54 protein-coding genes, 1 tRNA gene and 4 other RNA genes (2 of these 59 cut by a window edge) are annotated in these 56,528 nt (G+C 54.5%); 30 read left to right on the forward strand and 29 right to left on the reverse strand.

Translation table 11 applies throughout. The features are described from left to right. Positions 1-664, reverse strand: partial view of a dipeptide ABC transporter permease DppB gene (dppB, locus tag EAH77_RS21535; protein WP_140474942.1) — the 5' portion only. Its footprint begins 356 nt before the window's first position; 664 of the gene's 1,020 nt are visible here — the first part of the coding sequence; it begins with the start codon at positions 662-664; its stop codon lies off the left edge, out of view. A gap of 207 nt (positions 665-871) precedes the next feature. Then, entirely contained in the window at positions 872-2,479 is a 1,608-nt protein-coding gene (gene dppA / locus EAH77_RS21540; RefSeq protein ID WP_140474944.1) for a dipeptide ABC transporter periplasmic-binding protein DppA, read from the reverse strand. A gap of 712 nt (positions 2,480-3,191) precedes the next feature. On the opposite strand from dppA, the gene EAH77_RS21545 reads away from it, so the two are divergent. Further along, complete coding sequence (locus EAH77_RS21545) at positions 3,192-3,428, forward strand: ParD-like family protein (RefSeq protein WP_140474946.1); 237 nt, start codon at positions 3,192-3,194, stop codon at positions 3,426-3,428. Continuing rightward, the gene (locus EAH77_RS21550) at positions 3,397-3,726 is read left to right on the forward strand and encodes a type II toxin-antitoxin system RelE/ParE family toxin (protein WP_140474947.1); all 330 of its coding nucleotides are present in this window, start codon (positions 3,397-3,399) and stop codon (positions 3,724-3,726) included. The genes EAH77_RS21545 and EAH77_RS21550 overlap by 32 nt, the downstream gene beginning before the upstream one ends. A gap of 99 nt (positions 3,727-3,825) precedes the next feature. Here EAH77_RS21550 and EAH77_RS21555 read toward each other — a convergent pair. From EAH77_RS21555 to eptB, 6 genes are all read right to left on the reverse strand, one after another. Then, positions 3,826-3,953, reverse strand: a non-coding RNA gene (locus EAH77_RS21555) — RtT sRNA. Between the two features lie 35 nt (positions 3,954-3,988). Further along, positions 3,989-4,116: non-coding RNA, RtT sRNA (locus EAH77_RS21560), on the reverse strand. Between the two features lie 35 nt (positions 4,117-4,151). Further along, positions 4,152-4,279: non-coding RNA, RtT sRNA (locus EAH77_RS21565), on the reverse strand. Positions 4,280-4,314: 35 nt separating this feature from the next. Further along, a non-coding RNA gene (locus tag EAH77_RS21570) (RtT sRNA) lies at positions 4,315-4,442 on the reverse strand. Positions 4,443-4,477: 35 nt separating this feature from the next. Then, positions 4,478-4,554: transfer RNA gene (locus EAH77_RS21575), tRNA-Pro, on the reverse strand. Between the two features lie 101 nt (positions 4,555-4,655). Continuing rightward, positions 4,656-6,341: a kdo(2)-lipid A phosphoethanolamine 7''-transferase gene (gene eptB, locus EAH77_RS21580; RefSeq protein WP_140474949.1), complete on the reverse strand. Its 1,686-nt coding sequence runs from the start codon at positions 6,339-6,341 to the stop codon at positions 4,656-4,658. 77 nt (positions 6,342-6,418) lie between these two features. On the opposite strand from eptB, the gene EAH77_RS25185 reads away from it, so the two are divergent. Then, positions 6,419-6,565 carry a hypothetical protein gene (locus tag EAH77_RS25185; RefSeq protein ID WP_161985839.1) on the forward strand — a complete coding sequence of 49 codons (147 nt, stop codon included), beginning with the start codon at positions 6,419-6,421 and terminating at the stop codon, positions 6,563-6,565. Between the two features lie 19 nt (positions 6,566-6,584). On the opposite strand, the gene EAH77_RS21585 is transcribed toward EAH77_RS25185, so the two are convergent. After that, positions 6,585-7,007 (reverse strand): organic hydroperoxide resistance protein, encoded by a 423-nt coding sequence (locus EAH77_RS21585; RefSeq protein WP_056775755.1) that lies wholly within the window; start codon positions 7,005-7,007, stop codon positions 6,585-6,587. Positions 7,008-7,175: 168 nt separating this feature from the next. After that, the gene (locus EAH77_RS21590; RefSeq protein ID WP_140474951.1) at positions 7,176-7,640 is read right to left on the reverse strand and encodes a MarR family winged helix-turn-helix transcriptional regulator; all 465 of its coding nucleotides are present in this window, start codon (positions 7,638-7,640) and stop codon (positions 7,176-7,178) included. A 242-nt stretch (positions 7,641-7,882) separates the two neighbouring features. Between EAH77_RS21590 and atzF the strand changes: the two genes are divergently transcribed. The 11 genes from atzF (at position 7,883) to EAH77_RS21645 (ending at position 21,477) form a co-directional block, all read left to right on the forward strand. After that, positions 7,883-9,730: an allophanate hydrolase gene (gene atzF, locus EAH77_RS21595; protein ID WP_140474953.1), complete on the forward strand. Its 1,848-nt coding sequence runs from the start codon at positions 7,883-7,885 to the stop codon at positions 9,728-9,730. A gap of 12 nt (positions 9,731-9,742) precedes the next feature. After that, complete coding sequence (uca, locus tag EAH77_RS21600) at positions 9,743-13,366, forward strand: urea carboxylase (RefSeq protein ID WP_140474955.1); 3,624 nt, start codon at positions 9,743-9,745, stop codon at positions 13,364-13,366. A 34-nt stretch (positions 13,367-13,400) separates the two neighbouring features. Then, the gene (locus EAH77_RS21605) at positions 13,401-14,126 is read left to right on the forward strand and encodes a GntR family transcriptional regulator (RefSeq protein WP_140474957.1); all 726 of its coding nucleotides are present in this window, start codon (positions 13,401-13,403) and stop codon (positions 14,124-14,126) included. Between the two features lie 73 nt (positions 14,127-14,199). After that, positions 14,200-15,468, forward strand: coding sequence for an urea ABC transporter substrate-binding protein (urtA, locus tag EAH77_RS21610; protein WP_140474959.1), 1,269 nt, complete (start codon positions 14,200-14,202; stop codon positions 15,466-15,468). Positions 15,469-16,174: 706 nt separating this feature from the next. Next, a complete protein-coding gene (urtB, locus tag EAH77_RS21615) occupies positions 16,175-17,743 on the forward strand; it encodes an urea ABC transporter permease subunit UrtB (protein ID WP_140475043.1) in 1,569 nt (522 codons plus the stop codon). Further along, positions 17,743-18,816: an urea ABC transporter permease subunit UrtC gene (gene urtC / locus EAH77_RS21620; protein ID WP_140474961.1), complete on the forward strand. Its 1,074-nt coding sequence runs from the start codon at positions 17,743-17,745 to the stop codon at positions 18,814-18,816. Before urtB ends, urtC begins: the two co-directional genes overlap by 1 nt. Next, on the forward strand, positions 18,816-19,622 hold the full coding sequence (gene urtD / locus EAH77_RS21625; RefSeq protein WP_194150528.1) for an urea ABC transporter ATP-binding protein UrtD: 807 nt from the start codon (positions 18,816-18,818) through the stop codon (positions 19,620-19,622). The genes urtC and urtD overlap by 1 nt, the downstream gene beginning before the upstream one ends. Positions 19,623-19,640: 18 nt before the next feature. Beyond that, positions 19,641-20,339: an urea ABC transporter ATP-binding subunit UrtE gene (gene urtE, locus EAH77_RS21630; protein WP_140474963.1), complete on the forward strand. Its 699-nt coding sequence runs from the start codon at positions 19,641-19,643 to the stop codon at positions 20,337-20,339. Between the two features lie 136 nt (positions 20,340-20,475). Next, on the forward strand, positions 20,476-20,700 hold the full coding sequence (locus EAH77_RS21635; protein WP_161985840.1) for a hypothetical protein: 225 nt from the start codon (positions 20,476-20,478) through the stop codon (positions 20,698-20,700). Continuing rightward, positions 20,678-21,094 (forward strand): DUF2442 domain-containing protein, encoded by a 417-nt coding sequence (locus tag EAH77_RS21640; RefSeq protein WP_140474967.1) that lies wholly within the window; start codon positions 20,678-20,680, stop codon positions 21,092-21,094. Before EAH77_RS21635 ends, EAH77_RS21640 begins: the two co-directional genes overlap by 23 nt. Then, positions 21,094-21,477, forward strand: coding sequence for a hypothetical protein (locus EAH77_RS21645; protein ID WP_140474969.1), 384 nt, complete (start codon positions 21,094-21,096; stop codon positions 21,475-21,477). Before EAH77_RS21640 ends, EAH77_RS21645 begins: the two co-directional genes overlap by 1 nt. 66 nt (positions 21,478-21,543) lie before the next feature. Here EAH77_RS21645 and EAH77_RS21650 read toward each other — a convergent pair whose 3' ends face one another. Next, positions 21,544-21,792 carry a GlsB/YeaQ/YmgE family stress response membrane protein gene (locus EAH77_RS21650; RefSeq protein ID WP_140474971.1) on the reverse strand — a complete coding sequence of 83 codons (249 nt, stop codon included), beginning with the start codon at positions 21,790-21,792 and terminating at the stop codon, positions 21,544-21,546. A gap of 407 nt (positions 21,793-22,199) precedes the next feature. Here EAH77_RS21650 and bhsA point away from each other — a divergent pair, with 407 nt between their 5' ends. Together bhsA and EAH77_RS21660 are read left to right on the forward strand one after the other, a co-directional pair. Continuing rightward, positions 22,200-22,457, forward strand: coding sequence for a multiple stress resistance protein BhsA (gene bhsA / locus EAH77_RS21655; protein WP_140474973.1), 258 nt, complete (start codon positions 22,200-22,202; stop codon positions 22,455-22,457). Between the two features lie 214 nt (positions 22,458-22,671). Continuing rightward, positions 22,672-23,118, forward strand: a complete 447-nt coding sequence (locus EAH77_RS21660; RefSeq protein ID WP_140474975.1) for a GNAT family N-acetyltransferase — start codon at positions 22,672-22,674, stop codon at positions 23,116-23,118. A gap of 43 nt (positions 23,119-23,161) precedes the next feature. On the opposite strand, the gene yfcF is transcribed toward EAH77_RS21660, so the two are convergent. After that, a complete protein-coding gene (gene yfcF, locus EAH77_RS21665) occupies positions 23,162-23,794 on the reverse strand; it encodes a glutathione transferase (protein WP_140474977.1) in 633 nt (210 codons plus the stop codon). A 167-nt stretch (positions 23,795-23,961) separates the two neighbouring features. Between yfcF and EAH77_RS21670 the strand changes: the two genes are divergently transcribed. Both EAH77_RS21670 and EAH77_RS21675 read left to right on the forward strand, forming a co-directional pair. Then, entirely contained in the window at positions 23,962-24,504 is a 543-nt protein-coding gene (locus EAH77_RS21670) for a hypothetical protein (protein ID WP_140474979.1), read from the forward strand. Between the two features lie 4 nt (positions 24,505-24,508). Continuing rightward, positions 24,509-24,988, forward strand: coding sequence for a GNAT family N-acetyltransferase (locus EAH77_RS21675; RefSeq protein ID WP_140474981.1), 480 nt, complete (start codon positions 24,509-24,511; stop codon positions 24,986-24,988). A gap of 9 nt (positions 24,989-24,997) precedes the next feature. On the opposite strand, the gene EAH77_RS21680 is transcribed toward EAH77_RS21675, so the two are convergent. Next, complete coding sequence (locus EAH77_RS21680) at positions 24,998-25,450, reverse strand: GNAT family N-acetyltransferase (RefSeq protein WP_140474983.1); 453 nt, start codon at positions 25,448-25,450, stop codon at positions 24,998-25,000. 44 nt (positions 25,451-25,494) lie between these two features. Further along, the gene (locus tag EAH77_RS21685) at positions 25,495-26,061 is read right to left on the reverse strand and encodes a helix-turn-helix domain-containing protein (protein WP_140474985.1); all 567 of its coding nucleotides are present in this window, start codon (positions 26,059-26,061) and stop codon (positions 25,495-25,497) included. Positions 26,062-26,196: 135 nt separating this feature from the next. Between EAH77_RS21685 and EAH77_RS21690 the strand changes: the two genes are divergently transcribed. The 6 genes from EAH77_RS21690 (at position 26,197) to EAH77_RS21715 (ending at position 32,945) form a co-directional block, all read left to right on the forward strand. Next, positions 26,197-27,375, forward strand: coding sequence for a benzoate/H(+) symporter BenE family transporter (locus tag EAH77_RS21690; protein ID WP_140474987.1), 1,179 nt, complete (start codon positions 26,197-26,199; stop codon positions 27,373-27,375). 151 nt (positions 27,376-27,526) lie between these two features. Next, positions 27,527-28,558 (forward strand): L-idonate 5-dehydrogenase, encoded by a 1,032-nt coding sequence (idnD, locus tag EAH77_RS21695; protein WP_140474989.1) that lies wholly within the window; start codon positions 27,527-27,529, stop codon positions 28,556-28,558. 82 nt (positions 28,559-28,640) lie between these two features. After that, positions 28,641-29,237 carry a DJ-1/PfpI family protein gene (locus EAH77_RS21700; protein ID WP_140474991.1) on the forward strand — a complete coding sequence of 199 codons (597 nt, stop codon included), beginning with the start codon at positions 28,641-28,643 and terminating at the stop codon, positions 29,235-29,237. Positions 29,238-29,355: 118 nt separating this feature from the next. Beyond that, entirely contained in the window at positions 29,356-29,910 is a 555-nt protein-coding gene (locus tag EAH77_RS21705) for a cysteine hydrolase family protein (protein WP_140474993.1), read from the forward strand. A gap of 38 nt (positions 29,911-29,948) precedes the next feature. Then, positions 29,949-30,863 carry a GlxA family transcriptional regulator gene (locus EAH77_RS21710; protein WP_140475047.1) on the forward strand — a complete coding sequence of 305 codons (915 nt, stop codon included), beginning with the start codon at positions 29,949-29,951 and terminating at the stop codon, positions 30,861-30,863. A 108-nt stretch (positions 30,864-30,971) separates the two neighbouring features. Continuing rightward, positions 30,972-32,945: an RNA-binding domain-containing protein gene (locus tag EAH77_RS21715; RefSeq protein ID WP_140474995.1), complete on the forward strand. Its 1,974-nt coding sequence runs from the start codon at positions 30,972-30,974 to the stop codon at positions 32,943-32,945. Positions 32,946-32,964: 19 nt separating this feature from the next. Here EAH77_RS21715 and EAH77_RS21720 read toward each other — a convergent pair whose 3' ends face one another. Together EAH77_RS21720 and EAH77_RS21725 are read right to left on the reverse strand one after the other, a co-directional pair. Further along, positions 32,965-33,960 carry an acyltransferase gene (locus EAH77_RS21720; protein ID WP_140474997.1) on the reverse strand — a complete coding sequence of 332 codons (996 nt, stop codon included), beginning with the start codon at positions 33,958-33,960 and terminating at the stop codon, positions 32,965-32,967. Continuing rightward, positions 33,957-34,166, reverse strand: a complete 210-nt coding sequence (locus tag EAH77_RS21725; protein ID WP_140474999.1) for a hypothetical protein — start codon at positions 34,164-34,166, stop codon at positions 33,957-33,959. The genes EAH77_RS21720 and EAH77_RS21725 overlap by 4 nt, the downstream gene beginning before the upstream one ends. A gap of 32 nt (positions 34,167-34,198) precedes the next feature. Between EAH77_RS21725 and EAH77_RS21730 the strand changes: the two genes are divergently transcribed. Then, positions 34,199-35,437, forward strand: coding sequence for an MFS transporter (locus EAH77_RS21730; protein WP_140475001.1), 1,239 nt, complete (start codon positions 34,199-34,201; stop codon positions 35,435-35,437). 159 nt (positions 35,438-35,596) lie between these two features. Here EAH77_RS21730 and exaC read toward each other — a convergent pair whose 3' ends face one another. From exaC to fdnG, 6 genes are all read right to left on the reverse strand, one after another. Continuing rightward, the gene (gene exaC / locus EAH77_RS21735) at positions 35,597-37,135 is read right to left on the reverse strand and encodes an acetaldehyde dehydrogenase ExaC (protein ID WP_140475003.1); all 1,539 of its coding nucleotides are present in this window, start codon (positions 37,133-37,135) and stop codon (positions 35,597-35,599) included. Positions 37,136-37,298: 163 nt separating this feature from the next. Then, positions 37,299-37,904, reverse strand: coding sequence for a glutathione S-transferase (locus EAH77_RS21740; RefSeq protein ID WP_140475005.1), 606 nt, complete (start codon positions 37,902-37,904; stop codon positions 37,299-37,301). 85 nt (positions 37,905-37,989) lie between these two features. After that, positions 37,990-38,919 carry a formate dehydrogenase accessory protein FdhE gene (gene fdhE / locus EAH77_RS21745; protein ID WP_140475007.1) on the reverse strand — a complete coding sequence of 310 codons (930 nt, stop codon included), beginning with the start codon at positions 38,917-38,919 and terminating at the stop codon, positions 37,990-37,992. Next, positions 38,916-39,572, reverse strand: coding sequence for a formate dehydrogenase cytochrome b556 subunit (gene fdoI, locus EAH77_RS21750; protein ID WP_140475009.1), 657 nt, complete (start codon positions 39,570-39,572; stop codon positions 38,916-38,918). The genes fdhE and fdoI overlap by 4 nt, the downstream gene beginning before the upstream one ends. Beyond that, positions 39,569-40,462: a formate dehydrogenase subunit beta gene (fdxH, locus tag EAH77_RS21755; protein WP_140475011.1), complete on the reverse strand. Its 894-nt coding sequence runs from the start codon at positions 40,460-40,462 to the stop codon at positions 39,569-39,571. The genes fdoI and fdxH overlap by 4 nt, the downstream gene beginning before the upstream one ends. A gap of 12 nt (positions 40,463-40,474) precedes the next feature. Beyond that, positions 40,475-43,522, reverse strand: coding sequence for a formate dehydrogenase-N subunit alpha (fdnG, locus tag EAH77_RS21760; protein ID WP_140475013.1), 3,048 nt, complete (start codon positions 43,520-43,522; stop codon positions 40,475-40,477). Between the two features lie 140 nt (positions 43,523-43,662). On the opposite strand from fdnG, the gene fdhD reads away from it, so the two are divergent. The 4 genes from fdhD to yiiM all read left to right on the forward strand — a co-directional run bounded on the left by fdhD (position 43,663) and on the right by yiiM (position 48,319). Further along, positions 43,663-44,508: a formate dehydrogenase accessory sulfurtransferase FdhD gene (fdhD, locus tag EAH77_RS21765; protein ID WP_140475015.1), complete on the forward strand. Its 846-nt coding sequence runs from the start codon at positions 43,663-43,665 to the stop codon at positions 44,506-44,508. 218 nt (positions 44,509-44,726) lie between these two features. Continuing rightward, a complete protein-coding gene (gene sodA, locus EAH77_RS21770) occupies positions 44,727-45,347 on the forward strand; it encodes a superoxide dismutase [Mn] (RefSeq protein WP_140475017.1) in 621 nt (206 codons plus the stop codon). Positions 45,348-45,575: 228 nt separating this feature from the next. Further along, positions 45,576-47,522 carry a methyl-accepting chemotaxis protein gene (locus tag EAH77_RS21775; RefSeq protein ID WP_140475019.1) on the forward strand — a complete coding sequence of 649 codons (1,947 nt, stop codon included), beginning with the start codon at positions 45,576-45,578 and terminating at the stop codon, positions 47,520-47,522. Between the two features lie 116 nt (positions 47,523-47,638). After that, positions 47,639-48,319, forward strand: a complete 681-nt coding sequence (gene yiiM / locus EAH77_RS21780; protein WP_140475021.1) for a 6-hydroxyaminopurine reductase — start codon at positions 47,639-47,641, stop codon at positions 48,317-48,319. 35 nt (positions 48,320-48,354) lie between these two features. Here yiiM and EAH77_RS21785 read toward each other — a convergent pair whose 3' ends face one another. Further along, on the reverse strand, positions 48,355-48,717 hold the full coding sequence (locus tag EAH77_RS21785) for a YibL family ribosome-associated protein (RefSeq protein WP_140475023.1): 363 nt from the start codon (positions 48,715-48,717) through the stop codon (positions 48,355-48,357). Between the two features lie 65 nt (positions 48,718-48,782). Next, a complete protein-coding gene (locus EAH77_RS21790; protein ID WP_140475049.1) occupies positions 48,783-50,300 on the reverse strand; it encodes a PLP-dependent aminotransferase family protein in 1,518 nt (505 codons plus the stop codon). 152 nt (positions 50,301-50,452) lie between these two features. Between EAH77_RS21790 and EAH77_RS21795 the strand changes: the two genes are divergently transcribed. After that, a complete protein-coding gene (locus EAH77_RS21795) occupies positions 50,453-51,061 on the forward strand; it encodes a LysE family translocator (RefSeq protein WP_140475025.1) in 609 nt (202 codons plus the stop codon). Positions 51,062-51,066: 5 nt separating this feature from the next. Here the strand turns inward: EAH77_RS21795 and EAH77_RS21800 are convergent, their stop codons facing one another. The 5 genes from EAH77_RS21800 to EAH77_RS21820 form a co-directional block, all read right to left on the reverse strand. Next, positions 51,067-51,615, reverse strand: coding sequence for an MltR family transcriptional regulator (locus tag EAH77_RS21800; RefSeq protein ID WP_277752577.1), 549 nt, complete (start codon positions 51,613-51,615; stop codon positions 51,067-51,069). A gap of 206 nt (positions 51,616-51,821) precedes the next feature. Then, positions 51,822-52,970: a mannitol-1-phosphate 5-dehydrogenase gene (locus tag EAH77_RS21805; RefSeq protein WP_140475029.1), complete on the reverse strand. Its 1,149-nt coding sequence runs from the start codon at positions 52,968-52,970 to the stop codon at positions 51,822-51,824. 117 nt (positions 52,971-53,087) lie between these two features. After that, positions 53,088-55,001: a PTS mannitol transporter subunit IICBA gene (locus EAH77_RS21810; protein ID WP_140475031.1), complete on the reverse strand. Its 1,914-nt coding sequence runs from the start codon at positions 54,999-55,001 to the stop codon at positions 53,088-53,090. 644 nt (positions 55,002-55,645) lie between these two features. Further along, positions 55,646-55,825, reverse strand: a complete 180-nt coding sequence (locus EAH77_RS21815) for a hypothetical protein (protein WP_140475033.1) — start codon at positions 55,823-55,825, stop codon at positions 55,646-55,648. A gap of 250 nt (positions 55,826-56,075) precedes the next feature. Next, positions 56,076-56,528: the 3' portion of a DsbA family protein gene (locus tag EAH77_RS21820; RefSeq protein WP_140475035.1), read on the reverse strand. The gene runs 342 nt beyond the window's last position; 453 of the gene's 795 nt are visible here — the last part of the coding sequence; its start codon lies off the right edge, out of view — the gene reads right to left on this strand; the stop codon is at positions 56,076-56,078.

The following is a 56,528-nucleotide window of genomic DNA, read 5'->3' on the forward strand; positions in this document are numbered from 1 at the left end:
GCACGATAACTGCCAGAGGAATGGTACCGAGTACCAGGGCCGGTAAAATCATGTGCATCACAGCGTCTTTGAAGTCACCCGGCTCGCCCCAAATCAGCGAGTCGATCAGCATAAAGCCGGTCAGCGGCATGCTGTCATCGAGGAATACGGTATCGCTTATTCGCCCCGATACGGGCGTGAGATTAAGCTGCACCGAGACCAGCATCACCAACATGATGCCCCACCAGAATATCGGCATCGAATAACCTGTCAGCGAGATGCCCACCGCCGTGTGGTCAAAGATGGATCCGCGTTTAACCGCTGCCAGCACCCCCACAGGAATACCGACGATCACCGCGAAAAGCATGGCGCAGATACCCAATTCCAGCGTCGCTTTAAAGCGTGGCACAAACTCCTGCCAGACTGGAATGCGGCTTTTTAACGACACGCCTAAATCACCGTGCAGCACGCCGTTCACATAGTGGAAGTATTGCTGATAGAGAGGCTTGTCGAGCCCCATCTCTGCCATCAACTGAGCGTGGCGCTCGGCAGAAATACCGCGTTCTCCGGCCATGATGGTCACCGGGTCACCTGGGATCATGTGCACGAAGGCAAAAGTCAGCAAAGTTATGCCGATAAACGTTGGGATAACTAACCCCAAACGTCGGAGTATGAACTGAAACATATCCCGTACTCTCTGTATAAAATGCCCGGAGAACCGTAGCTCGCCGGGCTTATTGTTAACTCACATTGCTTTCTAAACGTATGACTCTAAGGCTGTAGTGAATGGCCCGCGAACAAGGCGGAGGAGCACAGCAATCAAGACATACCTTCAGGTAGGCGAAGATTGCGAGCACCACACAACGCGGTTCCCGGGTCATTCAGTAAGCTGTCACTCAATCGAGACGTTTTCGAAGTGATGCTTACCGAGTGGATCAACCACATAGCCTTTAACTTCTTTACGCACTGGCTCGAACACGGTGGAGTGAGCGATGATCAGCGCAGGTGCCTGGTCATGCATCACAACCTGTGCCTGTTGGTACAGCGCAACACGTTTGCCGTGATCGGATTCTGCACGGGCTGGCTGAATCAGATCTTCAAACGGCTTGTAGCACCAGCGTGAATAGTTAGAGCCATCCTTCGCTGCCGCACAGCTGAACAGGGTGGCGAAGAAGTTGTCCGGGTCCCCATTGTCCCCAGTCCAGCCCATCATCACAGACTGATGCTCACCGTTTTTGGCGCGTTTCAGGTACTCGCCCCACTCGTAAGTCACGATATTGGCTTTAACACCGATTTTCGCCCAGTCGGACTGGATCATCTCAGCCATACGACGTGCGTTCGGGTTGTACGGACGCTGAACCGGCATGGCCCACAGATCGATGGTGAAACCATCAGCATGGCCCGCTTCTTTCAGTAATGCTTTGGCTTTTTCCACGTCATACGGGTAATCCACCACGTCTTTGTTGTAGCCCCACATGGTTGGTGGGATCAGGTTTTTAGCCGACTGGCCAGCACCCTGATAAACCGCATCGATGATGGCTTGTTTGTTCACAGCCATGGTCAGTGCCTGACGCACTTTCACTTCATCCAGCGGTTTTTTCTCAACGTTGAAGGAGAGATAACCGACGTTCAGACCTGGCTGTTGCATCAGGTTGATGGTCTTATCTTTCTTCATTGCCGCGATGTCAGCCGGGTTCGGGTACGGCATCACCTGGCATTCGTTTTTCTGCAATTTCGCATAACGGATAGACGCGTCAGGCGTGATGGAGAAGACTAAACGGTCGATCTTCGGTTTGGTGCCCCAGTAGCCTGGGAACGCTTTATACAGAATGCGTGAGTCTTTCTGGTATTGCAGCAGCTGGAATGGACCAGTACCGATAGGGTCCAGATCGACTTTTTCCGGCGTGCCCGCTTTCAGCATGTTGGCCGCATACTCACCCGAGAGGATTGAAGCAAAATCCATACCAAGGTCGGCAAGGAATGGCGCTTCCGGGCGGTTCAGAACGAACTGAACAGTGTTGTCATCGACTTTGACGATCTTGCTAATCAAGTCACCCATACCCATGCCTTCGAAGTATTCGTAGCTGCCGCCAGAAACACCATGATAAGCATTGGTTTTGTCTAACTGACGTTCAAAAGAGAACACCACGTCATCAGCATTGAAATCGCGGGTCGGTTTGAAGTCTTTGCTGTCCTGCCATTTCACGCCTTTGCGCAGATGGAAGGTATAGGTTTTGCCGTCAGCGGAGATGTCCCACTTCTCAGCCAGACCCGGCTGAAGTTCAGTGGTACCGATTTTGAACTCGACCAGACGGTTATAAATTGGCACGGAGCTGGCGTCGTAAGTGGTACCCGAGGTGAATAACTGCGGGTTAAAGCCTTCAGGTGAGCCTTCAGAACAATAAACTAACGTTTTTGCCTGCACGCTGGCCGCCACGGTCAGCGCAATCAGGCCAATACCGAATTTCAGTATCCCTGTTTTTCCCAAGGAAATTGTCATCGCTTTTGCTCCATTTATAGTCATGGTGATGTGGATGTGTGTGTTGTGTTTGCAGCTCACGCCACCCTTTATTTTTTATTGACGGGTGGTTGTGTTGTCCAATTCGCTGCGGGAAGTTTTTTCCAGAAAAGGGAGGAACGCCTCGGGAGCGCTTTTCTCAGGCAAATTCCGTAAATTTAACGTTACAGATAACTACCGGAAAAATCTTCTGGTCTGACTTCTGGCTATCAATTTGGCAACTCTGATGGATGACGTCAATATAACCAATAGGCATTTACAAAGACTGTGAGTAACAGCAAACAAACATAAAAAAACCTTTCTTTAACATTTACAGGATGAATATTCAGTCTACGACGATTAAGTCAACACATTCGGCTTTGCTGCAGAACGTTTCCAGCTGTTTACCCCGTTTTAAATCCACAAAAATTAATTGCCAAATGATGATTATATGAACGGTTATTTGTAAGATTGGGGTAGAAAGCAGCGGAAAATGCTGGATAGCGTCATGATCGCCTCACGTTAATGTAAAGCCGGAGAGCCTGAAAACAGTGCGCCGGGGCGCCAAAATAGGGCTTTTGCTCCGGTGTGGTGCAGGGTGAGTGATAGCCTCCACACACTGAGCGGACAACCCCAAAAAGCGACAAATTGCTGCATAAAGAGACACTATGGCGCAAAATCGTCAACGCGTACGAAAACTGACCGAGGTAAAAATATGGCGACCAGCATCCGGCTCGATGACGACTTTGTCGCCGACGTGAAAATTCATGCAGAAGCGACCAACCGTAGCATTCCAAAACAGATCGAGCATTGGGCAAAAATCGGCAGGATTGCCGAAGATAATCCTGACCTGACCTACCGATTTATTCTGGAAACGTTATTGGCTAAAAGCGAAATTGATAACAACAAGGTAACGCGTTATGTCAGAAGGACAGAGCGGTCAAAGGATTGATACGTACGAGTCACATCGTTTTACCAAAGCGTTTAACCGTCTGGCGCAACAACAGCAGATGGCGGTAGAAGATGAGATCGAACGCATACAGGAAAACCCGGATATCGGCGAACTGAAAAAAGGAGATTTGAGTTATTTGCGCGTACACAAATTTCAGCTCAACAACCAGCTTGCCCTGCTCGGCTACAGCTGGCTGGAAGATAAAATCGAGCTTTATTTGCTCAGTCTGGAGTCGCAAGAGAACTTTTATCAGGATCAGAAGAATCATCGGAAAACCGATCTGAAATTGATGAAGTGAGCTTGAATGGCGGATAACAAAAAAACCGCAGCCAGAAGTGTACGGGGGGGGGGGGTTAGACGAAAAAAAACCTGCTTTAAAAAGCAGGTTTTTCGAATGTGGTCGGCGAGAGAGGATTACGTGCATCTTCGATGCCGCCCTGCGGGCCGTTGCTAAAGCAACGTTGTCTCGCTTCGCTCGGCTCAAACCTCCTTCGGAGGTTCTCATCCTCATAAACTTTGGATGAAAAAAAACCTGCTTTAAAAAGCAGGCTTTTCGAATGTGGTCGGCGAGAGAGGATTACGTGCATCTTCGATGCCGCCCTGCGGGCCGTTGCTAAAGCAACGTTGTCTCGCTTCGCTCGGCTCAAACCTCCTTCGGAGGTCCTCATCCTCATAAACTTTGGATGAAAAAAAACCTGCTTTAAAAAGCAGGCTTTTCGAATGTGGTCGGCGAGAGAGGATTACGTGCATCTTCGATGCCGCCCTGCGGGCCGTTGCTAAAGCAACGTTGTCTCGCTTCGCTCGGCTCAAACCTCCTTCGGAGGTCCTCATCCTCATAAACTTTGGATGAAAAAAAACCTGCTTTAAAAAGCAGGTTTTTCGAATGTGGTCGGCGAGAGAGGATTACGTGCATCTTCGATGCCGCCCTGCGGGCCGTTGCTAAAGCAACGTTGTCTCGCTTCGCTCGGCTCAAACCTCCTTCGGAGGTCCTCATCCTCATAAACTTTGGATGAAAAAAAACCTGCTTTAAAAAGCAGGTTTTTCGAATGTGGTCGGCGAGAGAGGATTCGAACCTCCGACCCACTGGTCCCAAACCAGTTGCGCTACCAAGCTGCGCTACTCGCCGAATCGGAGCGCATGTTACTGCCGCTGGTTCAGAGCGTCAACGCCTTTTTTTAACATCGGCGCTGACTGCCTAGAATTTCAGCGCAGGCGCTGTTTTCCTGCTCAGAGTGCCTTGTCAGACAGCGGTTTAGCACACCAATTGTTCGCCGGGTTAATCCCGCCGTCCGGTGAGGTATACCCCAGGCAACCAAGAATCGAGTCAAACAACTCTTCATGGCGTTTTTCGCCGCCCACCCGCTGCTGGGCTTTCAAGCGCTCGAACGCCTGCTGGTGATCGGGCTGCGCGAGGAAACGGTCCGATGCCCACACCAGCATAGGTACACGGAATTGCTCAGGCGGCGCCATCTCGCGCACCGTACCGTGCAAGTGCGAGTTCTCATCAATGGATTCACCGTGATCAGCGGCATAAAACACCAGCGCTTTTTTATCGCGCAGCTGATCCAGCACGTTAGCAATAAAGGTATCGGTATACAGCACAGTGTTATCGAAAGCGTTAATCAACTGAGCTTTGGTACAGGCACTATCCACCCCCATGCACTCCGGGGTGTAGCGGGCAAAGCTGCGCGGGTAACGCTGGGAATACAGGTAGTGTGACCCCTTGGTGTGCAACACCACCAGATGCTTACCCTGAGGATGCGTTTTCAGAGATTCCTGCAACTCGTTGACCAGCAGCATGTCATCGACCGGCTTACCGTCATTGCGTTTTTCTGAGGCGATAATTTCACGGAACGAGTAGTTATCCGTATTGGCATTATTGTAAAACCACACTTCACTTTGCATCGCGAACAGTTCAGAACTGAATCCCAGGGATTTCAACACCGCAAAAATATTCTGCTCTTTCAGTGTGCGCTGCTGATTATTCTCAGCGCCGCCCTCACGCACAAACATGCACCGTAACGACAGCTTGGTGGAGGTATCACAAGATTTGCCGCGAAACGCGACCAGATTCTGCTCTTTCGACAAGCGCGGCGTGGTGTCGCGCTCATAGCCCAGAATGCCCATGTGATCCCAGCGGGTGGTTTCACCGATGATAAACACGATGTAGGTATCGTCGACGCCGGCCGGTGGCACATAAGTAAACTTTTTCGCCGGATCAAATAATTTGTCCGCGTCCTGACTTTCGTCCACTTTGGTATAAGCGAACAAGCCCAACGCCGCCAGCCAGTTCGAAGGCAAATAAGAGTGCGCCACCACGCCGCCGTAGCTGGGTAAATCAATATTGGTCAGTTTTTCGTTGTTGCTCTGCTGCTTGTCCAGCATGCGTAGCGGCAGCCATACCAGCGCCACCGTCACCAGTAAAGTGCCTAATGGCAACAACCGCTGGCCCGGCGTTTTTATCTGCTCAATCAAAGTTAACCGGAGATCACTCTTCCAGATAAGCAGCAGCGGAATAGCACTGACCGCCACCAACCACACGAAGAAATACCAGCCCACCGCCTCTTTGCTGAGATCAATATCCGTCGTCATTACCGACGCGATAATGCCGTAGCCAATCACTACGTTGAACGTCATCATAAAGTAGCTGGCGCCCACGGAAATCAGCAATAGCAGGCTGGCCGTGATGCGGAAAAACAGGCTCCCGCCCAGTGAAAGCAAACGCAGCAGGAAGAAAGTGAAAAGCACAATGACCACCACTTCAGTCACAGCCTGAGACAACTCAATAAAATTGACACTCAGTGTGAGGGGGGCAAAGCGGCGGAGAAAAACGGAGACATTCAGAAAAATGCCGATGTAAATCGCTAACAAGAAAGAGAGATTTTGCTGCGATAGAGTCTTCACTCTATTCATGTAATGTGATTTTCCAGAAGGTTTTAGAAAGATTCAGAATCATTGTGACATGTTTAATCGCGGCAGGTTCCCAGATCATGCCGACATTACGTTTATATACATATTTCCAGAAAGTTCTGTGTGGAGAAGGTCTTGCAGGAGAAGAGAGCCAAGAGGTGATCGGTCAAGTGATGAAAAAGGAGGCCGAAGCCTCCTGGGTACTTTCCCTACAACGCCCCTGGTGAAGGCGCGACTACTCAAAAATCACTTAATATTCAATGTTACGTCGATGTTGCCACGGGTTGCGTTGGAGTACGGGCAAACCTGATGTGCTTTGGCCACCAGCGCTTCTGCGTCGCTGCGTTCAAAGCCCGGTAAGGTGATATCAAGCTGAACTTCGATACCGTAACCGCCAGGGATTGCGCCGATACCTACCGCACCTTCAATTTTTGCATCCGCAGGGATCTTGATTTTTTCCTGCGCGGCAACCGCTTTCAGTGCGCCGAGGAAACAGGCTGAGTAACCCGCAGCAAATAACTGCTCAGGGTTGGTACCGCCGCCCATGCCGCCCATTTCTTTAGGCACGCCCAGTTTGATATCAAGAACGCCGTCGTCAGAAACCGCGCGGCCGTCACGGCCACCGGTAGCAGAGGCGTGAGCACGATACACAACTTTTTCGATAGACATAGTTCGTTCCTTATAAGGTAAGGGTACTTTTAGATTGAAATAAATTTTATACGATTTAATCGCACGCTATATATTTAATACTAGCAGACAAATTCGAAAGCACACTACGGAGTTGTCTGTTTGCTGCAATAGGGTTCATCAATCTCATCCTGAAGCCGATTATACCGATCAGGATTTATCTTTCAGGTTCTCACGCAAGGATTCCAGTTGCTGCTTCAGCGTGACCACTGCAGTGATATCGCACTCGGTAGCGCAAAGAATGGCTTCGGGAATACTCTGGGCTTTTTCGCGCAGCGCTTTTCCGGCATCAGTCAGAGTAATGATCACCTGGCGCTCATCGGCTTTGGCGCGCTGACGCATCAGCCGACCCGCCACTTCAAGACGCTTTAACAGCGGCGTCAGCGTGGCAGAATCCAGAAACAGCTTCTCACCAATATCAGAAACCGTCACATCATCGCGTTGCCACAAAACCAGCATCACCAGATATTGCGGATAGGTTAAATCGAGCTGGCCCAGCAGCTTGCGGTAAACTTTGTGCAATGCCAGATTCGCCGAATAGAGCGCGAAACACATCTGTTGGTCCAGATGCAAAAGGGCATTCGCTGAGGTTGCAGGTTCTGTTTTCGAGTTCATGGATTTCAATATAAATAGTGCGCGATATTATCGCAAGCATTTTTACTGCAATGATTTAAATTTGGCCCTTCACCCCGCAAAAAATCCGCGCCATTTTCGCTCAGTTGCACAGTAACGCTGGTGCAACATTTGTGCAAAACAGTCACAGCTCAATTAAAAACCCTTGTTATTCAATAAGAAGAAATATGGCACAGCCTTTGCTTTGATGAATTCAATCTTGTGTACCAGATGGAATTCAACCGATGAACGACAGCTTAAGCTCTGCGACCTCCCCGTTTCACGCTTTCACCCTGCGCGACTGGCAACAGCATTACCGCACTGCGCCGGACAGCTTGCGCACCACGCTTTCGATGGTGTTGGGCAGCCTGAGCAGCACCGATAATGCCTGGATTTACCGTGCAACGGCCAAGCAGCTTGAAGACCAGATCACGCATCTGGAAAGCCTGCGTCAGAAGGCAGAAGGCTCGATCAGCGCCCTGCCGCTGTTCGGCGTACCCTTCGCAGTCAAAGACAATATTGATATCGCAGGCTGGCCGACCAGCGCCGCCTGCCCGGAATTCACTTACACCGCCGAAGCCGACGCCACCGTCGTCGCCAACCTGAAGGCCAAGGGCGCGATTGTCATCGGCAAGACCAATCTCGATCAGTTTGCCACCGGTCTGGTCGGCACCCGCTCACCGTTCGGCGCAGTGCGTAATACTTTCAACCCGGATTACGTCAGCGGTGGCTCCAGCTCCGGTTCCGCTTCGGTGCTGGCGCGCGGGTTGGTGGCCTTTTCCCTCGGCACCGACACCGCGGGTTCTGGTCGCGTACCCGCAGGATTCAACAACATCGTTGGCCTGAAGCCGACCAAAGGCTGGCTGTCAAATAAAGGTGTAGTACCCGCCTGTCGCCTGAATGACTCGGTTTCAATTTTCGCCCTGACCGTCACCGATGCGCAAACCGTCGCTCATGCCGCTGGCGGATATGACGCCGCCGATGCCTATTCGCGCCAAAACCCGCGCACGGCCCCTGCCGCGATGTCCGTTCATCCGCGCTTTGCCGTGCCAGACAGTCTGGAGTTTTTTGGCGACGCGCTGGCTGAATTTGAATTCGATCAGGCGCTCGAGCGTCTGACCGGCAGCGGTGTCACGCTGGTACCCATTGATTTCACCCCTTTCCGTGAACTGGCCGGGCAGCTCTATTACGGCGCCTGGGTCGCTGAGCGAACCGTTGCCGTGAGCGAAATTTTCGAACAAAAACCGGAGGCGATGGACCCGGTCGTGCGCGGCATTGTGGCCAACGGCCTGAATTATTCGGCTTGTGATGCGTGGCGTGCCGAATATTTGCGCGCAGAGCTGGCACGCAAAATCAGCCAGGCACTGGAAGGGTTTGATGCACTGGTGGTGCCGACCTCGCCGACCATCCGCACGCTCAATGAAATGGTGCAGGAACCGGTGCTTTATAACTCGCAGTTCGGCATTTACACCAATTTCACCAATCTGGCGGATTTGTCTGCGCTGGCGCTGCCGGCCAGTCTGCGCGCGGACGGCCTGCCCGCCGGTATCACACTGATCGCACCGGCCTGGCATGACGATGCGTTAGCCAGCTTTGGCCGCCAGTGGCAGCGCAGTCTGGGGTTGCCGCTCGGTGCCACCGGTCGTGAACTCAGCGCCAGCACCTGGATGACTGACGCACCGGTCAGCACGGGCCACGTCCGTGTGGCCGTGGTCGGCGCACACCTGACCGGCATGCCGCTCAACGTCCAGTTGATTCAGCGTAAAGCCGTGCGTGTCGAGCAAACCACCACGGCCGCAGCCTACAAACTCTACGCCCTCGCCAACACCACGCCACCCAAACCGGGGCTGGTGCGGGCGGAAGGTGGCAGCGCCATCATCGTCGAACTGTGGGACATCCCGCTGGCGCGCTTTGGTGAATTCGTTGCAGAAATTCCGGCACCGCTTGGCATCGGTTCTCTCGAACTGGCCGATGGGCGCACCGTGAAAGGTTTCATCTGCGAACCCTGGGCGATCCCTGACGCCACCGACATCACCCATTTTGGCGGCTGGAGAAGCTATATCTCCCACCTTGCCGCTCTGAAAAACGCCTGAGGAGCCAGAAATATGTTCACGACCGTTCTGATTGCCAACCGTGGTGAAATCGCCTGCCGCGCCATTCGCACGCTGAAACGCCTTGGCGTCACCAGCGTCGCCGTGTACTCCGACGCCGACCGTAACGCGCCGCACGTCACCGAGGCCGATTTCGCCATTGCGCTGGGAGGCGACAAGGCCAGCGACAGCTATCTGATGATCGACAAGATCCTGGCGGCGGCAAAAGAAACCGGCGCACAGGCGATTTATCCGGGCTATGGATTCCTTTCAGAAAGCGCCGAATTTGCCGATGCCTGCGAAGCGGCAGATATCGCCTTTATCGGCCCGAGCGCCGGGCAGATCCGCGAATTTGGCCTCAAGCACCGCGCCCGTGAATTAGCCGCTGCCGCCAATGTGCCGATGACGCCAGGCACCGGTTTGCTCGACAGCATCGACGATGCCGTCAAATCCGCCGCTGACATCGGCTATCCGATCATGCTCAAAAGTACCGCGGGCGGCGGCGGCATTGGCCTGACCCGCTGTGAAGATGAAGCCGCCCTGCGCGCCGCGTGGGACAGCGTGAAGCGCCTTGGCGAGCACTTTTTCCGCGATGCTGGCGTGTTTTTGGAACGCTTTGTCGATCGCGCCCGCCATGTCGAAGTGCAGATTTTTGGCGACGGTAAAGGCCGCGTGGTGGCGCTTGGCGAACGCGACTGTTCTCTGCAACGCCGCAATCAAAAGGTCGTGGAAGAGACCCCGGCGCCGAACCTGCCGCAGGCCACCCGCGAAGCCTTACACCGTGCCGCCGTGCAGTTAGGTGAGTCGGTCAACTACCGCAGTGCCGGCACCGTCGAGTTTATTTATGACGCCGCACGCGACGAATTCTATTTCCTCGAAGTAAACACCCGTTTACAGGTTGAGCATCCGGTCACCGAAATGGTTACCGGTCTGGACTTGATCGAATGCATGCTGCGCGTCGCCGCCGATGAGCCACTCGACTGGCCGCATCTGCAGCAGGCACCGCAGGGCGTCTCGATGGAAGTACGCATTTACGCCGAAGACCCGCTGAAAAACTTCCAGCCAAGTCCCGGCGTGCTGACCGAAGTGTTCTTCCCGCAAGATGTGCGCGTCGATGGCTGGGTGTCTACCGGCAGTGAAGTCTCGGCGTTTTATGACCCGATGATCGCCAAGCTGATCGTCCACGGCACCGACCGTCAGGACGCGCTGGCGAAAATGTCCGCCGCGCTGGCCGCCACCCGCCTGCACGGCATCGCCACCAACATTGATTATCTGCGCCAGGTGGTTGCCACGCCGCTGTTTCGCGACGGCGAAATGTGGACGCGGATGCTCGACAGCTTTGCTTATGCGCCGCATGCCATCGAAGTGATCGCACCCGGCACCTACAGCAGCGTGCAGGATTATCCGGGGCGTCTCGGTTACTGGGATATCGGCGTGCCACCGTCCGGTCCGATGGATGATTTTGCCTTCCGCCTCGCCAACCGCATTGTCGGTAACCATCTCGACGCCGCCGGGCTGGAATTCACCCTGCAGGGTCCGACGCTGCGTTTTCATTGCGATGCCACCATCGCCCTGACCGGCGCACGCTGCCCGGCCGATCTCGATGGCGAAAGCATGGCTTACTGGCAGCCGGTGGAGGTCAAAGCCGGTCAGACGCTGACCCTTGGCCGCGCCACGCAGGGCTGCCGCACTTACCTCGCCGTGCGTAACGGTGTCGACGTGCCGGTGTATCTCGGCAGCCGTTCGACCTTCGCCCTCGGGCAGTTCGGCGGCCATGCCGGTCGCACGCTGCGCATCGCCGATATGCTGACCGTTTCCCAGCCCGAACTCGCGGCCTGCACCACGCCCGCGCCGGTCGGTTTACCGCAGCCCGCAGCGGAAAATATCGTCCCGACGTATGGCGATCTCTGGAACATTGGCGTGCTGTATGGCCCGCACGGTGCACCGGATTTTTTCACCAAAGAATCTATCGACGCCTTTTTCGAAGCCGAATGGCAGGTGCATTACAACTCCAATCGCCTCGGCGTGCGTTTGGTCGGCCCGAAACCGCAGTGGGCGCGGCAGGACGGCGGCGAAGCCGGTCTGCATCCGTCCAACGTGCATGACTGCGAATATGCCATCGGTGCGATTAACTTTACCGGCGACTTCCCGGTGGTCCTGACCCGCGACGGGCCAAGCCTCGGCGGTTTCGTCTGCCCGGTGACCATCGCCAAAGCTGAACTGTGGAAAGTCGGCCAGGTAAAACCGGGCGATAAAATCCGCTTCCACCCGATAAGTTTTGAACAGGCACAGGCGCTGGAACTGGCGCAGCAAGGCACCATCGATTCACTGATACCGATTGACGCGATGGTGCTGCCGGTACCGTCCCTGCTGCCGGACACCACCGCGTCCGCCACCCTTCTCGCGGCATTACCGGCGACGGCGGAGCGGCCTTCGGTGGAATACCGGCAGGCGGGCGACGGTTACGTGCTGATGGAGTACGGCGACAACGTGCTGGATCTGGCGGTGCGGATGCGCATTTACCTGCTGATGAACGCCATCCGCGACGCCGCAGAGCCGGGCATTGAAGAGCTGTCGCCGGGCGTGCGTTCGCTGCAAATCCGCTATGACAGCCGCGTGTTGCACCAAAGCGCGCTGCTTGAGCATTTACTGGCACTCGAGCAGTCACTGGCAGATGTCAGCAACCTGAAAATCCCGTCCCGCATCGTGCATATGCCGATGGCGTTTGAGGACTCCGCCACGCTCGGCGCGGTCGAACGCTATCAGCAAACCGTGCGCAGCGAAGCGCCGTGGCTGCCGAATAACGTCGATTTTATCCAGCGCACCAACGGGCTTTCGAGCCGCGAAGAGGTCAAAAATATCCTCTTCGACGCCAGCTATTTAATCCTCGGTTTGGGCGATGTGTATCTCGGCGCGCCGTGCGCGGTGCCGGTCGATCCACGCCATCGCCTGCTGAGTTCCAAATACAACCCGGCGCGCTCGTACACCGCAGAAGGGACGGTCGGCATTGGCGGCATGTACATGTGCATCTACGGCATGGACTCGCCGGGTGGCTATCAGTTGGTCGGGCGCACGCTGCCTATCTGGAATACCTTCCTGAAAAATCCGCAGTTTAAAGACGGTGAACCCTGGCTGCTGCACTTCTTCGATCAGGTGCGTTTTTATGAAGTGACTGAAGCCGAACTGGACGCCCAGCGCGACGCCTTCCGCGAAGGGCGGGCGCAGGTACGCATCGAAGAGACCGAGTTCGATTTTGCGCACTATACCCAATTCCTTGCCGACAACGCCGCCGATATCGCCGACTTCCGCACCCGCCAGTCTGCCGCTTTCACCACCGAAGTGGCGCACTGGGCCGCACAGGAGAGTGCCGCCGTCGATGCCGCCGCCAACGCGGTGGAATTCGTGGAAGACGACGCGGATCAGGAGGGGTACCTGGTCAGCGCCGACCTCAATGGCAACATTTGGAAAATCCTGGTGGAGCCGGGTCAGCAGGTGGTCGAAGGTCAGCCGCTGATTGTCGTCGAAGCCATGAAAATGGAGCTGTCGGTGAACGCGCCGCGCGCCGGAACCGTATTGAAAATCAGTTGCCAGCAGGGCCGGCCGGTCGGGCCGGGCGATGCACTCCTGTGGCTGGATTGAGCAGTTTAAAACGACAGGGCGAAACGGGATTGCTATGCAACTGACAGGTCCTAAATCTGCACGCAGTAAAAACACCCGCCCGGAAGGGCTGGCGGAACGCATTTACCAGCAGTTGAAAGACGATATTTTCAGCTTCCGCCTGCTGCCGGGCGACCGTTTCAGCGAGAACGATATCGCCGACCGCATGGACGTCAGCCGCACACCGGTGCGTCAGGCACTGTTCTGGCTTGAGCGCGAAGGCTATGTCGAAGTGTTCTTTCGCAGCGGCTGGCAGGTGCGCCCGTTCGATTTCGACTTCTTCGAGCAGTTGTATGACCTGCGTATTGTGCTGGAGCTGGAAGCGGTGAAACGTCTGTGCGCCTGCCCGCCGGGATCTCAACCACTGCAACTGGCTGAGCTGAAAGATTTCTGGATCGATCAGCCACGGCTGGAAGACGGCCAGACGGTATCGCGCTTTGACGAAGAGTTTCACATGACGCTGGTGGCTGCCGCCGGTAACGCGGAGATGGCGCGCATCCACCGCGAGCTGACCGAGAAAATCCGCATCATCCGCCGGCTGGATTTCACCAAAGACGAGCGGGTGAACGCCACATACAAAGAACACGCGAGCATTTTGCTCGCCATCATCGGGCAACGCACTGAGGAGGCACAACGCCAACTACACGACCATATTGCCGTCAGTAAAGCCGAGGTGCGCAAAATTACCCTGCATATGCTGCATCAGGCCCGGGCGGAGAATGACGGAAGCCTTCCGTCATGACTTTTTTAAATGTGTTTTCGACTTTCACCATAACAGCGTTCTCTTAATCATTTTTACTTTCGAGGGTACATCTATGCAACGTCGACGTTTTATTAAAGCCTTTGCTCTGTCCGCCACCGTAGTCAGCATGGGGTTAGCCTGGAGCGCACAGGCTGCCGACACCATTAAAGTCGGCATCATGCACTCGCTTTCCGGCACCATGGCGATTTCTGAAACGCCGCTGAAAGACATCGCGCTGATGACCATTGACGACATCAACGCCAAAGGCGGCGTGCTCGGCAAAAAACTCGAACCGGTAGTGGTCGATCCGGCCTCTAACTGGCCGCTGTTCGCCGAAAAAGCCCGCCAGCTGCTGACGCAGGATAAGGTCGCCGTGGTGTTCGGCTGCTGGACATCGGTGTCGCGTAAATCGGTGCTGCCGGTGTTTGAAGAGCTGAACGGTCTGCTGTTCTACCCGGTGCAATACGAAGGCGAAGAGATGTCGCCAAACGTGTTCTACACCGGCGCCGCGCCTAACCAGCAGGCGATCCCGGCGGTGGAATATCTGATGAGTGAAGACGGCGGCGCGGCCAAACGCTTCTTCCTGCTCGGCACCGACTACGTCTATCCGCGCACCACCAACAAAATCCTGCGCGCCTTCCTGCACTCCAAAGGCGTGAAAGACAGCGATATCGAAGAGGTTTATACGCCGTTCGGTTACAGCGATTATCAGACCATCGTCTCCAACATTAAGAAATTCTCCGCAGGCGGCAAAACGGCGGTGATCTCCACCATCAACGGCGATTCCAACGTGCCGTTCTACAAAGAGCTGGCGAATCAGGGCGTGAAAGCCACCGACGTACCGGTGGTGGCGTTCTCGGTCGGCGAAGAAGAACTGCGCGGCATCGACACCAAACCGCTGGTCGGCGACCTCGCGGCGTGGAACTACTTTGAGTCCGTCGATAACCCAACCAATAAGAAATTCGTCGCCGAATGGAAGGCTTACGCCAAAGCCCACAAACTGCCGAACGCCGACAGTGCCGTGACCAACGATCCGATGGAAGCCACTTACGTCGGTATCCATATGTGGGCGCAGGCCGTTGAGAAAGCCGGGACCACCGACGTCGATAAAGTCCGCGCCGCCATGGCCGGGCAAACCTTCGCCGCACCGTCTGGCTTCACGCTGACCATGGATGCGACCAACCATCACCTGCATAAACCAGTGATGATCGGCGAAATCGAAGCCAACGGGCAGTTCAACGTGGTCTGGCAGACCGACAAACCGATCCGCGCCCAACCGTGGAGTCCTTACATCGTTGGGAACGATAAGAAGCCGGATACACCGGTGAAGACGGCTAATTAGGGCTGGCAGCCCACACCCGCTAAGACCTTGGGCTCGCCGCCCAAACTGGCTAAGACCGCGGGCTTGCAGCCCACACCCGCCAAGACCTTGGGCTCGCCGCCCACACTGGCCCAAAGGAGGCATAAACGTGCCTCCTTTGGAATCCTGCGTTTTTTCTCTGAGACACCGACAGCTTCGCGCCATACAGGCACCGTGTTCCAGGAGCATCCGTTCTCGCCGCAAAATACCGCCGCTACGCGGTACCTTCGCGGCGGGTTCGAGCCATAGGTCTCGAACCTCTTGCTCAGCGGAATTTTTGACTGCGGCCTAATGGCTATGTAAGTCAAAAAAATAGCAGAGCAAGTCTGTTTTGACCTTAAAAATGCCTCAAAGGCGCAGTCAAAACGGCGGCGAATGAACGGTGAGAAACCGCACGGGTCTTTTTCCGGGCGGGTCCGAACCTGAAATGAGAGCACCGCGCAGCGGCGCCGTTTGCGCCGTGAACGGAAGTCTCTGAAACACGTTCCCTGCCAGCAGCGATAGCTGTCGGTGTCACAAACAAAAAGGCGCGGGATGTCCAGAAGGGGCGCGCCTTGGCGCTCCTTCTGGGCGGGTGTGGGCTGCAAGCCCGCGGTTTAAGCCGGTTTGGGCGGCGAGCCCAAGGTCTTGGCGGGTGTGGGCTGCAAGCCCGCGGTCTTAGGAATACAACTTTTACGGCGAAGACATGATGAAAACTCTACTCCGATTACTGCTTTTCATAGCCTATGGCCTGCCACTACTGGCGCATGCCGGTTCAGCCAACGAGTTTGCTGCCGCCAGCCGCAGCCAGCAGGCCACGTTGTTACAACAATGGGCGGCGGATCCGCAGTCGGAAAGACTGCCGCTGCTTGAGGCGCTGAAGCAGGAAAACGTGGTGACCGACGACGCTAAACACGCCTTCATCCAAAATGGTGACCAGTTCACGCCGCTGGAAGGTGATGCAAAACCGCAGGGCGACACCAAAAAAGTCTGGCTGAACAACCGCCTGCGGATCCTGATCGCCAATGCGCTCTCCGCCCACCGGCTGGTCAGCACCGACAGCGCCGTGCGTTTACAGGCCGCGAAATCTTTACAGCGTGAAGCACAGGCCGATCAGTTGCCGTTGCTGATACATCGTTTTGAGGTGGAAAAAGACCGCGCGGTGCATGACGCGCTGGCTATCGCACTGGCGAATTTACAGCTGGCAGATACCAATCCGCAGGTGCGCCTGAACGCCGTCGAACTGCTCGGCAGCTCCGGCGACCCGGACACCCAGGGTCGCCTGCAAAGTCTGACCGACCCGAAAACTGAAGCCGACGCTACGGTGCGCGCCGCCGCCGTTGTCAGCCTGAAAGCGGTACAGCACCGCTTACTGATAGGCGATCTGCTGGGTCAGGCGTTTACCGGTTTGTCGCTCGGCTCGATTCTGCTGCTGGCCGCACTGGGGCTGGCGATCACGTATGGCCTGCTCGGCGTGATCAACATGGCGCACGGCGAGATGCTGATGCTCGGCTCCTACTCGACTTACATGGTGCAGTCGCTGTTTCAGCACTACGCGCCGGGGCTGCTGGCGCTCTATCCGCTGGTGGCGCTGCCAGTGGCCTTCTTTATTACCGCAGGTATCGGTATGGCGCTGGAGCGCACGGTGATCCGCCATTTATATGGCCGCCCGCTGGAAACGCTGCTGGCGACCTGGGGCATCAGTCTGATTCTGATTCAGGGCGTGCGCGTGCTGTTTGGCGCGCAGAACCTGGAAGTGGCCAACCCGGGCTGGCTCTCCGGCGGCATTCAGCTGCTGCCCAATCTGGTACTGCCGTACAACCGCATCGCGGTGATCGTTTTCGTGCTGCTGGTGCTCGCCCTGACCTGGCTGCTGCTCAATAAAACCCGCCTCGGCATGAACGTGCGGGCCGTCACTCAAAACCGCGCCATGGCCGCCTGCTGTGGCGTGCCGACCGGCCGCGTCGATATGTTGGCGTTCGGGCTGGGTTCCGGCATCGCGGGCTTAGGCGGCGTGGCGCTGTCGCAGCTCGGCAATGTCGGCCCTGAACTTGGGCAGGGTTACATCATCGACTCCTTCCTGGTGGTGGTGCTCGGCGGTGTCGGTCAGCTGGCAGGCACGGTGGTCGCGGCCTTTGGGCTCGGCATTGTGAACAAAATTCTTGAGCCGGAAATCGGCGCGGTACTGGGCAAAATCCTGATCCTCGCGCTGATCATCCTGTTTATCCAGAAACGTCCGCAGGGACTGTTCGCCTTCAAAGGCCGGGTGATTGACTGATGAGCCAACCTCTAACCATTACCGGCGTACAAAAAGCGCCGAAGATTGCGATAACCGTGGGCATTATTGTGCTGATTGCGCTGATGATCATGCCCTTTTTGGCGCTGCTGCCGGCGGAGAATCCGCTGTCGATCTCCACCTACACGCTGACGCTGGTCGGTAAGATCCTGTGCTATGCGATCGTGGCGATCGCCCTCGATCTGGTGTGGGGCTATGCCGGTTTGCTGTCGCTCGGTCACGGCCTGTTTTTCGCCCTCGGCGGTTACGCGATGGGCATGTATTTAATGCGTCAGGCGGCGGGCAGCGGCCTGCCGGACTTCATGTCGTTTCTGTCATGGACCGAACTGCCGTGGTTCTGGGCCGGTACTCAGCATTTCGCCTGGGCGCTGTGTCTGATCGTGCTGGTACCCGGCGCGCTGGCATTTGTGTTCGGCTACTTCGCTTTCCGCTCGAAAATCAAAGGCGTTTATTTTTCCATCATGACCCAGGCGCTGACCTACGCCGGAATGCTGCTGTTTTTCCGCAATGAAACCGGCTTCGGCGGTAACAACGGTTTTACCGGCTTCACCACCCTGCTCGGCTTTCCTGTCACCGCCACCGGCACCCGCATCGGGTTATTTTTGATGACCGTGTTGGTGCTGGTCTTCAGCCTGGCACTGGGCTTCGCGCTGGCGCGCAGCAAATATGGCCGCGTGCTGACCGCCGTGCGCGACGCCGAAAACCGGCTGATTTTCTGCGGCTATGACCCGAAAGGTTTCAAGCTGTTCGTGTGGACGCTCTCCGCCATGCTGTGCGGCCTGGCGGGCGCGCTGTACGTGCCGCAGGTCGGCATCATTAACCCCAGCGAAATGTCGCCGACCAACTCCATCGAAGCCGCCATCTGGGTGGCGCTCGGCGGACGCGGCACGCTGATCGGCCCGATTCTTGGCGCAGGTATCGTCAACGGCACGAAAAGCTGGTTCACCGTCGCCATCCCCGAATACTGGCAGTTTGTTCTCGGCGGCATGTTCATTGTGGTGACGCTGTTCCTGCCGCAAGGCGTGATTGGCCTGCTGCGCAAGAGGAAATCCTGATGAATCCGATGACCATGACCGACGATCTTTTTACCCAGCCGCATCTGGCGGACAGGCACCGCGAACAGACCGACCCGATTTTGCAGTTGGAAAACATCAACGTCAGTTTTGATGGTTTTAAGGCGCTGACCAATTTGTCGCTGAATATTGGCGTCGGCGAGTTGCGCTGCGTGATCGGCCCGAACGGCGCGGGGAAAACCACGCTGATGGACGTGATCACCGGCAAAACCAAACCGCAGAGTGGCAGCGTGTTTTACGACCAGCGCACCGATCTCACGAAGCTCGATCCGGTGCGTATCGCGCAGTCCGGTATTGGCCGAAAATTCCAGAAACCGACGGTGTTTGAAGCGCTGACGGTGTTCGAAAATCTGGAGATCGCGCAGAAAACCAATAAATCGGTCTGGGCCTGTCTGCGCGCCAAAATGAACAGCGAACAGCGCGACCGCATCGATGAAATGCTCGGCACGCTGCGGCTGGCGGCGGAACGTCATCGCCCGGCGGGTTTGCTGTCACACGGCCAGAAGCAGTTTCTGGAAATTGGTATGTTGCTGGTGCAGGAGCCGCATTTGCTGCTGCTCGACGAACCCGCAGCAGGCATGACCGACGCCGAAACCGAATACACCGCCGAGCTGTTCAAACAGCTGGCGGGCAAGCATTCGCTGATGGTGGTCGAGCACGACATGGGTTTTGTGGAGAGCATTGCCGACCACGTTACCGTGCTGCATCAGGGGCAAGTTTTGGCGGAAGGTTCGCTAAAGCAGGTGCAGGCCAACGAACAGGTTATCGACGTTTATTTAGGGCGCTGAAGCTGAGGAAAGAAACGCATGTTGCAAGTCAATGAACTGAATCAGTTTTACGGCGGCAGCCACATTCTGCGTGGCCTGTCATTCGAGGCAAAAATCGGCGAAGTCACCTGCCTGCTCGGGCGCAACGGCGTCGGTAAAACCACGCTGCTAAAATGCCTGATGGGGCTGATCCCGGCGAAATCCGGCACCATCAGCTGGCAGGATCAGGTGATCAACACCCGCAAACCGCATCAGCGCGTGCAGGCTGGCATCGCCTATGTCCCGCAGGGTCGCGAGATTTTTCCGCGTCTGACGGTAGAAGAAAATCTGCTGATGGGGCTGTCGCGCTTTTCCGGCAGCAACGCCAAACAGGTGCCGGACGAAATCTACCACCTGTTCCCGATCCTGCTGGAAATGAAGCATCGGCGCGGCGGTGATTTGTCCGGTGGTCAGCAGCAACAGCTGGCCATTGGCCGCGCACTGGCCTGCAAACCCAGCCTGCTGATCCTCGACGAACCCACCGAAGGCATTCAGCCCTCGGTCATCAAAGAGATCGGCGCGGTCATCAAACAGTTGGCCGCCAAAGGCGACATGGCGATCCTGCTGGTCGAGCAATTCTACGACTTCGCCGCCGATCTGGCCGACAGCTATCTGGTGATGTCGCGCGGCAGCATCATAAAACGCGGTCGTGGCGAGGAAATGGAGGCCGAGGGCGTGCGGGGGTTGGTGGCGATTTAACTTTCCCTCACAGCCCCACGATTCGGGTTGTGCAAAAAAATAGCTATTTGAGTCCCACGAGCGCATCATAAACCTAACTGCTAGGTTTATGGATAAACTCATGCCCACAATTCTTCGTTTTTCAGGATGGATAATCATGGTTTACAGCCATGATCATCCGCCGCGCCATGTTCATCTGAGGCGCGGCGACCAAAGAATCAAGTTAGCTTTTACCCGTGACTCATTAAACTACGACACAATGGAAATTTATCGAGTGAGCACATTCGCAGAGATCAAAAGTTTGTTTCGCTTTTTAGAAGCAAATGTCATCACGCTCAATACTGAGTGGGAGAAAATACATGGCAACACTGACGCAATTTGAAGCGGCGCTGCAGCGCGGAAAACAAACGGCTACAGACCCTTCCCGCCCGGTTTCAGTGGAATACCGGCCACAGCAGCATGCCTTTATGATTATGCATGGCAATGGTGTTGGATATCTCATCAATATTGATTTGATTAAAGAACTTGAGCATGCCACTGCGGAGCAGCTTAATACCGCTGAAGTTGATGGATTCAGCAAGGCACTGCGTGTTTCCGCCTGTGATGTGGATATTTATCTACCGGGATTACTGGCAAAGATCCTTTTCGATGCCAGCGATTTACAGAAAATTGTCGCCTCCATTAATGGTGCAATGCGCAGCGCATTAAAAGCCAGTGCCAGCCGTGAGAACGGTAAAAAAGGCGGGCGACCTCGTAAAAGCGCAGAGTCCAGCTAATGCCAAAAATCAAAAGTCAGGAAGCCCTGGTGCGTGGCCGTAAGCGCTGGGTAATGTTTGCCGCGCTGGCACTGGTGATTGCCGGAAGTTATCTGTGGTGGAAAAAAGGCACGCTGGTATCTGAAGAGTGGAGCCCGAACAAAGAGTATGTGGCGCGGGAATTTAAAACCTACGACTTTATTCCGCGCATGACCATGCCGGGAGACGGCGGCCATTATTCAGGGTATATCCGGGTTTATAACAAAAAGGGCGCACGGCTCTACGAAGAGTACGCGGATCTGCTGGATTTCATCGAAGGGCCTTACTGGGTCAAAGAAGGGGTCTACTGGATGGGAACCGATAATCAGGACATTGTGCGTTTGCCCTCCTCGCCGGTGGACTGAGTTTTTTAGACACAAAAAAGCCGCGACCGGCGCGGCTTTTCAACGTTCAGACGAAGCAGAATATTATCAGCTGCGAATTTTACGGTAGATAAACAGCACCACCAGCGCACCGATCACGGCGACGATAAAGCTGCCGAAGTTGAAACCATCTACGCGACCAAAACCGAAGAACGTACTGATATAACCCCCAACCACGGCACCGACGACGCCCAGAACAACGGTCAGGATAAACCCGCCGCCATCTTTACCCGGCATGATCCATTTGGCCAAAATACCTGCAATCAGACCAAAAATAATCCAGGATAAAATTCCCATTTCACACTCCTCCAAATAAATGTCGTTACCGTGAATGTTGTTGAGCCAATATGGCGCTAACCATCACGGAACGAATGTCGTTCTGTTTTCGGCGCTGCGAATAATCAACCGTAAACTGCTTTTCTTACCCTACACAGTGAAGTCTAGCAGAGATCAGGAAACCCGCTCAAAATCAGGGGGAAGGGCAATTTTCCGTCAATTTATGCTGTGTTTTTCAGCCGGTGTAAACGGCCAGGACGTTTCGTCAATCGGCCGCAGCGGGCTGTAAAATTGCGTAAAAAGTAGACCAATTTTTTTGAATGACTTCCTCAAATCAATCCGTTTTTCATGCGCACCGAACAGGCCTATTATTCACACATCGAAAGGCAACCACCTTTCTATCTCATAACCTGAATGGAATAATCATCATGAAAAACGTCAAAATTTTTGCTGTAGCTGCTACCCTTTCCCTGATCTCTTTCGGTAGTTTTGCCGCTGAGCAGGTTACACAACCCGCTGACGGTGCGCAGAAAATCGGCGTGATCTCCGTTGCTGGCCCAACCACGTTGGGGGGTCTGGAAAGCAAACTGGCCGCTCAGGCAGCTGACGCCGGTGCCTCTTCTTACCGCATCCTCTCCGTGACCGGTAACAACCGTATGCACGCTGACGCTGAAATCTATAAATAAGCGTATTCAGTAAAACCCGACGGTACTGATCGTCAAAAAGCCTGTGGAACGCGCCATCTTAATGGCAGCACTCCACAGGCTTTTGTCGTTATGAATAGACGCCATTGGTGAACCGCGCATCGCCCCCTTCTATTAAGACTTTTTTTATCCCATCGATTGCATATGTTACAACGCGTTACTATTCTGAGGCTTACTTTCATCAAAAGGAGTCGTCATGAAAACACGGATAACCGCCGCGCCAACGGATCGCGATGTTGAAGAGATTAAAAACAGGATGCGTAAATTCAACAGCAACTTTGTTCCGCAGCAAAAACTCCGTGCGTTAGGGATTTTTGTAGAGGATGAGAATGGCGAGAAACAGGCCGGCATTGTGGCTGAAACCGTCGGTAATTGGATGTACATCCAGATACTTTGGGTTGATGAGTCTTTGCGCGGTAAAGACGTCGGCACGCAGTTGATCAACGAAGCGGAAGAAGAAGCTAAAGCGCGTGGCTGCCGTTATGCATTGGTCGATACATTAAGTTTTCAGGCCCGGCCCTTCTATGAACGTATGGGCTATAGTCTGCAATTAGCGCTGGAAGATTACATTGCAGATATCCGCGCACCGGCTGATGCGCCGTCCGCCCATACACGATTTTACCTCACTAAACGACTTGCATGAGGTGTTAGCGCAGTAAGCATCCCAGCTTGCTGCGCTCGTCATTCTATTTAGCCGACAATGCCAGCCACTCTTTGACCGCCGGGCGCTGCCATTGGGCTTCGGCATAAGCGGCCAGTTTTTCAGGTATCGCATCACCGTTTAGCCGCAGACGATTCAGCATCAGCGCCAAATCCGTATCCGCAATACACCATTCGCCGAACAAATTTTCACGGTCTTCGAGTAAACGCTCGGCGGCGCTAATCAGTTTTTCCGCCGCAGCCTGACCTTTGGGTGTCAGCGCCGGACATTTTTTGCCGCCAAAAACCACTTCGGTTGAACGCTCTTCGCGGATCGGCATTAAATCGCTGCGAAGCCACGCCTGGACTTCGCGCGCCTTGGCGCGTTTTTCCGCATCATCAGGGTAAATCGCCGGAAACGTCGGGGCCGGGAACAACTCCTCAACGTATTCATCGATGGCGGAAGATTCAGACAGGACAAAGCTGCCGTTGGTCAGCGTCGGAACGCGGCGGGTCACGGAAATGGCCGAATAATGATCTTTCAGGTTTTCGGCATCGGCCAGATCGACGGTTTCCAGCTCAAAGGGAATGCCTTTTTCGGTCAGCGCCACGAAGGCAGACATGACGTAGGGGCTGAAATAATTGGCATCGGAATAAAGCGTCAGCAAAGGTTGGCTCATCGGAACTCCTGAAATGGCGGAAAAGTTTAAGAATGAAAAACATAACGCAGAACGCGGGATGTGTCTTGGATAAACCACACCGATGCATTAAACGTTTCGCTTAGCACAGCCATCTCCCTATACTGCTGAAATCCCCTGATGTCGGGTTTTTACTCCAGGAATAGACCATGAAAAAACGGAACCTTGCCTTTGCGTTGCTCCTGCCGTTGCTGGTATGTGCAGCGCAGGCTTCATCCCCCAAGGAGATCAAAGCGCGATTCAATCAGTTTAAGGTTGGCGACAAAACGATCTGCTTAGATGAATTCACCTATCCCAACAACCTGAAAATGAAATCTTTTGAGAACGGGTTTGTGGTCAGTAAGAAAAACAATGTTCTGACTTATCAGATAGTCAGCATGTTTTTACTGGGCAACGACGTGACGGCCAATGTGAAAGCCATCGTCGAGAGCCGGGCGGGGAAAAACGGATTGAGCACGACGTTTAAACAGGCCTTTATCGACGTGTCAGGTATGGATAAACCCGAACAGGCCGATGCAAAAGCTAAACTTATCCGCGAGTTTGAAAAGATGACCAGCGCCAAACAAGAGGATCTGCCTTACAGCTCGATTGTCCTCAACGATAAGGGCTACGTCATCACCACCGTGGAAACCAACGGTACCAGCGTCAGCGAATGTTTTGTGACGCCGTATAAAAAGCCGACCAAGGATTGATCATATGACTGTATTGTCCCCCATGAGCGACACCTTTTTCCTGCAATTTCTTGAGAAAATGGCCGACGATTATGCCAAAGAGAATGTCCAATCAGGCCGCTGGCCGCCGGAAAATGCCCTGGACAGGTCACGGGGTGAAATAGCCCGATTACTTCCTCAGGGCACGGCTACGCCGGACAACTATCTGTTTGAAATTAAAACGGATAGCCAAGGGGAAACTGCCGGTTATATCTGGTTTGCGGTCAGCGATCGTCAGGGCGAGCGCAGCGCGTTTATTTATGAAGTGTCAGTGTTTGAGACATTTCGCCGTCAGGGCCATGCCCGTGCCGCCTTTTTGCAGTTGGAAGAGAAAGTCCGCGAGCTGGGTTTGAAATCCATCGGGTTGAATGTGTTTTATCACAACAGTGGAGCGCAGGCGTTGTATGCCGGCCTGGGCTATGCGCCGACCAATCTGACCATGGTAAAAGCGCTAAAAGCGAGATAACAGCGCCGATCAGCGCTGATATTTGATGAAATCCGTCTGCACACCGATCCGGTCATACAGTTTGCGGGCGGTATGATTAGAGGTTTTCGTGGTCCAGTAGACGTTGGCTTTGTCGTTTTGGTCCGCGTAGGCGTACACCGCTTCCACCAGTTTCTGCCCGATGCCCAATTTGCGCGCGCTGTCGTCAACGTACAGATCCTGCAAATAGACCACCTGCTGCATATGCCAGCCATGATCGTGATTGATGCAGTTCACCAGCCCAACCAACTTTCCCTGATACTCCGCCACATAGCCAAACATGCTGACATAGTCAGGCTGCGACAGGCGCTGGAAAGTGTAGTCGAACTGTGCCGGATCGAGCTCTGACTGGTAAAAATCCAGATAACCGCGCCACAGAATTTCCCAACCTTCACGGTCAGCGGGCATTAATGGACGCACGCTAACCTCTTGTGATGAACTCATAGGATGCTTTCCCCACATAAACAGATGCCACAGGTAACAGGCCATCAGGGCCAGGTGTGGGGATAATGTATCAGGTCATGAAAACGGACGGTATCTGCGCTTTCATTGCGGTAGGCATGCGGGCAATCCGCCGCAAAACGCAGCGCCTCACCGGCGTGAAGCGTGCGGATGACGCCATCCACCTCCAGCGTTAACTGCCCCTCAAGCACGATCACATGTTCAATGACGCCCTTCTCATGGGGTGACGATTCACTGATACCGCCCGGATCCATCGCTATCAGAAACATGTCCATACGCAGGGCAACATCGAAAGGAAACAGCGGCACCACGCGCATACCGGAAGTCTCGCTGTCAAACGTCGCCAGCAGGCCATGGCGGTGCAGCGTGGAGGAGAGTTTGGGTGGCGTTTCGATAAATTCTGAAAACGAGACATTCAGCCCGCTGGCGATTTTCCACAGCATCGCCACCGTCGGGCTGGATTCCCCGCGCTCAATCTGGCCGAGCATCGCCTTACTCACGCCGGTTTTCTCCGCCGTCTGGCTGAGGCTCCAGCCACGTTCGGCACGCACCGTTTTGAGTTGTTTGCCTATCCGTTGGGCGAGTTCTTGCATCTGGCTCCCTTCATTCGGGCTGCTGAATGGGTGTTGTGCGTTATAACGCACGGTGATATGTTGAGCGCATCCCCTGTGCGCTATAACGCACAACAGAATACCGCCGTCGTCGCCTGACCAGAAGGATTTTCACTCATGACTTCCCGATTAAAGGATTTCACCTTTTCCGCCGTGATCGCCGGTTTTGTGGCGGTGATGGTGGGCTATACCAGTTCGGCAGCGATTATCTTCCAGGCCGCTGAAGCGGCAGGGGCCAGCGTAGCGCAAATCGGCGGATGGCTGACGATGCTGGGCCTCGGGATGGGCGTGACCTCTATCGGGCTGTCGCTCTGGTATCGCACGCCGGTGGTGACGGCCTGGTCCACGCCGGGCGCGGCACTGCTGGTCACCAGCCTGCCAGGAACCTCGATTAACGACGCCATCGGGGTGTTTATTTTTGCCACCGGGCTGATTCTGCTGTGCGGCGTGACTGGCCTGTTCGCCCGGCTGATGCAATATATTCCGCAGGCACTGTCGGCAGCGATGCTCGGCGGCATTTTGCTGCGCTTCGGGCTGGACGCTTTCACCTCGCTGCAAAGCAATTTCCCACTGGCGGGCGCGATGTGTCTGGCGTATCTGCTGGCCCGCCGCCTGCTGCCCCGCTACGCGATTGTCCTGACGCTGGCCGCCGGGCTGATTGTTGCCGCGTGGCAGGGTGATATCGCCTTGCAGGGTCAGACGCTGACATTTGCCACGCCGGAATTTGTTATGCCGCACTTCTCACTCGCCGCATTGCTGGGTATCGGCATTCCCTTTTTCGTGGTCACCATGGCGTCACAGAACGCACCGGGCATCGCGACGCTCAAGGCGCATGGTTATAACCCGCCGGTATCATCACTGATTTCATGGACTGCGCTGGTGGCGTTGATCTTGGCCCCGTTCGGCGGATTTACCGTCTGTATCGCCGCCATTACCGCCGCGATTTGCATGGGTGAGGATGTGCATCCTGACCCGAAAAAGCGCTATATGGCCGCCGTGGCAGCGGGAGGATTCTATCTGCTGGCGGGTCTGTTTGGTGGCTCAATTGGCATGTTGTTTACCGCATTGCCGACGCCACTGATTCACACCATCGCCGGGCTGGCTCTGCTCGGGACGATTTCCGGCAGCTTGCACCGCGCCCTGGCAGAAGAGAGCCAGCGTGATGCCGCCATCGTCACTTTTCTGATCACCGCCTCCGGGCTGTCATTGCTCGGGGTCGGTTCGGCCTTCTGGGGACTGGTTGGCGGGCTGATCACCCACTTTATTCTCCGTTACTCGCGGCAAAAGGCGACGTAAAAGTTGAGGCCGTTCAAGTTCTGGGTAACAGCTTTTCGTAACACGGCTTAAAGTGACGTCGGTCACATTTCTGACCCGCCAAACCCTCTTTACTGGTCCCTATCCTGCCGTAAATGCTGTCGTCACGGCGTCCAATAAAGAGTGAAAAATAATGAATATTGACACCCAATCCTGCGTCGTCACCGGTAAAAAAGATGTCTCTGTGGTCGATCAGAAAATTGATTATCAGGGCCAGGGAACGCTGGTCAGAATCACCCGTGGCGGCATCTGCGGTTCTGATCTGCACTACTACGAGCATGGTCAGGTGGGCGATTTTAAGGTGCGCGAAGCCATGGTGCTCGGCCATGAAGTGGTCGGCGTGGTGGAAAAATCGGACACTGACCGCCTGAAACCTGGACAAAAAGTCGCGCTCAATCCGAGTAAACCGTGTAAAGCCTGTAAGTACTGCCTGTCCGGCGATGAAAATCAGTGCATCACCATGAAATTCTTCGGCAGCGCCATGTATTTCCCGCACATCAACGGCGCGTTCACTCAGTACAAAATCGTCGACAGCAGCCAGTGCATTGCCTTTGATAATCAGGTCAGCGACCGGCTGATGGTGTTCGCCGAGCCGCTGGCGGTGGCCATTCATGCGGTCAACCAAGCCGGTGATATCCGTGGGAAAACGGTGTTTGTCTCCGGCGTCGGCCCGATCGGCTGCCTGATTGTATTAGCCGCAAAAGCTAAAGGCGCGGCAGAAATCATCGTCACCGATCCCAGTGAACGCTGCCGCACGCTGGCGCTGGCCGTCGGTGCGACCAAAGCACTGGACGCATCAAACGGCGATTTCACCGCGTATCAGGCCGAAAAAGGCTATTTTAATGTCTCTTTCGATGCCTCCGGTCATCCCTCTTCCATCCGCCGCTGTCTGGAAGTGACCCGCGCCCGTGGCACACTGGTACAGGTCGGCATGGGCGGCGCAGTCAACGATTTCCCACTGATGATGCTGATTGCCAAAGAGATTAACTGGGTCGGCAGCTTCCGCTTCACCGAAGAGTTCAACACCGCAGTGGAATGGCTGGCGAATCAAACCGTCGATCCGATGCCGCTGCTCTCCGCCGAATTCCCGCAGGGAGATTTGGTTGAAGCACTGGAATTCGCGCTGGATAAATCCAAAGCGTCGAAAGTGCAACTGGTGTTCTGACTCTGCTGAGTCAATCACAATATTAAAACGATGTTTCATTTTAAAATATCCCTCTGATTTTATGTCATGGGGATATTTTTTTATGCAAAAAGACAGCGCCAAAAAGCAGGTCGCACTGCTGCTGGCAGACGGCTTTGAAGAGGGCGAGGCGGTGATCGTGCTCGATATTCTGGAGCGGCTGGAGATTCAGGTCACCACGCTGGCCTGCCAGAAAAACCAGACGCTGCGCAGTTATCACGGCATTCAGATGCAGGCCAATGAGCTGCTGAGCGCACAAGGCGAACGTTTGTTTGATGCCGTGGTGATGCCCGGTGGACCGGAAGGTTCTGTGGCGCTGGCGGCGAACCAAGAGGTGGTGAAATTTGTCCGCCGCCACGATGATGCCGGTAAATGGATCTGCCCGCTCTGTTCTGCGGCTGCGCGCGTTCTGGGCGGCAATAATCTGCTCAAAGGTCGCCGTTACGTCTGTTCCGGCGATTTATACCAAGACGTCAAAGACGGCGTGTACGTGAATCAATCCTTTGTCGAGGACGGTAACCTACTGAGCGGAAAAGGATTAGGACTGGCGTTTGATTTCGCTTTCCAACTGGCCTACCGCCTGACCGGCAACGCCGAAGCCTGCGATTTTCAGGCCGACCATATCGATTATCATCATTGGCGCGCTGATCAAAAAATCTGATCTCCCAGGCGGACGGCGCAGGTCGTCCGCCCCGGCCATCATCATGTCCGTTTTTGGCATTCTCCCCGCATAATTTCAGGTGCACACTGGCCATACACTCACCAGATGGAGTCCGAAAATGACCAAAAGCGCCCTGTTAAACATCGACGTTCAACGTTCTTTCGAGCATCGCCCCTTTTGGCAGGAGGATGATCTTCCGGCATTTCAGCACGCACTTGGCCGCCTGATTGACGGCTGCCAGACCCGTGGCGTGCCGGTGATTGATGTATTCCACGTCAATCCCGAAGGGCCATTCTCCATTGGGTCCGGTCTGGTGACGCCAATGACTTTCCTCAGCCATACGCCAGCGAAAACCGTCCACAAACATGTTCACAATGCGTTGCTGGAATCTGGGCTGGATGCCTGGCTACGCCAACAGGACATCACGCATCTGATCATCGCCGGGCTGCGCACCGAGCAGTGCTGCGAAACCACCACCCGCGTGGCGTCGGATATTGGCTATAAGGTGACGTTCGTGACCGAAGCGACCATGACCTTCCCGATGGCCCACGCCGATGGCGGAGTATTCTCCACGGCTGCCATTAAACGCCACACCGAACTGGTGCTGGCCGATCGTTTCGCCACCATTACTGACGTTGATGGCGCGCTGGCGGAACTCGACCAGGCTGTGTGAAGATGACGTTTTGGTCGCCGATGCACAAAGAGGCTTCTATGGCGCAAGACATCTATTTTGTGACGCTGCCGGGCGTGATGGCGCTCGACCTGGCCGGTCCGGCAGAAGCGTTACGTCTGGCCGGGCAGTTTAGGCTGCACTACATCAGCCCGCAGGCAGAAGCCGAGATGTCCACCGGTCTGGTGGTCGGGCGGCTGCAACCGCTGCCGGATCATCTCGCTGCGGGCAGTATTATCATGGTGCCCGGCGTTGAGCACTCCGCAGAAAACTTCGCCAGTCCGATCGCCCTTCTCACGCGCGACTGGCTGAAGCTGCAAAAACCCGCCATCGAACGGGGTGATTTGACGCTGGTGTGTATCTGCTCCGGCAGCCTGCTGGCCGGTCAGGCCGGTCTGCTTGATGGCTACCAGTGCACAACTCACCATGACGTGATTGCCCGTCTGCGCCAGCAGGTGCCGACGGCGCAGGTGAAAGATAACCGGATTTTCGTCGAAGACCGTTTTATCCTGACCAGCGCCGGGATCACGGCTGGCATCGACCTCTCACTGCACATTATTTCCAACCGCCTGGGTGCACAGGTCGCGCTGGATGTCGCCCGCGAGATGGTGGTCTATTTCCGCCGGGCGGGGGATGATCCACAGCTCTCGCCATGGCTACGCTACCGTAATCACCTGCATCCGGCCGTTCACCGCGCGCAAAACCTGATGTCTGCGACGCCGGAATCCTCATGGCAAGTGGAAGAAGTGGCCGCGAAATCCCACGTCAGCAGCCGCCATCTCACCCGCCTGTTCAAGCAGCATCTGGGGATCAGCGTGCGCGACTATCACGAACAGCTGCGCATCGCGGTTGCACACCAGCGCCTGCAGCAGGGTTTAGGGATTGAGAAAGCCGCGCTGGCGGCAGGTTTTACGTCAGGACGACAGTTCAGGCGGGCGCAGGAAAGGTGGGGGTGAATATTTTTCAAACAGCCAAAGCTACAATGGAATAGGTATATTCTTTTCTACCGCATAATAATAAACTTTCTTACCTTGCTAATCTCAACATAACCTCAGGAAGATCTGATGTTTAAAATAACGGACTTAATAGACTTACAAACCCTTTCAGAGTCTGTTGAGTTAGAATTTAAACAAGCACAGGGACAGGACGGTCAGGGAAAGCTGCCTCAGGATTTTTGGCCCACTTACAGCGCAATGGCCAATACTCGTGGCGGGTATGTTGTTCTGGGGGTAAAGGAAAAACAGGGACAATTCATACCAGTAGGTATTAATGATCCAGAAAAAATAAAAAAAGAGTTGTTCAATAATCTTAATAATCAAAATCTGGTAAGTGTAAATATCATCACTGATGCAGATGTTCAAACAAGCTTTCTGAATAATAAACTTATCCTTGTGATTCATGTACCCACCGCATCCAGACATCAAAAGCCCGTTTTCTTGAAAAAAAATCCACTTGAGCAGACTTATATCCGGCTTCATGAAGGCGATCGGCATTGTTCTCAGGAACAAGTTAAACGGATGCTCGCTGAGCAGGTAGAAGATAGTCGGGATGATAAAATTCTTGCTGGCTTTGATTTGAATGATATTGAGCAAGAAAGTCTTAATGCCTACAAGCAACTATTGGCTATCGCCAAGCCCCAGCATCCTTGGCTAGAACTTAATAATTTTGACCTCATGACGAAAATTGGCGGATTTCGTAAAGATCGTCAATCGGGGGTTGAAGGTATGACCCTTGCAGGCATTTTGATGTTTGGTAATTGGCAAGCTATTCAAGATGCTGTTCCCAATTATTTTGTAGACTACCAGGAAAGACCTGAAGCAAAAACAGAGCTTCGTTGGGTCGACCGGTTGTGTCCTGATGGAACTTGGTCAGGAAATATCTTCGATTTCTACCGGCGTGCCTACCGTAAGTTAACAACAGATCTGAAGGTGCCTTTCCAAATAAAAGATGGTGTCCGTCAGGACGATACATTGATCCATGTCGCATTACGTGAAGCACTCGTTAATACGCTCGTTCACGCAGATTTTACTGGCCGCGCATCTATTTTGATTGTAAAACGCCCAGATATGTTTGGTTTTCGCAATCCTGGACTGATGAGAATCCCGCCAGAAATAGCCATTAAAGGTGGGGAGAGTGATTGTCGTAATCGGCGTATGCATCAAATGTTTTTAAATATTGGCGCTGGGGAACGCGCAGGCTCCGGTATCCCCAAAATTTACAGTGGCTGGCAATCAGCAAACTGGCGAACGCCCAAGTTATATGAAAAGACCGATCATACAGAGCAAACGTTACTCGAATTATCGACTGCAAGCCTAATACCCGAGTACATTTCAATACAATTACACCTGTTATTTGGTGCTAGCTTTGATGCACTCGATGACTTCGAGCGGATGATCGTCACTACCGCTGCAATTGAAGGTTGGGTCAATCATCAAAGAGCCTGCCAGCTAACCAGTAAGCATTCTCGAGATGTAACTCTTGCTCTCCCACGCTTAGAGTCAAGAGGTTTTCTGGTTGCAAGCGGGGAGCGTAAAGATAAATCCTACAGCTTGCCGGGTATGGAACAACCACCCTCCCCTGAAGATGTTTTTTCCAATGCGTTGAGTTCGCCTACAGACTTAACGCATAGCGAAGACAACTTAACGCATAGCGAAGATAACTTAACGCATAGCGAAGACAACTTAACGCATAGTGCAGATGAACATCGCGATCCTGAAGGTCGATTTATCAGTCCTTTACTCGATCGACCTTTTGTTGATCAACTTGAAACTTTGGATCCGGATTTCCAAAATCAGTTATTAACATTTGCAAAACCAGCAAATCAAAAGAAAAGATTAACGAATGACGAAATGCGTGATGTGATTATTAAATTGTGTAAAGACCACTTCATTGCTATCTCGGTTTTAAGTGAGTTAACAAATCGAACCTCACAAAATATCAGGCAAAGCCATCTAAAACCCATGGTCGAAAAGGGGGAGCTAAAATTAGCATTCCCAAATAAGCCCAACTCACCGAAACAGGGTTATTCGGTGAAATGATTTTTATGGGTTGTGATGCTTAACTCACCCATCTTCTCCGGTCCACTTTTCCCAGTAATATCGCCAGCACCAGACTGCCGAACAGGCCGCAGGTAAAGAGGAAAGCGATGTTGAGCAGCGGCCACTGCAGGAAGCCGATATGCGCGGCGCGCAGCCCGATGACGATCAGCGCGTGAAAACCGTAAATCGCCAGAGAGTGGCGGGAGATCAGCGCTAATCCCGGCAAAACAGGCCCAGATAAGGTGTTTTTAAAGACGACATACAGTGACATGGCCGAGATAAACACCAGCGGGCCACAGTAGACGTAGAAGGTATCGGCGAAGTTCTGATTAATCAGCGACTGATAGCGGGTGCCCCACGCGATAAAAAGCGTGCTGAGGATAAACAGGGCAGATGCCATCGCCGTCACGCCGGTTTTTTGCGTATTCATCACGCCAATGGCACGCCCCATCAGCGCATAGAGCAGATAATAGAAGGTATCGCCGCTAATATAGAGATCCAGGGGTAAAAGGTGGAATCCCTGCCAGGACAGCACCGGCAACTGTGGGTTAGCCAACACGCCGAGAAGAATCCCCGCGATCAACAGATACCCCCCCGACATCGCTTTCACCTTAATAAGCGGTGACAGCAGGTAAATCACCACAATCGCATAAAAAAACCAAAGGTGATAAAACACCGGTTTTTGCAAGATATGTTTCAAAGATGGCCAAAAACCGATGTTTGTCAGGCTATAGATATAAATCAGCGATACCACGCTGTAAAACAACAGACATAATCCGATGCGCAAAAAATGGCGTTTGGTGGCACTTTTTTCACCAAAAAACAGATAACCGGAAATCATAAAGAACAGCGGAACACTGACCCGTGAAGCGGAGTTGAGCAAATTGGCTACCGCCCATTCCATCTCGTGGATCGCCGGGAAGTTCACCACCTGCACAGTGCTGGCGTGGATCATCACCACCATCATGCAGGCCACTGCCCGCAGGTTATCTATCCAGCTGATTTTTTGGCTCATTCCGCGCAAATTCCTTCCTGTTGATGTGCAGTTCGCAGCGTAGCCAGCTTTTGGAGGGCTAACAAGGCAAAAGTACTATTCTCAGATTGTGCTGAACGTGAATCGGGTGATTGCACTGCGCTTAAAAAATCGGCAAAATAGCCGCCATTACTGCCTCCGCTTGCGTTACCCGCCCGGACAGTCCCTATTTTCTTGCTAATTTTCATGCAATTAGCCTTACGTCTGTGAAATAACAACCATGCATAATTCTCCAAATACTGCGTCCCTTTTGGGCCGTCGGGCACTGCTGTTCCCTCTGTGCCTGGTGCTTTTCGAATTCGCCACCTATATCGGCAATGATATGATCCAGCCCGGTATGCTGGCCGTGGTCGCGGGTTTTAACGCCGGTGAAGAGTGGGTGCCGACCTCAATGACGGCCTATCTGGCAGGCGGTATGTTCCTGCAATGGCTGCTGGGGCCGCTGTCCGACCGCCGTGGTCGCCGTCCGGTGATGCTGGTCGGCGTAGGCTTTTTCATCGTCACCTGTCTGGCAATTTTGTTCGCGCAAAACATCGAACAATTCATGGTGATGCGCTTCCTGCAAGGCATCAGTCTGTGCTTTATCGGTGCGGTGGGTTACGCGGCGATTCAGGAGTCTTTCGAAGAGTCGGTGTGTATTAAAATCACCGCGATGATGGCCAACGTGGCACTGATCGCACCGCTGCTTGGGCCGCTGGCCGGTGCCGCGCTGGTGCAGTTCGCGCCGTGGGAAACCATGTTCGTGCTGTTCGCCGTTCTGGCCGCGATTGCCTTCTGGGGCTTGTGGAAATCCATGCCAGAAACCGCCTCGCGCCTTGGCGAAGCCTTCTCGATGAAAAGCCTGTGGAAAGATTATAAAGAGGTGCTGAAAAACCGGCAGTTCCTGTGTGGCGCCCTGGCGATTGGTTTTGCCAGCCTGCCGCTGCTGGCATGGATTGCGCAGTCGCCGGTGATTTTGATCAGCGGCGAAGGTTTGCCGCCGTTCGAGTACGGTCTGTTGCAGGTGCCGATTTTTGGCGCACTGATTGTCGGTAACGTGACGCTGGCGAAGCTGACCGGTAAACGCAGCGTCGAGCAGCTCATCAAACTCGGCGCAGGCCCGATGGTGCTCGGCTTAGTGATCGCCGCAGCAGCGACACTGCTTTCCGGCCATGCCTATCTGTGGATGACCGCCGGACTGAGTTTCTATGCTTTCGGTATTGGCGTGGCGAACGCCGGTCTGTACCGCCTGACGCTGTTCTCCAGCACCATGAGTAAAGGCACGGTTTCCGCCGCAATGGGCATGATCAGCATGATGGTGTTCACATTAGGTATTGAACTGGCGAAAGTGGCTTACGTCGCGGGTGGCAGCGGGTTGTTCAATCTGTTCAACCTGATCAGCGGCCTGTGCTGGCTGGCGCTGGTGGCGGTCTTTATCCGCCGCCGTCAGGTGTTTGTGGCCCCAAATAACGCGGCCTGATAATAAAAAGCCAATAACACCCAAGTAAGGGGCGTTATTGGCAGATAGCAGAACTCCTGGCGCAGCGAGTTTCAGTGCGGACAGCGCGCAGCACCCGGAGCCGTACTTAACGTACGTGAGGAGTGTGAGCACTGCCCAAGCTGAAAATCGCAAGCAGACTCAGAAAAGGCCCATCGGTTTATCTGAATAACTCACTAACAGACACTTGGTTTGCTGATAGTGATCCAGCATCATCTTGTGCGTTTCCCGCCCGAGACCTGACTGTTTGTAACCGCCGAAGGCCGCGTGAGCCGGGTAGGCGTGGTAACAGTTGGTCCATACGCGACCGGCCTGCAGGTTACGCCCCATGTGATAGGCCACGTTGCCGTCGCGGCTCCAGACGCCCGCCCCCAGCCCATAAGCCGTATCATTAGCGATCTCCAGCGCTTCCTTCATATCTTTAAACGTCGTCACAGCCAGTACCGGCCCGAAGATCTCCTCCTGGAATACCCGCATATTGTTTTTGCCCAGCAGGATGGTCGGTTGCAGGTAGTAGCCTTCGTTGAGCGCCCCTTCCAGTTTTTTCTTCGCGCCACCGGTCAATACCTGTGCACCCTCTTTTTTACCGATTTCGATGTAATCGAGAATGGTTTTCATCTGCCCGGCAGAGACCTGTGCCCCCATCTGGGTTTCAGCATCCAGCGGGTTACCCGTTTTGATGGCTTCAACACGTTTGATAGCTCTTTCCATAAAGCGTTCGTAAATCGATTCCTGCACCAGTGCGCGGCTCGGGCAAGTACAGACCTCGCCCTGATTGAAGGCAAACAAGGCAAAACCTTCCAGCGCTTTGTCGAAGAAGGAGTCCTCTTTATCCATCACATCGGCGAAGAAGATATTCGGTGATTTACCCCCCAGCTCCAGCGTGGCGGGGATCAGGTTCTGCGCTGCATAACCCGCAATCTGCTGGCCGACTTCGGTCGAGCCGGTAAAGGCCACTTTGGCGATGCGTTTTGAGGTCGCCAGATATTCGCCAATCTCACCACCCGCGCCGTTGACGACGTTGATGACGCCCGGTGGCAGAATATCTTTCACCAGATCCATCAGCAGCAGCACCGACAGAGGTGTCAATTTAGCCGGTTTGAGCACAACACAGTTACCCGCAGCCAGCGCCGGCGCCATTTTCCAGCAGGCCATCAGCAGCGGGAAGTTCCACGGGATAATTTGCGCCACCACGCCCAAGGGTTCATGGAAATGATAGGCCACGGTTTCGCTGTCGATTTCACTGATCCCGCCCTCCTGGGCGCGAACGCAGGCAGCGAAGTAACGGAAATGGTCAATGGCGAGCGGCACATCGGCCCCCGTGGTTTCACGGATCGGCTTGCCGTTGTCCCAGGTTTCAGCGTTAGCCAGCAATTCGAGATTCTGCTCCATCCGGTCGGCTACGCGGTTCAGAATATTGGCGCGCTCCTGCACTGAGCGTTTGCCCCATGCAGCTTTCGCGTCGTGCGCGGCGTCCAATGCCAGTTCAACATCTTCCTTGCTGGAACTCGCCACTTCACACAAAGCTTCGCCAGTGATCGGCGTCAAGTTGGAATAATATTGTCCTTTCACCGGCGCGACCCATTCGCCGCCGATAAAGTTATCGTAGCGTTTTTGTAGTTTTAGTGGGAAACCATACTCTTCCGGTTTAACGGCCTGAGGGTTTTTGTCATAAGCCATGATAATGATCCTTATGCTGCATCGGTCGTAGGGGAACAAAGAAAGCTGTGCGCTGCATAGAGAGCATAGGCGTTAGAAAGATAACTGGCGGAATGTAAAGAGAACTCTTCGAGTCGCCTCACAACTTTTCAGAGGGAGGCACACGGGATAATAAGTCTGGCGATTATGCTGGCGTAGTTTGGGCAAAACTTTCGCGTTGGAACAGGCGCTCCACCAGCGATATCAGGGTCGGATGTTCGACACACCAGCCAGGAGCCACGCGGCGAAAATTGAGATAACCGATGCAACAGGCAACGGCGATATCAGCCACGTTGAGGCTTTCACCGTTAAGCAGAGTGCGGTTTTTGGCGTGTTGTTCGAGGGTGTGGAGACCACGCAGCAACTTCTCGCGCTGACGGATAACCCACTCTTCATTGCGTTTATCGGCGTCGCGTTTGCTCTCCAGCACCAGCGCCACGGCGGCGTCGGTGACGCCATCAGCCAGCGCTTCGATTTGCCTCACGCGCAGGGCTTCCAGCGGCTGCCACGGCAGCAGTGTCGGGGAGACATTCAGTAATTCGATAAACTGGACGATGATCGGTGAGTCAAAAAATACCTCGCCTTCGTCGGTGACCAGCGCCGGGACTTTTCCCAGCGGATTAAATTGCGTGACCTTGCTTCCCGCGTTGGCGGGAGGGTCATTGACGAAATCAAACGCGATGCCCTTTTCCAGCAGCATCACGGATATTTTGCGTACATAAGGACTGGTGTAGCTGCCGATCAACTTCATCAAAGCCTCCGTCTCTTTCCAAAGCCTTGTTTAAAGCTAGCAGCCACGAACCGTTTTACCAGCCGGGGCTGCTCACTTTAAGACTTTACGAGGCCGGGAAGAGGAACGGATTGAGGCTGCTGCTGGCGAAGCCTTTTTCTTCCATCCGCTGGTCGAGCCATAGCGAGGCGAGATCGTCGGCCACCGCGTCGGCCTGCGGATCCTGCTCCTGATAGATGATTTTCAGGTAGGAGCCGCAGTCGTCGCAGCTTTCGGCTTTTACCACGGTTTTTTCGCTGTTGGTCGAGCCATCATCGAGGGACCAGTAGTGCAGTTTTTCCATCTCTTCACAGTTGCTGCACTTGGCGCGCACCACGTGCCATTCGGTTTCACACAGGCTGCAATGCAGGTAACGCAGACCGGTAATTGCGCCCAGCGTCACCACACCGGAGACCGGCAGGCTGGCACAAACCGGGCAGAACTGGCGGTTTTCGCCGTACTCCGCACGGCCAACGCCACGAAGCTGTGCCGCCATTTGCATCCAGTAAAGCGATAACGCGGCCCAGATAAACGGCGCGTTGTCGGCGGGAACGTGTTTGAAATCTTGATTCAGCAGATGCGTCGCCATCATTTCGCGTTGCAGATTCGGCGAATGTTCAAGGCGCTCCAGCACCAGACGCACCGGTTCAGACGCACCCGGTTTAAGCGCCGCAATCAGCGCATCGAGCAGCGCCAGCCAGTGCGGCGTACGCGGAAACAAAGCGTAGTCGAGTGGCGGCTTTCCGGCAGCTTTCTGCAACTCTTCGCTGAGATCGATATTCAGCGGGAATTCGTCCAGCACCCGTTGCTGTGCATCGCAAATCGACGCTGAAAAGTTCAGATACGCGCCCAGCGGGTTTTTCTCTGCCAGCTGGCGCAGCCGCTCAGCACGGCGCTGATAAAGGATTTTCAGGTTAGCGAACAGCACCGGCGGGATGTTCCCCGCCGTTTTTTTGCCGTCGGCCAGTTCGTCTTGCGGGACAATCTGGATGCTCATCCGGCTTTCCTCTGGTTTTGTTCTTTCTTCTGCTGCTGCTTAGCCAGCACCTCACGATACCAGCGCGGGTGGTGATATTTCGCCCATGACGCTGGCACCTTGCCATGCGTCATCGCCGTAATTGAGCCTTTTGCCCAGGTCGCCGCGTAGACGTGCATGATGATCACCAAAATCAGACCGACACCGGCCAGAGAGTGCACCAGCAATGCCAGGCGGATCAGCGGGATCGGGAAGAAATCGGCAAACCACGGACGCCAGATGATCACGCCGCTCGCCATCAGCAAGACCAGACAACTGATGGCTGCCCAGAACACGCATTTCTGGCCAAAGTTGTAGCGTCCGGTATCGCCGACTTCATGATTTGTCAGCACTTTGCCGATATTCTTCGCCCACACCAGATCATTTTTTTCCGGCAGGTTGTGCTTCCAGTAGCGAAAGAACATGCCAAGGAAAGAGACGAACATCACCACGCCAAAGAACGGGTGGAGAATGCGCGCCATTTGCGGTGTGCCGAAAATATTCATCAGCCAGTTAAACGACGGAAAAAAGAAGCCCAGCCCGCTGAGCGCGAGAGTCACAAAGCAAAAAGCCACGATCCAGTGATTGAGGCGTTCCGGCAGGCTATAACGCGGGATCAATTTCTCTTTTTTCATGGGTGTGTCTCCTCATCATCATGTTCTTCTTCCTCTTTCACGTAGTTCGGCCCCACACCCAGGAAGTGGAATGCGCTGGCCGCAAAGGTCGCGGCGAAGCCGATGGCGGCCAGCGGTTTCCAGATACCTTTCCATAACGTGATGGTCGGACTGATGGCCGGGTCTTTCGGCAGACCGTGGTACAGCTCGGGTTTGTCGGCATGGTGCAACACGTACATCACGTGTGTACCGCCGACGCCCTGCGGGTCGTACAATCCAGCGTGATCAAAACCGCGCCCTTGCAGTTCGCTGACGCGTTCGGCCGCCAGGTCCTTCATGGCGTCTTTGGTACCGAAATGAATCGCGCCAGTCGGGCAGGTTTTGACACAGGCCGGTTCCTGGCCGACGCTCACGCGATCCACGCACAGCGTGCATTTGTAGGCACGGTTATCCTGCGGGTTAATGCGCGGCACGTTGAACGGGCAACCGGCGATACAGTAACCGCAGCCGATGCAGTGTTCCGACTGAAAATCGACGATACCGTTGGCGTACTGAATAATCGCCCCTTCCGCCGGGCAGGCTTTCAGGCAGCCCGGATCGGCGCAGTGCATGCAGCCGTCTTTGCGGATCAACCACTCCAGTTTGCCGTTCTCTTCGACCTCGGAAAAACGCATCACCGTCCAGGATTTGGCGGTCAAATCCATCGGATTGTCATACACACCGGTGTTGTGGCCGACCTCATCGCGCAGGTCATTCCATTCAGAACAGGCCACCTGACAACCTTTGCAACCGATACAGGTGGTGACGTCAATCAGCTTCGCCACCTCCTGCTGATGGTCGCGGGCGCGCGGCGCGGGGGTAAAACCGTTAGTTGCGGACTTACGAAGTATGTCCTGAGATTGCATTGCCATAATTCGTCTCCCTTACGCCTTTTCCAGATTGACCAGAAACGCCTTAAATTCAGGCGTTTGCGAGTTGGCATCACCCACCGATGGCGTCAGCGTATTCGCCAGGAAGCCTTTGCGGGTTTCCCCCTCAAAACCCCAGTGACAGGGAATCCCGATGGTGTCGACCGGTTTGCCATCAATGGTTAAGGTCTTGATTCGCTTGGTCACCACCGCTTTGGCCAAAATATAGCCGCGTTTGGACGAGACTTTGACGCTGTCGCCCGCCGCAATATTTTTGGCTTTCGCCAGCGCTTCGCCGATCTCAACAAATTGCTCAGGCTGGGCAATGGCGTTGAGCAGCGCGTGCTTGGTCCAGTGGCGGAACAGCTCGGTGATCGAATAGGTGGTGGCGACATACGGGAAGTCCGCCGCCGTGCCCATGTTCGGCAGGTCGCTGGCAAAAATGCGCGCCACCGGGTTGGAAATCACGTTCGGATGCAACGGGTTGGTGCCGATCGGCGTTTCAATCGGTTCGTAGTGTTCCGGGAATGGGCCGTCGGCCATTTTATCGACAGCGAACAGACGCCCCATCCCTTCGGGCTGCATGATAAACGGCCCGACACCGCTGCCCGGTGCGGCGTTGCTGTAGTCGGCCACATCAAAACCGGCCCACTTCGCGCCATCCCAACGGATGATTTCGCGTTTCGGGTCCCACGGCTGGCCCTGCGGGTCCACCGAGGCGCGGTTATACAGAATTCGGCGGTTGAGTGGCCACGACCAGGCCCAACCGGAGGTACAACCGAGGCCAGACGGATCGGCGTTGTCCCGCCGTGACATTTGGTTACCGGCTTCGGTCCAACTGCCGGTATACACCCAGCAGAAGCTGGCAGTGCTGCCGTCGTTTTTCAGGTGCGCAAAGGTGGAGAGCTGCTGGCCCTTTTTCGCCACAATATTGCCTTGCGGATCGGTAATATCCGCCAGCGCTTTGCCGTTGGCTTCGCGGGCGATCTCTTCCGGCAGCGGGTCGAGCGGGTCCTGATAGTCCCAGGCCATATTCAGCACTGGCAGCGGATTGGCACCGCCCTCTTTCTGATACAGCTCGCGCACTTTCATAAACAAACGGGCGATGATTTTCGCGTCATGCAGCGCTTCACCCGGCGGCTCTGCCGCCTGGAAATGCCATTGCAGCCAGCGCCCGGAGTTAACAATCGAGCCATTCTCTTCGGCAAAACAGGATGACGGCAGGCGGAAGACTTCGGTCTGAATATCGGCGGTATTGACGTCGTTCATCGCGCCGTGGTTCTGCCAGAAGTTGGAGGACTCGGTCACCAGCGGGTCAATCACTACCATATATTTCAGTTTAGAGAAGGCACGCGAGGATTTGTTCTTGTCCGGGAACGCCGCCAGCGGGTTGAAGCCCTGCACGATGTAACCGTGCATTTTGCCCTGGGACATCAGCTCGGCCTGTTGCATCACATCGTAGCTTTTGTCCCACTTCGGCAGCCAGTCGTAGCCCCAGTCGTTACTCGCCTGCGCGTGATCGCCCCAGAAACTTTTCATCATACTGACGAAGAAATTCGGCGTGTTTTTCCAGAAATTCACCTGCCCGTCGAGCAGCGCCGTTGGCGTGATCTCTTTGAGATATTGGGTCAGCGACGTCTGTTTTTCGGAAGGTAAACCGATGTACCCCGGCAGGTTCAGCGACAGCAAACCAAGATCGGTATAGCCCTGAATATTCGAGTGTCCGCGCAGCGCATTAACGCCGCCGCCCGGCATACCGATGTTGCCGAGCAGCAACTGAATCATCGCCGCACAGCGGATCATTTGTGCGCCGCCGGTGTGGTGGGTCCAGCCCAGCGCATAAAGAATGGTCGAGGTTTTATCGCGCACACAGGTTTCGGCCAGAATCGAGCTTATCAGCAGGAAATCCTCTTTCGAGGTGCCGCACAGACGTTCGACCAACTCCGGCGTATAACGGGAGACGTGCGTTTTCAGCAAATTCCAGACACAGCGCGGGTCTTGCAGGGTTTTGTCTTGTTTGGCGAAACCATTTTCATCCAGCTGATAGTGCCAGCTCTCTTTGTTATAGGTTTTTTTCGCCGCATCAAAACCACTGAACAGACCGTCGTTAAAGGCGAAATCTTCCCGCACCAGCAGGCTGGCGTTGGTGTATTCGCGCACATAATCGTGCTGAATTTTATCGTGGGTGATCAGATAATTGATCATGCCGAGCAGGAAAACAGCATCGGAACCGGCGCGGATCGGTGCGTAGATGTCGGCGACGGCGGCGCTGCGGTTAAAACGCGGATCGACCACGATGACTTTAGCGTTATTTTTGGTTTTTGCTTCGATCACCCATTTGAACCCAACCGGGTGCGCTTCTGCCGCATTGCCGCCCATGATTAAAATCACGTTGGCGTTTTTGATGTCCACCCAGTTGTTGGTCATCGCACCGCGACCAAAACTTGGTGCCAGCGCTGAGACGGTCGGACCGTGGCACAGGCGCGCCTGACAGTCGATCGCCAGCATGCCCATCGCGCGGGTGAATTTTTGATCCAGCAGGCCGGTTTCGTTACTGGCCGCCGACGAACAGAGCATCCCGGTGGTCAGCCAGCGGTTGACGGTGACGTTGTTGTCGTTCTTTTCGACGAAGTTGGCGTCACGGTCATCTTTCATCAGGCGGGCAATACGGGAAATCGCCTCGTCCCAACTGATGCGCTGCCACTTATCCGAGCCTGCTGCACGGTATTCCGGGTGGGTCAGGCGGTTTTTGCTGTGGATGTAATCCAGCACGCCCGCCCCTTTAGGGCACAAGGACCCACGGCTCACCGGATGGTCCGGATCGCCTTCGATATGGAAGATATTCTCGGTGACATTTTTAGCACCATCGCCCTGGCTGTAAATCAAAATGCCGCAGCCGACCGAACAATAGGTGCAGTTGTTGCGGGTTTCCCGTGAGCGGAGCAACTTATATTGGCGGGTCTCCGCCAGCGCCAGCGACGGCGCAAAACCTAATAATGTCGCGGTGGTACCTGCCATACCGCCCGCGCAGATCTTAAATAACTGCCTTCTGCTGACCTGCATGAAAGACTCCTTCCAATCATTAACACATTGCATTCACATTGACGCTTTCCCCGCCGTGGCGAGAGGCGCTAAAATAGTGGCCTAAAACCGGATTGTAATTGTGGTCTATTGTAACCGGAATGTTTATAAGGTTATTGCCAATGGATGTCCATCACGTAAACGAGTTTGACGAAAAAGATGACCAAAAAGTGACGCAGATCATCGGCGCTACCCGCAAAAAGGTGATGCAGCGCGGACATCTCAATGAGCCGCAGGATGACTGGATTGCCGAAGAAGTCCCGGTCGCGCTGGTCTACAACGGCATCTCACATGTGGTGATGATGGCATCGCCGAAAGAGCTCGACGCTTTCGCGCTGGGGTTTTCGCTGTCGGAGGGGATCATCGAATCGGTTGCTGATATTTATGGCATCGATGTGTCATCCAACTGCAACGGCATAGAAGTGAACATCGAGTTATCCGCCCGCCGCTTTGCCGGGCTAAAAGAACGCCGCCGCGCCATGGCAGGACGTACGGGCTGCGGTGTTTGTGGCATCGAGCAGCTTGGCGATCTCTTCCGTCCACTCGCGCCGCTGCCGTTCACACAGACTTTCGATTTGTCGAACCTGGATAGCGCACTGCATCAGCTGAAATCAGTCCAGACCATCGGCCAACTGACCGGCTGTACGCACGCCGCCGCGTGGATCACACCAGAAGGGACATTACCCGGTGGCTGCGAAGACGTTGGCCGCCACGTCGCGCTGGATAAAATGCTTGGTCTGCGCGCTAAACGCCCCGACTGGCACACCGGCGCAGCGCTGGTGTCCAGCCGCGCCAGTTATGAAATGGTGCAGAAGGCCGCGATGTGCGGCGTCGAAATCCTGTTTGCCGTCTCCGCCGCAACCCAGCTGGCCGTAGACGTGGCCGAAAAATGCAATCTGACGCTGGTCGGTTTCAGCAAACCCGGCCGGGCGACGGTGTATACGCATCCGCAGCGGTTGAAAGGGTAAATATTGCGGCAGAATGGTCCGAATCTGGCCTTAGACCGTTTGCAGCAAGGCTTAGTTAATCTCGCTCTAAGCCCCGAATAACAGCATCTTACAAATACCCGCACAAAGTGCGGAGCATAGATAATCATTTTCAATATCATTTAATTAACTATAATGATCCAACTGATTACGCGGTGCTCACAATGACGGTGCCGCCCTACACTATGGAGACGATGAACATGAGTTATTCACTGCCATCACTGCCTTACGCATACGACGCGCTCGAACCGCACTTCGACAAAGAAACGATGGAAATCCATCACACCAAACATCACCAGGCCTACGTTAACAATGCTAACGCTGCACTGGAAAGCCTGCCAGAACTGGCAAAACTGTCCGTTGAAGAACTGATCGCTAACCTCGATAAAGTTCCGGCTGACAAGAAAGTGGCTCTGCGTAACAACGCAGGCGGCCATGCTAACCACAGCCTGTTCTGGAAAGGCCTGAAAATCGGTACCACCCTGCAGGGCGACCTGAAAGCAGCTATCGAACGCGATTTCGGCAGCGTTGACGCTTTCAAAGAAACCTTTGAGAAAGCAGCAACGACCCGTTTCGGCTCAGGCTGGGCGTGGCTGGTTCTGAAAGACGGCAAACTGGCCGTAGTTTCTACTGCTAACCAAGACAGCCCGTTGATGGGCGAAGCCGTTTCTGGCGTTTCCGGTTACCCGTTGCTGGGTCTGGATGTGTGGGAACATGCTTACTACCTGAAATATCAGAACAAACGCCCTGATTACATCAAAGCGTTCTGGGCTGTTGTAAACTGGGACGAAGCAGCAAAACGTCTGGCTGAAGCGAAGTAATTCGCTGCCCCTAACCGGGATTCAGTTGGTACTCTCGGCGGGGTCTTCCCCGCCTTTTTTACGTCCGCTTTTGCCCTTTTTATGCCCCCAGATATCAGACCCCACCCACAGTTCTCAAATAACTCTCCCCACACCCTAAAGTTTGCCCATAGTCCTTCCGATATGCCTTCAACAAGGCTTCACTAAATTTCACCCTTGCTCAACAGGGACGTCGGCGGAGAAACAGTTATGGGAAACGGAACACGTCTGTCACAACGCATTGATAACCTGAAAGTGGGTACGAAACTCGGGTTAGGTTTTGGTTTGGTTCTGATAGTCGCAGTGGTGATTGCCATTGTCGGTATGGTGAAGTTCAAAGACATTAACTATCGTGCCGAAAAAGTCGATTTCAGTAATCAAATGAACACGTTACTGAATGACGCCCGTCTCAGCCGCACGTTGTATCAGCTCAATTACAATCCTGACTATCTGGCTAAAAATCAGCACAGCATCGCTGAATTACAAAAACTTGTCGATTCGTCGAAAGGCCGGCTGGTTTGGGATGCACAAAGTCAGGCCGATCTCGATCAGGTTCCGGTAAAAATTAGAGAGTACAACCAGGCACAGGAAGCGTTTAAAAAAGCGGTGGCTGAAAAAGATACCGTGCGCAAAAGCTGGAACCTGTCGGAAACGGAAGATGCCGTCAGAAGTTTGCAGGAACAGCTGCGGGTAGAAGATGCCAATCCGTCGATCCGCCTTACATTAGCCGAGGTGGTGCAAAAACTGATCAGCGTGCGCTATTACGTGCGCGGGTTGTTGCTGAGCATGGATAAAGAGTCCGAAAGCACGCTGCTGAAAGCCATCGATGATACGCAGGCCAGCGCCACAAGACTCAACGCTCTGCTGCTTCCCAATCAACAGGAGACGCTGGCACCGCTGATGACCGCACTGGCAACCTATAAAAGTCACATTGTGGCCTATATGCCGGCTTACGAGCGTGAACAGCAGAACTCACAGTTGTTGTCAGTAAAAGCCACTGAGATGAACACGCTGGTCAGCAAAATCTTTAAGAACGAGCTGGATAGCACGCATCAGGATATTAGCCGGGCAATGATAATGATGGCGATTATCACCCTGGCAGCGCTGTTTATCGGTGCGCTGATCGCCTGGCGCATTACCCGCCAAATTACCTATCCGCTGCGCGCTACGCTGGCAACAGCCGAGCTGATAGCCAAGGGCGACCTGACGGCAGCACAAACCACCACACGTCGTGATGAGCTGGGGATGCTGATGAATGCGGTGGCCGGGATGAGCCATAACTTACGCAATATGATCTATGAGATCCGCATGGGCGTCAGTCAGGTGTCACACGCCGCCGCCGAGATTGCGGCGGGCAATACCGATTTGTCATCACGAACCGAGCAACAGGCCGCCGCGGTCGAAGAAACCGCCGCCAGCATGGAACAGCTCAGTTCGACGGTGAAACAAAACGCCGAAAACGCCCACCATGCCAGTCAACTGGCGTCGGACGCCTCGAAAACGGCGACACTCGGTGGCAAGCAAGTTAGCGATGTTGTCGTCACCATGCAGCAAATCTCCGGTAGCTCAAAGCGTATTGCCGAAATTACTTCGGTCATCAACGGTATCGCCTTCCAGACCAATATTCTGGCGCTGAATGCCGCCGTTGAAGCCGCGCGGGCGGGTGAACAGGGCCGGGGATTCTCAGTCGTGGCCTCCGAAGTCCGTTCACTGGCGCAGCGCAGCGCACAGGCCGCCAAAGAGATTGAAGGGCTGATTGCCGAGTCGGTTGAGCGGGTGAACAACGGCGCGAAGCTGGTCGAAAATACCGGCCGTACCATGCAGGATATTGTGCAGTCGGTGACTCATGTGCGCGACATTATGGGGGAAATCGCGTCGGCATCGGATGAGCAAAGCCGTGGTATTGCGCAGGTTTCCCAGGCCATTGTCGAGATGGACAGCACCACGCAGCAGAACGCCGCACTGGTGGAACAATCATCGGCGGCGGCAGATTCTCTGGAAGATCAATCCCGCGTACTGACCAAGGCTGTATCAGTATTCCGGCTGTCAGAGAATGACAATGTCCTGGCCTCTGAGATTAAGCGTGCAGCGCCAGCGAAGCTTGCTGCCGTGCCGCGTCCGGCCAGCGAGGAAAAGGGAAACTGGGAGACCTTCTGAGGTCGCCCCTAACCTGTGAGGAAAATGCGCCCCGGTGGCGCATTTTTTTTGCGTCTTTTTAGCATGGTCATTGCAGGTTATGCTGAGGCATTGGACATCGGCATGACGGAGGTTTTATGCATTACCCGGATGTATATATTGGCGCGATAAAATCCTATGAAGGCAGTGCACCCAGCGCCATTGGCAAGCGGCAGGTCAACGGCAGTCTGCTACTCACCTCACTGGGGCTGGAGGGCGATGAGCAGGCCGAAACCGCTTATCACGGCGGAGCGGACCGCGCACTGTGCCATTTTCCCCGTGAGCACTACGCCTGGTTGCGTCAACACTTTCCTGAACAGGAAGAGCGTTTTCACCCACCGGCCTTCGGCGAAAATCTGTCGACACTGGGGTTGACCGAAGAGAATGTGTTTATCGGTGATATTTTCCGCTGGGGCGATGCGCTGGTTCAGATCACTCAGCCGCGCGCTCCCTGTTACAAGCTGAATGCGTTTTTGCACTGTCCGCAAATATCCCAGGTTTTGCAGGACAACGGGCGTTGCGGCTGGTTATACCGGGTGATCGCCACCGGTCATGTCAGCGGCGACCGACCTTTTGAGCTGATGACGCGTAACAGCGAGGTGTCCGTCGCCGAAGCGATTTCCATCGCCTTCAATATGCCGTTCGACGAAGAGCAGTACCGCCGTTTGATGGCGGCTGCCGGGCTTTCCGCCAGTTGGAATAAAACCATGCAGATGCGTCTGGTGAACCGCAAGATTGAGGATTTTGGACGTCGTTTGTTTGGTTCGGCGGGGAAATAAGACAACGCCCTCCCTTTAAAGGAAGGGCGCTTTGATCAGAAGGCTTTTTTGGCGTAACCGGTCACCACTTTCAGGCCCATTTCACGGCCCAGTGCAGTCATCGGGTGAACGACGACAATACCGCGAACGGTTTTCTTCAGCGTGCCCATATCAGCCTGCTCTTTTTTAGTAATTTCACGGCTGTGCGGCAGGGCTGCCAGCTTCTGCGCTTCCGTGCTCAGCTTGACGACACGCACGTCTTTCAGACGGGCGATTTCGGCGGCCAGTTTCTCTTTTTCGTCTTCATGTTTGGAAATCAGTTCAGAGTTGCCCTGCTGAATAACAGCCGCGTCTTTGTGATTCAGTGCGTCCAGCATGTCGCTGAGGCGTTTAATTTCGGTTTTTTCGACTTCTTTCATAATGTTTTCGACCTGTGCGTGCAGCAATGGGCACGATGTTGCTCAAGATAATAACGTCTAGTGTATCAGGAAGTGCGGATTTCATCAGCCCGCGCGTCAGCCGTTGTTGATGCCAGCCCCGGCGCAAGTCCGCTCATTTCACAGGCACGCTGCCCGAGACGCGCAAGCGCGGCGGTATAACGTGCATTAAAAGGATAACAGCACGACAGCCGCAGGCCATTGCGGTAGCGCCCACTCGGCGAATAAAGTGTGCCCGGCGTCATGCAGATTTTCTCATCCAGCAGTTGCTGAAACAGCACTACGGTGTCGACACCTGCGGGAAAATCGACCCAGAAAACAAAGCCGCCCATCGGCTGCGTCGCACGGGTGCCCTGTGGAAAATAACGGGCGATCAGCGCCCGCGCTTCATCGACTTGTGCGGCATAGCGGCGGCGCAGCGCGCGCAGATGGTGGTCGTAACCCCCGGATTCAAGAAACACCGCCAGCGTTTGTGACAGTAAAAAAGACTCCGACATCGAGGACACCGCTTTGAGCTTACGCAGCTTCTCAGCAAAACGGCCACCGGCAATCCAGCCAATACGAAAATCCGGTGCCAACGTTTTCGTGAAGCTGGTGCAAAACAGCACCCAGCCGTTGCGGTCGAACGATTTTACTGCCGGGGAGAGCGCATCGCTAAATTGGATCTCAGCGTAAAGGCCGTCTTCAATCAGCGGAACCTGATGATCGTTCATCAGGCGCGCCAGCCGTTTTTTCGCGGCCAGCGGCATGGTAAACCCCATCGGATTCTGCGCAGTCGGCATGGCGATCACCGCATTCAGGCGCTTCTCATTGAGCATCAGTTCCAACGCGTCCAGCGAGATACCGGTTTGCGGATCGGTCGGAATTTCTACCGCTTTCAGCCCCAGGCTGGCGAGCAGCGGCAGCAAGTAAAAGTAGGTTGGCGTCTCCAGCCCCACGCTGTCACCCGGCTGGGTGGTCACCCGCAGCGCCAGCTGCAGGGCTTCCATACAGCCGTGCGTCAGGGTGATGTCCCCGGCTTCAAGCATCATACCCAACCCCAAAGAACGGCGAGCAATCTGCTGGCGCAGCGCAAGATTTCCCGGCGGCAATGCATACTGTCCGATGATATGCGGCTGACGGCGCAGCAGAGACGCCATGATGCGGCCCAGTTTGGCACCGGGATAGAAGTCATTAGCCTGCGGACACGCCAGCGAGAGATTGGTATAGGCCGGATTAATCTGCGCGGCGAACACGGTGTCGATCAGATCCAGAACGTCGTCAGCCGGTGTGGCAGCAGCGGTTTGCAGTACATGGCGCGCAGAGTGAACAGCCTCCAGTGCAGGAAGCGCGGTACGGACATAAAAACCCGACTGGGGGCGCGCCTCGATAAGCCCACGATCTTCCAGCCGCCGATAGGCCGCCACCACCGTGTTGATGCTGACCCCATGGGTTTGCGCACTGCGCCGCACCGAGGGCAGGCGGCTGCCCGCCGGCAACGTGCCGCGACGGATGGCTTCAGCCAGATTATCAGCCAGTTGGTTATAGCGTGTATCGGTGGAAACATCGCAGAGCGAGGTCAGCATATCGGCCATGGTGTCAGTTCCGCTAAAGTGAAGGGTTACAGTTCATCTTTCATGCAACTGTAACCCTTACAATAGCGTATTTTTGGTTCTGTCACCTCATCCTCCGCCTGCTTATTCTGTATGAACAGATTTTAGATACAGGAGAAGTAGCAATGCTGGATACCGCTTTCGTCAGTTATGTCACCGTGATGTCGATCACGCCGGGGCCGAACAATCTACTGCTGGCCGCATCGGGGGTCAATTTTGGGCTGCGCCGCAGCGTACCCATGATGCTGGGGATCACGCTGGGCTGCGTAGTGCAATGCGCATTGATGACCTCGATGCTGGCCATTTTGCTCAGTTGGATGAACGTGGTACGTCTGCCGATGGCGGTTATCGGTTGCGGGTATCTGTTCTGGCTGTCGTGGAAAATCTACCGTTCCGGCACGCCGAAAGAAGGGCAAAAACAGCAACCGATGAATCTGGTGGGCGGGGCATTGTTTCAGGCGATCAACCCCAAAGCCTGGCTAATGGCGACCAACGTGGCGATTCTGTTTACACCGCAGGACGGCAATATGCTGCATCACACGCTGCTGATCTGCCTCGGCTTCGCGCTGGTCAACCTTCCGTGCATTCTGGTCTGGGTGGTGATGGGGGACAGGTTACGTCAGGCGTTACGTGTTGAGTGGAAACTAAAACTGTTCAATACCATTATGGGCGGCATGATGGCGCTCACCGCACTGTGGCTGCTGGTCGGCGAAGTGCGCCATGCGCTGATATAAATGCGTTACTTCTGTACTGGAGAAAGGCGTGATGGCTGCTGATTACTGATATGCGCAATCAGGCCGGTGACTGACAGTACCATGGTGGAGCGGACGATTTGCTGATAACGCTGACGTTGCATAGCGATAAGCGACTCGTCGGCTTCGCCGGGCTTGAGGAAGGTGGGCGCGGGCGGAAGTTCAGTGACGCAATGCAGCTCACCAAAAGGCCCCAGAATTTCGTCGTCGGTGAAGCGGTAATCTTCGCCGTCATAATTCAGCTCTTCGCGCAGGGCCATCAGCAGTTCGGCATCTTCATATTCGTGGCGGCTGATCACGCCAAGTGCGTAGATCAGTTTAAGGCGCACAGACAGTTCGCCGAGCGGACCGGTTCCGGTTAGCAGCGGTTCAACGGCATATTTCACCGCATAGTCATCTTTGCGGAAAACCTGCACCACCAGAATATCCAGCGCTTCCGCCAGCAACTCTACCGCGGTCATCAAAAAACTACGCACGGTTTTACCCGCATTAAGCTTTTCAAGTACCCGGTTTTCAAACGCCTGTGCTTTTTCCATCGAGTGGCTTACTTTAAGGAGTGCGTCATGAATTACGGCTTCAGGTGTGTCCATAACGCCTCTGCTGTCATCCGTGAAATTCCCTTCGTGTTTGAAGCTACAGCTGCGTTAGCGGCTCTCGTTCACCCGAATCACTGACTGATGTCAGCTCATCGGGATTCTCTCGTTTGCTGCCTTGCTGCAACTCCCATCACTTTGGGTATTATTTAGTGCATTTTCTCGTAGATGCTGACCGCTTCGGCGACAACTTCACCGTCTTCCGGCAGGCCTGATACCTGCGCCAGCGCCGCTTTCGGCCCGACTTTTTCCAGCAGTTCAACCCACTCTTTTGCCTGTTGATCTTCATCACTGCGGTAATGCATAGCCGCGGCGATACCGATCACCAGATTGGTGTGCGGCAGACCGTATTCCAGCGTACCGAGCAACGGCTTAATCAAACGATCGCCTGCGCTGAGTTTACGCAGTGGCTGACGGCCAACGCGTTCAACATCATCGTGCAGGTAAGGGTTTTCAAAGCGGGAGATGATTTTTTCGATGTAAGCGAAGTGTTTTTCCGGTTCGAAACCATAACGGTTGATCAACACCTGGCCACTCTCTTCCATTGCGCCACGCACCACCAGACGGACTTTCTCGTCAAGGATCGCGTCACGAATGGTCGCGTGACCGGCCTGCTGACCGAGGTACGCGGTAATGGCGTGGCCTGTGTTCAACGTGAAAAGTTTACGCTCAACGAAAGCCATCAGGTTGTCTGTCGGTTCCATACCCGCGATGTCTGGCAGCGGGCCTTTAAACTGGGTTTTGTCGACAATCCACTCGCTGAAGGTTTCCACGGTGACTTCCAGCGGATCGGTGGTTCCGGCCGCCGCCGGTGGCACGATGCGGTCAACCGCAGAGTCAACAAATCCAACGTGGGCTTCAACCCAGGCTTTTTCATCTTCCGGCAGCGCGTTGAAGACGTGCTGTTTGAACTGGCTGGTACCACGCACCATGTTTTCACAGGCGATGATGTTGAGCGGCGCTTCGTTACCCTGCTGATGACGCAGAACCAGACCTTTGGCGACATTCGGTGCGATTTTTTCCAGCACGGTTGGGCCGACGGCGGTGGTCACCAAATCAACCTGAGCGATCAGGTTGATGGCATCCTGACTGGCGCTGTTCACCGCACTGACATTACTGACAGATTCAATGCTCGCCTGCTCGCCCACCACGTGAACGTCGTAGCCTTTGCGGCTGTTCAGCGCTTCGAGTAGCACGGGGCTGACGTCTGCGAAGGTCAGTTCAACCTTGGCATCCGCCAGTAATTTACCGATGAATCCACGGCCGATGTTACCTGCGCCAAAATGTAATGCTTTCATAAAATTTCCTTCAAATCGGGGGCCATTATTGAGGTAAAGCTGGGGAGCCGCCCGGCTCCGAATCAACAAGCGGGTCTCGTAAGACCCGCTGAGTGACGCTCTATTCAGGTTTCAAACTTAACCGCGAAGAATGGACAGCACCTCTTCGACGCTGCTGGTGTTCGCCAGACGTTCGATAACACCGTCTTCATCAAGCGCAGTGGTCAGCTTGGTGATCACGTTGATGTGCTCATTATTACGTGCGGCGATACCAATAACCAGACGCGCTGAGTCATCTTCCTCTTCACCCCAACGAATACCGGCCGGATACTGACAGAACACAATACCGGTTTTCAGTACACGATCTTTGGCTTCGATGGTGCCGTGCGGTACAGCGATAGACTCACCCAGATAGGTAGAAGTCAGCTGCTCACGAGCCAGCATCGCTTCGACGTATTCTGGTTGTACATAACCGCCTTTTACCAGTTGTTCCCCGGCAAAACGAATCGCCTGTTCTTTACTGGTTGCCTGCAGGCCGAGGAAGATATTGCTTTCGCTCATGCGGAACAGGTTTGCGTTTTCGCTATCGGCTACCAGGCTGTCGCCCAGGGTCGTCGTCACTTTCTCTTTGTACTGGCTGGTTTTGTTCACTTCAACCAGACGTGCAGTCAGGTCAGTATACAGGCCACTGTCGAGGAAGTTGGTCAGCGAAATGTGCTGAGCGTGCGGAACCTGACGCATGGCGCGTTCAGTTAAGTCACGGTGAGTGATGACCAGGTCAACGTCGTCCGGCAGGCTGTTGATGGCGCTGTTGGTGACGCTGATATTCGTCAGCCCTGCATCCTGCACTTTCTTGCGCAGAACACCGGCACCCATGGCGCTGGAACCCATACCGGCGTCGCAGGCTACGATGATTTTACGTACGGTAGACAGGTCGCCCGCTACCCCAGCAGTAGAAACTTTACCGCCTTTAGACTCGGCTTTCATATCCTGCATACGACGGGTTGCATCGTCCAGATCGTCGCCTTCTTTCACTTTGCTGGTTTTCAGCAAGAATGCTGAGACCGCGAAAGAGACCGCAAACGCAGCAACGATAGCCGCGATATTGGCGAAGTAAGTGCCTTTTGGCGTCATCGCCAGCACAGCAATGATGGAGCCCGGAGAAGCCGGAGATACCAGACCACCGTTCAGCATGGTCAGAGTGAATACGCCCGTCATACCGCCCAGAATCACCGCCAGCAACAGGCGTGGGTTCATCAGCACGTATGGGAAGTAAATTTCGTGGATACCACCGAAGAAGTGAATGATTGCCGCGCCGCCCGCAGACTGCTTGGCACTGCCACGACCAAAGAACATATAGGCCATCAGAACGCCCATACCCGGTCCTGGATTCGCTTCAATCAGGAAGAAGATAGACTTACCGGTTTCTGTCGCCTGCTGGATACCCAGTGGAGAGAAGATACCGTGGTTGATGGCGTTGTTGAGGAACAGGATTTTGGCCGGTTCAACAAAGATAGAGGCCAGCGGCAACAGGTTATGAATAACCATGATGTGAACGCCAGCAGCCAGCACTTTAGATAAGGCTTCTACCAGAGGACCGATTGCCAGGAAGGCCAGAACCGCCAGCAGCATACCGATGATACCGGCAGAGAAGTTGTTAACCAACATCTCAAAACCGCTTTTGATTTTACCGTCAACCCAGCGGTCAAAGCGCTTGATACACCAGCCGCCCAGTGGGCCACCAATCATCGCACCGAGGAACATCGGCATGTCCGCACCGACGATCACACCCATAACGGTGATTGCACCAACCACACCACCACGATCACCACCGACCAGACGACCACCGGTGAAACCGATGAGCAATGGCAGGAGATAAGTGATCATCGGAGCAACCAGCTTCGCTAATGTCGCATTAGGGATCCAGCCGGTAGGAATGAACAGAGCAGTGATGATACCCCAGGCAATGAATGCCCCGATGTTAGGCATCACCATGTTACTCAGGAAGCGGCCAAAGTTTTGAACTCCGACCTTAACGTTTGGTGAAAACATAAAACGCACCCCTATTGATACGCGCCAACAATAAGAGCGCGTTATATCTGTTAATTATCGGTGACGGTTAATACGGGTCTTTGTGCCACTGCTTTAAAAATCCGTCCGTCGAATTGCTGTCTGCGAAGCGGACTCTACCACGTGATTATGGCACCGCGTAGCCAGCACGCGATGCGTGAGCAAGATCACACCCCACACCCCGCCCGACCCCGCTTTTAGGTGATAACGATCACAAAACAAGCTTGAAACCTAAGCGAAAAGCATAAATTTTACGCACCACAGTCCTTAAAATGTGATGTGTGTCTCTTTTTTGTCTCGATGCTTTGTTATTAAAATGTGACATTCGTCACAAAGTATTTTCCGCCAGCCTTTGAAATTCAGCTTAAAAAATATCCAGACGTGCCTGAACCGCGCAGGAATGCGTTTACGGGGTAAGTGTTAAAGGAACATGACAGAGGAAAATATGTTGGGCAACCGGTGTAGCCCAAAGGAAATGAAGGTCTTCAGAAATGGGAAAGCGTGACTTCTTCGCCAATTTTTGTCGTAACATCTTTGACTATTTTCAGCTCAAAATCCGTATAGCTGTATAACTGCTGAGAATCCACATGGTGAGAAGTACCCATTTCATAATTGACTGGCTTCCCTTACCAGTCGAGTTTAGCGGCAGCTTCCTGCACTCTTGCTTTGGCTCTCTCATACGCAGCAAACTCTTGCCGAGCAGAAAGCTCAATAATCTGAGATGAGCCAGACGTTTCTATTAGCCCCTGCTCTTCACTTTGCTCACGTTTTTTCAGCGCAGCATACTCAGCAAATTGAACAATCATTAGCTATCCATGTAGTCGGTAAGAACATTCCGGTGATGACTCAATACACTGAGAGTCCGTGGTTATTCAGTGAGGATTAATCCCGCTGATTTTTTAAGGTTATCGCGATAAAACAGGTGAGGCGGGTATAATTTTACTCCTTTGCGGAAGTTACACCCGATATTGCGCGGTGTATTCCAGATTGGGCTTGGGCTTTATAAACGCCGCGTAAGGAGGAAAACCCGATGACTTTCGCCACCGGGTTGGAATGTTACTTACCGCCCTGCGCCTTCACGATAGCAGCCTGCAAATCTTCGGCAGACACGGCACCTGGCAGAACGGTGGTGTTTTCGGCGGTTGCGTCGCGGGTTGGCATCACCACAAAGCCCGGCGTGCCGCTGAAGCCTAAAGTACGCGCCAGTTCATCGTTGGACGCGATAGCCTGGTGGGTGGCTTTCAATTGAGCAGGGGTTGGGGCTGAAGCTTTCGCGGCTTTCACAGCACCGGCGATGTCAGCCTCAGTGAGTTTGCCCTCATCATGACCGGTACGGTAAATGCTGTTGTGGTAATCGAAATAGGCCTGTGCGCCTTTCTCTTTCCATACAGCCATACCGGTTTCGGCGGCGGTGATGGACTCTTTCCAGCGGTCACCGAAGATGGGCCACTCTTTGAACACGAAGCGCACGTTCGGGTTGGCCTTCACGGTTTGCTCAACCAACGGTGC

Source organism: Ewingella americana (assembly GCF_006438725.1).
Lineage (GTDB): Bacteria > Pseudomonadota > Gammaproteobacteria > Enterobacterales > Enterobacteriaceae > Ewingella > Ewingella americana_A.

Coding starts and splice junctions, on each gene's coding strand:
- urtB (WP_140475043.1), top strand. CDS start 16,175: ATGAAAACTCTACTCCGATTACTGCTTTTCATAGCCTATGGCCTGCCA.
- EAH77_RS21710 (WP_140475047.1), top strand. CDS start 29,949: ATGGCGCAAGACATCTATTTTGTGACGCTGCCGGGCGTGATGGCGCTC.
- idnD (WP_140474989.1), top strand. CDS start 27,527: ATGAATATTGACACCCAATCCTGCGTCGTCACCGGTAAAAAAGATGTC.
- EAH77_RS21810 (WP_140475031.1), bottom strand. CDS start 55,001: ATGTTTTCACCAAACGTTAAGGTCGGAGTTCAAAACTTTGGCCGCTTC.
- urtA (WP_140474959.1), top strand. CDS start 14,200: ATGCAACGTCGACGTTTTATTAAAGCCTTTGCTCTGTCCGCCACCGTA.
- EAH77_RS21640 (WP_140474967.1), top strand. CDS start 20,678: ATGGCAACACTGACGCAATTTGAAGCGGCGCTGCAGCGCGGAAAACAA.
- EAH77_RS21775 (WP_140475019.1), top strand. CDS start 45,576: ATGGGAAACGGAACACGTCTGTCACAACGCATTGATAACCTGAAAGTG.
- EAH77_RS21650 (WP_140474971.1), bottom strand. CDS start 21,792: ATGGGAATTTTATCCTGGATTATTTTTGGTCTGATTGCAGGTATTTTG.
- atzF (WP_140474953.1), top strand. CDS start 7,883: ATGAACGACAGCTTAAGCTCTGCGACCTCCCCGTTTCACGCTTTCACC.
- EAH77_RS21645 (WP_140474969.1), top strand. CDS start 21,094: ATGCCAAAAATCAAAAGTCAGGAAGCCCTGGTGCGTGGCCGTAAGCGC.
- EAH77_RS21700 (WP_140474991.1), top strand. CDS start 28,641: ATGCAAAAAGACAGCGCCAAAAAGCAGGTCGCACTGCTGCTGGCAGAC.
- EAH77_RS21680 (WP_140474983.1), bottom strand. CDS start 25,450: ATGAGTTCATCACAAGAGGTTAGCGTGCGTCCATTAATGCCCGCTGAC.
- EAH77_RS21805 (WP_140475029.1), bottom strand. CDS start 52,970: ATGAAAGCATTACATTTTGGCGCAGGTAACATCGGCCGTGGATTCATC.
- urtD (WP_194150528.1), top strand. CDS start 18,816: ATGAATCCGATGACCATGACCGACGATCTTTTTACCCAGCCGCATCTG.
- EAH77_RS21690 (WP_140474987.1), top strand. CDS start 26,197: ATGACTTCCCGATTAAAGGATTTCACCTTTTCCGCCGTGATCGCCGGT.
- EAH77_RS21740 (WP_140475005.1), bottom strand. CDS start 37,904: ATGAAGTTGATCGGCAGCTACACCAGTCCTTATGTACGCAAAATATCC.
- EAH77_RS21550 (WP_140474947.1), top strand. CDS start 3,397: ATGTCAGAAGGACAGAGCGGTCAAAGGATTGATACGTACGAGTCACAT.
- EAH77_RS21800 (WP_277752577.1), bottom strand. CDS start 51,615: ATGGAAAAAGCACAGGCGTTTGAAAACCGGGTACTTGAAAAGCTTAAT.
- fdhD (WP_140475015.1), top strand. CDS start 43,663: ATGGATGTCCATCACGTAAACGAGTTTGACGAAAAAGATGACCAAAAA.
- EAH77_RS21790 (WP_140475049.1), bottom strand. CDS start 50,300: ATGCTGACCTCGCTCTGCGATGTTTCCACCGATACACGCTATAACCAA.
- eptB (WP_140474949.1), bottom strand. CDS start 6,341: ATGAATAGAGTGAAGACTCTATCGCAGCAAAATCTCTCTTTCTTGTTA.
- dppA (WP_140474944.1), bottom strand. CDS start 2,479: ATGACAATTTCCTTGGGAAAAACAGGGATACTGAAATTCGGTATTGGC.
- EAH77_RS21720 (WP_140474997.1), bottom strand. CDS start 33,960: ATGAGCCAAAAAATCAGCTGGATAGATAACCTGCGGGCAGTGGCCTGC.
- EAH77_RS21725 (WP_140474999.1), bottom strand. CDS start 34,166: ATGAAAATTAGCAAGAAAATAGGGACTGTCCGGGCGGGTAACGCAAGC.
- EAH77_RS25185 (WP_161985839.1), top strand. CDS start 6,419: ATGCCGACATTACGTTTATATACATATTTCCAGAAAGTTCTGTGTGGA.
- EAH77_RS21635 (WP_161985840.1), top strand. CDS start 20,476: ATGGTTTACAGCCATGATCATCCGCCGCGCCATGTTCATCTGAGGCGC.
- EAH77_RS21715 (WP_140474995.1), top strand. CDS start 30,972: ATGTTTAAAATAACGGACTTAATAGACTTACAAACCCTTTCAGAGTCT.
- EAH77_RS21815 (WP_140475033.1), bottom strand. CDS start 55,825: ATGATTGTTCAATTTGCTGAGTATGCTGCGCTGAAAAAACGTGAGCAA.
- yiiM (WP_140475021.1), top strand. CDS start 47,639: ATGCATTACCCGGATGTATATATTGGCGCGATAAAATCCTATGAAGGC.
- EAH77_RS21685 (WP_140474985.1), bottom strand. CDS start 26,061: ATGCAAGAACTCGCCCAACGGATAGGCAAACAACTCAAAACGGTGCGT.
- EAH77_RS21660 (WP_140474975.1), top strand. CDS start 22,672: ATGAAAACACGGATAACCGCCGCGCCAACGGATCGCGATGTTGAAGAG.
- fdnG (WP_140475013.1), bottom strand. CDS start 43,522: ATGCAGGTCAGCAGAAGGCAGTTATTTAAGATCTGCGCGGGCGGTATG.
- EAH77_RS21795 (WP_140475025.1), top strand. CDS start 50,453: ATGCTGGATACCGCTTTCGTCAGTTATGTCACCGTGATGTCGATCACG.
- bhsA (WP_140474973.1), top strand. CDS start 22,200: ATGAAAAACGTCAAAATTTTTGCTGTAGCTGCTACCCTTTCCCTGATC.
- EAH77_RS21585 (WP_056775755.1), bottom strand. CDS start 7,007: ATGTCTATCGAAAAAGTTGTGTATCGTGCTCACGCCTCTGCTACCGGT.
- exaC (WP_140475003.1), bottom strand. CDS start 37,135: ATGGCTTATGACAAAAACCCTCAGGCCGTTAAACCGGAAGAGTATGGT.
- EAH77_RS21545 (WP_140474946.1), top strand. CDS start 3,192: ATGGCGACCAGCATCCGGCTCGATGACGACTTTGTCGCCGACGTGAAA.
- EAH77_RS21705 (WP_140474993.1), top strand. CDS start 29,356: ATGACCAAAAGCGCCCTGTTAAACATCGACGTTCAACGTTCTTTCGAG.
- EAH77_RS21590 (WP_140474951.1), bottom strand. CDS start 7,640: ATGAACTCGAAAACAGAACCTGCAACCTCAGCGAATGCCCTTTTGCAT.
- fdhE (WP_140475007.1), bottom strand. CDS start 38,919: ATGAGCATCCAGATTGTCCCGCAAGACGAACTGGCCGACGGCAAAAAA.
- EAH77_RS21675 (WP_140474981.1), top strand. CDS start 24,509: ATGACTGTATTGTCCCCCATGAGCGACACCTTTTTCCTGCAATTTCTT.
- urtC (WP_140474961.1), top strand. CDS start 17,743: ATGAGCCAACCTCTAACCATTACCGGCGTACAAAAAGCGCCGAAGATT.
- urtE (WP_140474963.1), top strand. CDS start 19,641: ATGTTGCAAGTCAATGAACTGAATCAGTTTTACGGCGGCAGCCACATT.
- uca (WP_140474955.1), top strand. CDS start 9,743: ATGTTCACGACCGTTCTGATTGCCAACCGTGGTGAAATCGCCTGCCGC.
- EAH77_RS21670 (WP_140474979.1), top strand. CDS start 23,962: ATGAAAAAACGGAACCTTGCCTTTGCGTTGCTCCTGCCGTTGCTGGTA.
- EAH77_RS21785 (WP_140475023.1), bottom strand. CDS start 48,717: ATGAAAGAAGTCGAAAAAACCGAAATTAAACGCCTCAGCGACATGCTG.
- yfcF (WP_140474977.1), bottom strand. CDS start 23,794: ATGAGCCAACCTTTGCTGACGCTTTATTCCGATGCCAATTATTTCAGC.
- EAH77_RS21730 (WP_140475001.1), top strand. CDS start 34,199: ATGCATAATTCTCCAAATACTGCGTCCCTTTTGGGCCGTCGGGCACTG.
- fdxH (WP_140475011.1), bottom strand. CDS start 40,462: ATGGCAATGCAATCTCAGGACATACTTCGTAAGTCCGCAACTAACGGT.
- fdoI (WP_140475009.1), bottom strand. CDS start 39,572: ATGAAAAAAGAGAAATTGATCCCGCGTTATAGCCTGCCGGAACGCCTC.
- EAH77_RS21605 (WP_140474957.1), top strand. CDS start 13,401: ATGCAACTGACAGGTCCTAAATCTGCACGCAGTAAAAACACCCGCCCG.
- sodA (WP_140475017.1), top strand. CDS start 44,727: ATGAGTTATTCACTGCCATCACTGCCTTACGCATACGACGCGCTCGAA.